Genomic DNA, 57671 nt, shown 5'->3' on the forward strand with positions numbered 1-57671 from the left:
GCACCGGCCGGCAGTTGAAACGCCATCAGCGCGATCTGCAAAGCATCTGTACCATTAGCGCAAGGTATGGCATGGCGCACCTGTAGGTAATTTTCCAGGCTACGGGCAAAATTGGCCACCTGAGGCCCGTTAATAAACTCCATACTTTCCATCACGGCACTGAAAGCGGCATCCAACTCGGGTTTGAGTTTAGCATACTGGGCTTTCAGATCCACCATCTTTATATCTTCCATGCAGGGGAGGCTATTTTGTACTCTCTTAACAACAAAGATAATTAAAGCTTTCAATCCGACCTTATGGCGTAGGTATAAAGTCCTTGTCCGCTCAAAAAATATTAAGCATAACTCATAGTGGTGCTAACCGTTATAAAATACTGTTCACCAAAAAGATAAAACTATGCACACAATTACGAAATATTCCCTGTTGAGCATTTGCTTCTTACTGCTCTTATCCTGCAATAACAACGAGGCTAACGAAGAATCCGAAATTGCCTATACTGAGTACAAAGATTATGTAACACAAACTGAAGCGGAGGCTAATGCAGAGCTAAGCGAAACTGAAATGAGAGCCATGCGGAAGTCAGTTCAGGACAGCACCTTATGGCAAACAGAATCTGCAGAGCTAATGCAAGAATACGACACCAGGGAAAAGAGAGTAAGAAACAATATTGACACTTATGATGAGGCCAGACGTGCAGAAATAGAAGATTTAGATGCCAGATACAATATGGCCATAGAGAACCGTGAGCGCAAGTACCAGGAAGTGAGTCGCAGGTATAAATTAAGGGAGGACCTAGTGGGCTTGCCTATTAGCGCAGATGACCTAACAGCTATCTCAGCAACTGAACTGGCACCAACTTACACCCGATTTGTGGACACACTTGAAGACCGAGTAAATGAATTTGAGACAAACGAATGGAACTTGATAGAAGGATGGTGGATTGCATTGAATAATCGCAAAAACGCCTTAGAAGGCGAATTAAGTGCCGATGCAAAGAGAACTATCGACAACGCAACAGCTCAATACAAGCAGATACGAGAAGCTGAACTGACAGTTGAAGGTGTTTAAAAAGTAGTAACCAGATAACTCTACACAGCCATTCGGTTATAAGCTCATGCCCTGGCTAGCTAGTGCTAACAGGCTGTTAGTATCCGTTAGTTAGGGTAAATTGCTCTACTTTCGAGTCCAGCACTTTTCCGTTTGCGCATTTTAGAACGCGCTTCGGATAGCGATTGATGATCTCGTAGTTGTGCGTAGCCATAAGTATGGCCGTACCGCTGTTGTTGATTTCTTCGAACAGTTTCATGATACCGTCGGCCACCATCGGGTCTAAGTTACCAGTTGGCTCATCAGCAAAAAGTATAACCGGTTCGTTAAGCAATGCCCGTGCAATTACAATTCGCTGCTGCTCTCCACCCGACAACTGATGCGGCATTTTGTTCGCAGCGGCATCCAACCCAACACGCATCAGCACTTCCGACATGCGCTGCTTTATCTTAGACTTATCTTTCCAGCCGGTTGCACGAAGTACAAAGCTCAGGTTTTCGGCAACTGTTCTATCAAACAAAAGCTGAAAATCCTGAAATATGATACCAATCTTACGTCTAAGGTAAGGCACCTGCTTTTTAGGAAGCTTTGTCAGATTAAACTCTGCAACTGTTGCCGAGCCAACGAGCAATGGCAGGTCGGAATAGAGGGTTTTAAGCAAAGAACTTTTTCCGCTTCCGGTACGGCCTACTAAGTATACAAACTCTCCTTTCTCAATGTCGAAATTAACATTGCTAAGAATTGTATTAACGTCTTGGTAAATAGAAACTTCGCGAAGCGATACAACCGGAGAAGTAGAAAAATTCATAAAAACTCAAATCTCTAATTTCTGAAGCTTACCAAAGTCAAGCGACTCGATAAGTGCAGCAAGCGCATCCTCCTTACCTTCTAGGCCATAACGGTCCAGATTTTTAAGGGGTCTGTCGGCTCTAAAATAGGCAATCAGCACAAAATTATCGTCCCGAAGCTGTATATAATCCGGAATTTTGGCCTTGCCCTTAACTTTGATGATGTACATTTATTTAGAATTATGAATTAAAAATTAGAAATTAAAAATGAAAGTGGTTAAACTCTCATTTCTAACTTCTAATTCATAATTTCTAATTAAACTTATTTATTTCCTTTCGCGTGGTCAGCCAGGAACTGCTCCAGACCGCTGTCAGTTAGCGGGTGCTTCAACAGGCCAGTGATCACCTTCAGCGGGCATGTTACTACGTCAGCGCCAAGCTCAGCACACTGCACCAAGTGCATAACGTGGCGAACAGATGCTGCCAAAACCTGTGTCTGGTAACCGTAGTTGCCATAGATGTGCACGATCTGCTCGATAAGCTGTAAACCGTCAGTAGATACGTCATCTAAGCGACCAATGAACGGAGACACGTACGTGGCACCTGCCTTAGCAGCCAACAAAGCCTGGCCAGCAGAGAACACTAGTGTACAGTTTGTCTTGATGCCTTTTTCGCTGAAGTAACGAATAGCTTTTACACCGTCGCGGATCATAGGCACTTTTACAACGATGTTCGGGTGCAGCTCGGCAAGCAGTTCACCTTCGCGTACAATACCATCAAAATCAGTTGCAATTACCTCTGCGCTGATGTCGCCGTCTACAATTTCGCATATTTGCTTGTAGTGCGCCATTACGTTATCGTGGCCAAAAATACCCTCTTTCGCCATCAGCGATGGGTTTGTGGTTACGCCGTCTAAAACGCCAAGGTCGTGCGCCTCCTGAATTTCCTGCAGGTTTGCAGTATCGATAAAGAATTTCATAATGCTGAAGTGTAGTAGATTATGCCTACAAATCTAACGCATTAATTGGGAAACCGGAAAGTAATAGCTGGAAATTTGAAAGAGAGGGTGCCCGTTGAGGTATGGGCAAAAAAAAGTGGCAAACCGACATCGCGCCGCTCAACCGCCTACCCTTGCTACCTTCCGGTCCTGGGGGAGTTCAGCAGGAGCTGGCCGTGCCGATTTGCCGTTGCAAAGGTACGAACATTTTTATTCAATGCAAATGGTGAGAAGTATAAAGTTAGGTTTTTGAGTGTGAAACACGGTTTGTAGTTGATGGTCAGGAGGAAAGATTTGTAAGATACCTGAATCAGGATTTGCAGAATTATAAAAGATAGGCAAGATTTTGAAAATGCTGGCTCCTACCTCCCATCTTTAGCCAGTTACGGTAGCTTATGTTTACTTCTCTTATTGCCATCATAGTAGCGGCTGTTTCTCTTTTCACGTTATCCTGCAAATGATAAACTCCGGACGTGATTTGGGAGTCTATGATGAAAGAGAGTGATTCGTGTGCTACAAAGCTTGTATATCTGCAACAACAGTATCAGAATTCCCCGCCTTGGATAAGGAGGGGATAAAGGGGTGGTTGCAACAGTTGCTGAGGAAAGAGAACAGGATAACTTGATCTGGAAACGATTGTCATCCCCTACCCCCTTCAAAGGGGACTTTCTGCTGTTGCTTTAGCATGAGTTTATATTTTGAAGCAGCGGCCATTGCTCGGACAGGTCGCGACCTGTCCCTACAAATCAGAATCCATGCTTTGTCTCTGGTTGCAAAGGCCACAGCGAAGAAGTGTCCATCCCAGTCCTTGGCTTGAGCGCCTTCTAGGTTTCCGGTGACGAGCTTTAGCGAGGCAGCCCGAGGCACGAGGGCAGGAAAGATAGACAGCGCGATGGCCAAGGACGAGGTCTCCCGGCCTAGAGGGCACCATAATAATACAGCAAATATGACTAAGGAAGAACGCCAGTTAGAAAGTAAAGCGGAAAGTAAAAGTAGAACCCTACCCCACTCCTTCATTTCCAACTTCAAACCCAATCAAAAAGCAGAATCTATTGGCAATTACTATAAATCTCCCTTACCTTTGCGCATGCCAGAAAAAATTCTCATCCTCGACTTTGGCTCCCAATACACCCAGCTTATTGCTAGAAGGGTGCGCGAGCTAAACGTATATTGCGAAATATACCCCTACAACAATGTACCAGCCCTCACAGAAGATGTAAAAGGTGTTATCTTCTCAGGTAGCCCTTGCTCGGTTCGTGATCAGGAGCATCCTACTGTTGATTTAAACAAATATCTTGGCAATACACCTGTGCTTGGTGTATGCTATGGTGCCCAGCTAATGGCACAGGAGCTAGGCGGGGAAGTAACCCCATCAACTATCCGGGAATATGGCCGTGCCCGAATCAGCGAACTACATAACCATGACAGGCTTCTGAAAGAACTAACACTAGGCTCTGTTGTTTGGATGTCGCATGGCGATACTATTAAAGAGATACCTGACAACATTGAGGTAATTGCCAGCACGGAAAGTGTACGCGTTGCTGCATATAAGCTGCGCGACCAGGAAACATACGGCATTCAGTTCCACCCGGAAGTAACACACTCTGAAGAAGGCAAGACCCTGCTGCGTAACTTCGTGGTACACATCTGCGGCTGCCAGCAAGACTGGACTTCTGAGCAATTTATTGATGCCACTGTAGCCGACTTGCAACAGCAATTAGGAGACGACAAAGTAGTACTAGGCTTATCAGGTGGTGTAGACTCCAGTGTGGCCGCCATGCTGATACACCAGGCCATTGGCAAGAACCTGTACTGCATTTTTGTAGACAACGGCCTGCTGCGCAAGAACGAGTTTGAGCAAGTGCTGGATTCTTACAAGCATATGGGCTTGAACGTGAAAGGAGTTGACGCTAAGGACAAGTTTTATACTGCGCTGGCAGGTATATCAGATCCGGAGCAGAAGCGAAAGGCCATCGGAAGAGTATTTATTGAGGTATTTGATGAGGAATCTCACAAAATAGAGGATGTGAAGTGGCTGGCACAAGGCACCATCTACCCCGATGTAATTGAGTCTATGAGCGTGAAAGGGCCATCAGCTACAATTAAATCGCACCATAACGTTGGCGGATTGCCAGACTTCATGAAGCTGAAGGTTGTAGAACCGCTGAAAACACTGTTTAAAGATGAAGTTCGTTTAGTAGGTAGAGCGCTTAAGATTGACGATGCTATACTTGGCCGTCATCCTTTCCCAGGCCCTGGACTTGCCATTCGTATACTTGGCGAGGTTACTCCAGAGAAGGTAAACATCTTGCAGCAGGTAGATCATATCTTCATCAACAACATGAAAAAAGATAAGCTGTACGATGAAGTATGGCAAGCAGGCGCTATACTTACACCACTACAGTCGGTGGGTGTGATGGGTGACGAGCGTACCTATGAGAACGTGGTAGCCCTACGTGCCGTGACAAGTATAGACGGTATGACAGCGGACTGGAGCCGACTGCCGTATGAATTCCTGGCAGATGTATCGAACGAGATAATCAACAAAGTGAAAGGCGTAAACCGCGTGGTATACGACATCAGCTCCAAACCACCGGCAACTATAGAGTGGGAATAGTTTTCTAAACCAAAGTATATGACACAAGACACAGGACTTTCGTACTTTTGCTGAAAGTTTTGTGTCTTGCGTTTTATAGGCATTTAAGAATAAAACATAATGGGAAACTTCAGAAAAATAATAGCGTGCTTCTTGTTTTCGGGAATAGTAAGTGTGCAGGCATTCGCCCAGACACAAGATCCGGCTACCACCTACAACAACGGAAAGGTACTGCTGCAGCAACAAAAGTATGACCTGGCAATGGCGGAATTGCAACCCATAACAGCGGGTACATCTGCCTACGCACCTGAAGCTTCCTATTTTTATGCACTAGCTGCTCTTAAGTCCAAAAAGCTGCAACAGTCTTATGACATGCTGCTCCAGCTGCAGAATCAGCACCCAAACTGGAACGGTATGAACGATGCCGATTACCTGTTGGCTAACGTGCTGTTTGAGCAGGGTGATTATCAGCGTGCGTTAAGCAAACTGCAGGAGTTACAGGGCACGCCGCTTGCCTCCGACGCAGAAGGCCTGAAACGCTATTACCTGAGCAAATTAAATGATAGGGCTGCCTTTGAACAACTGCTGCAGCGTTACTCCAACGATAAAGTTGTTGCGCAGGTGTATGCCGACAAACTGATTGGAGGCTGGTACCGCCCACAGGATAAGCAGACACTGGAAAACATAGTGTCACGCCATAACCTGGACCGCAGCCGCTACTTAAGCAAAGATGTACTGCGCAACCAAGGCTTCGATGTAGCCTTACTCCTCCCCTTTCAGCTGAACCAGGATTACCAGCAGACTGCACGCACAAACAAGTTTGTTACAGACTTATATGCCGGTATGAAACTAGCCCAGGACTCGCTGCAAAAACAGGGAATCAACATAAACCTGTACAACTACGACACCAGCGCCGATACCATGAGCGTAAAACGAGTGCTGGACCTGCAGGAGTTGCAGCAAATGGACCTTGTTATTGGCCCTATATATAAATCGACAGCTAAAATGGCGGCACGTTTTGCTGCACAGAACAATATAAATGTTATAAACCCGCTTTCACAGGACCTGGAGATGGTGCGTGGCAATACAAATGCTTTCCTGTTCGAATCGTCGGTGGCGACGCAGGCAAGGCAGGCAGCAACCTACGCATACCAAAATTTCTCCCCTAAAACAGCAGCCATACTTTTCGAGAGTGCTAAAGAAGACACCACCTTTGCATATTATTACAGACAGCAGTTCATAAAGCTGGGGGGCAAGGTAAGAACGTACCGCAAAGTAAACTCTACCCAGACAACAGCAACCGCTGCCCTGTTTAACGGACTCAATCTGCAGGATCTTGGCCATATTGCTGTGTTCTCTGATAAGATGACGGCTGCGGTAAATGCTACCAGTGTTGTGCAGAGCAAGGCTCCTAAGCTTCCAATTGTAACCTATGATAAATGGCTTGACATTGGACAAATCACACTTCGCCAGTTAGACAACCTGGAAGTATACTTTATCAGCCCTAAATACCTGAACAAGCAAACACCTGCCAACGACTGGTTCCGAAAAAAATATGTAAACAGGTATAACATGTCGCCTACTGTTTATGCCTATGCCGGTTTCGAGATGATGTATTACTTCGGACAGCTGCTTCAGAGTTACGGACCGCAGTTTAATCAGCAATTACAAAGCACAAGTATAAAACCTGGGGTATTCTATTCTGGTTTAGGTTACACAGACCCGGGTGCCCGAAATGAAGTGCGCCAGGACAATCAGTACGTGCCCATAACTAAACTGGAAAACCTGGAACTGACGGTAGTAAACCCAGTATTTTAACAAGAATATTAAAAGACCTGATACCTATATGATACAAGCACCAATCAGCAACGAACTCTTTTTACGTGCCCAGGACAGTATACCAGGAGGCGTAAACTCTCCTGTTCGTGCATTTAAAGCCGTAGGAGGAAATCCTCGTTTTATGGTTTCGGCAAAAGGAGCCTATATGTTTGATGAAGACGGTAACCGTTACATTGACTTTATTAACTCTTGGGGACCAATGATTCTTGGCCATGCCTCAGAGGTAGTGCAGGAGGCAGTTCAGAAGGCAATTCCCAGTTCGCTTTCTTTTGGCGCCCCAACACGCAAAGAAATTGAGATCGCAGAGCTGATCATCAGTATGGTGCCAAGTATAGAAAAGGTACGCATGGTAAACTCCGGTACAGAAGCGACCATGTCGGCTATACGTGTGGCCCGAGGCTACACAGGCCGCGACAAAATCATAAAGTTTGAAGGCTGCTACCATGGCCACGGCGATTCATTTCTGATATCGGCTGGTAGTGGTGCCATTACATTGGGGGTGCCGGACAGCCCAGGTGTAACAAAAGGTACTGCCAACGACACACTTACAGCGCCTTATAATAACTTAGACGCTGTGAAAACGCTGGTAGAAGCAAATAAAGGCCAGATAGCTGCTATCATTCTGGAACCAGTGGCTGGTAATATGGGCTTAGTGACTCCTGCAGAAGGTTTCCTGCAAGGCTTGCGTGATCTGTGTGACCAAGAAGGCATTGTGCTGATTTTTGACGAGGTAATGACTGGCTTCCGTTTGGCGCCAGGCGGTGCGCAGGAGCTTTACGGCGTTACACCAGACATGAGCACGCTTGGTAAAATTATTGGTGGAGGTATGCCAGTAGGTGCGTATGGCGGCAAGAAAGAGATCATGGACTATGTAGCTCCGGCGGGTCCTGTTTACCAGGCTGGCACGCTTTCGGGCAACCCAATTGCTATGGCAGCGGGTATGGCTATGCTTACCTATCTTAAAGAGCACCCGGAAGTATACACGCAGCTAAATAATACCACAGACAGGCTTGTAACAGGTATGCAGCAGAACATGCAGCAGCTAGGCGTAAATTACACGCTGAATCGTGTTGGCTCTATGTTCAGCATTTTCTTTACTGATAATCCTGTTACAGATTTCGAGAGTGCGAAAACCTCAGACACTGCTCTGTTTGGCCGTTACTTTAATGCTATGCTGCAAAAAGGTGTTTACTTAGCACCTTCTCAGTACGAGGCCCTGTTTGTGTCTACAGCCATTACAGAAGGTATTGCCGATGAGTACATTAAAGCCAACCTGGAATCATTAAAAGAGGCACTTTAAACCATCCTTTAAATTATCTATTAAATCAGTTCGATCAGCTTAAATCTGTGGCCTGATTTAATTACTTTTACCTAGTAGTATATACTTACCCTTATGATATTAACTGACAAGCAGATTTTAGAGGAGATGGAGAATGGCAACATCCTGGTGGAGCCTTTTAACCGCGCCTGCCTGGGCACTAACTCCTACGACGTGCATTTAGGCCGCTACCTTGCTACTTATAAAGATGAGGTGCTAGATGCGCGCAAGCACAACGAGATCGAAACATTTGAGATTCCAGAAGAAGGATATGTGTTGCAACCGGGCCATTTATACTTAGGCGTTACGTTGGAGTATACCGAAACTCATGCGCATGTACCATTCCTGGAAGGTAAATCAAGTGTGGGGCGTTTAGGTATTGATATACATGCCACAGCAGGCAAAGGCGATGTAGGTTTCTGCAATACCTGGACGCTGGAGATATCTGTTTCGCAGCCTGTGCGTATTTACTATGGAATGCCTATTGGTCAGCTAATTTATTTTGAGGTAAAAGGCGGCATAGAGAACTATTATAACAAGAAAAAGAACGCTAAATATAACAATCGCACCATCACTCCGGTAGAATCCATGATGTGGATGAATGAGTGGTAAACTGCATTGATTTTTCTCAAAAAAAGGCTGATTTATTCATGTAAATCAGCCTTTTTGGCATAGTATGTGCACTATATAAGACGTAAATAAATTACAGCAAAACAGGAATTTTTTAGAAAACCTTCACGTTGTAATAGAGAACAGGAAAACAAAAGTATAAACTATAGAAAGGAAAAAATTATGAAAAAGCTACTGGCAATGGTATGTATGGTTTTAGGATGCGCGGGCGCAGTAAACGCAAGCGGAGGCACAAAAACCACTACTAAGAAAACAAACAAACTTGATAAGAGAACAATGGTTGTGGCTGAAAAAAGAGCCAATCATCTTTCTGATAAAATGATTGTTGATCTTGGTCTTAACAACTACCAGTCTCGAAAGATCAGGGAAATAAATAATGATGTTGTAGCTCAGAAAATGGCTGTAGAGGCCGAGTTTGCTGGCAACCAAGCAATCATAGATCAGAAGTGCAAAGAGATCTGCAGTGTTAGAGATGTTAAGTTAGAAAGCATTTTAAGCACAAGACAGTATAACGAGTACTTCGGCGACCGTAAGGTATACAACCAGACAGAAAAAGAATTTATGGCTAGCTTATATCAGCCTGCTGGTAACCAAACAGCATCATCTGATGTAGCAGCTCCAGCCAATTCTGTTAGTCTTAACTAATACCATAGCCAGTTAAGCTTAATAAAAAGAAAAGAGCCCTACTTCTGGGGCTCTTTTCTTTTTAAGGAGTATACTTACTAAGAATTTTCTTTTTTCTGCTGTTCGTCTATGTGCTTCATCAGATCCTCGCAAAGGGCACGCATTTTCTGAGCCATCACATTATCGCTTGTAGCTGTGGCAATACTCTGAGCCATAGCACCGATCGTATCCACATAGAAATACTTCATCTCATCAACAGGCATGTCTTTCGTCCAAAGGTCGATTTTCATGGTGCCAGCTTCGTCGCGATCCCATAACGAAATGTTTATGGCTTTGGCAAAGTGTATCTTCTCTCCTGCGTCTGTGGCTCTCCAGCTGATGGCCTCCGGAATACGGTTATCGTCCAAGGCTATGCTAAAGAATATCTCTGATTTTTTCATTTTCTCGGTTTTTAAACTTTATCCTATATATATCACGTACTATGCTTGAAAATATATAGAAGTACAAAGTTACGCGATGCGCTACGGAATAAAAACACTATTACTCTTTTTTACCCTTAGCACCCTGATAGGGTGTTCCAGAGTTATTGCTCCCTCCTCCAAAGGTAAACTGCACACTATAGCATTTTACAACACACAGAACCTATTCGATACCATTGACGATCCCAACAAGGACGATGATGCGTTTACACCAAAAGGTGGCATGAAATGGGATCAGCAAAAGTATAATCGTAAAATACAGAAACTGGCAAGTGCCATTGCCCCCATTGGCGGCGGCAACGGGCCAACCATAATAGGATTAACAGAGGTGGAGAACGCGCTGGTGTTGCAGGACCTGATTCAAACTCCTGAATTAAAGAAAATGAAGTATGAGTACATTCATTTTGAGATGGACGACCCACAAGGACTGGACCTGGCTATACTTTATAAACCTAGTGCCTTTAAAGTTGAAACAAAGCGAAGTATAAAGATTGATTACCCCGGCAACTTCTCTTCTAAAGATATACTTCAGGTAAACGGAAAGCTTCAGGGGCAGCCTCTAACTATTTTTGTAAACCACTGGCCAGCCCGGGCAAATACCCGCCGCGGACGGCAAGACGATAGCCGACTGCGCACTGCAGCTACCACACTACGAAAAGAAATAAATGCTATTCAGGCCTCCAACCCAGATGCAAACATTGTCGCTATAGGAGATTTTGATGCAGAGCCCCGCACAACTGTGATGGAGCAAACGTTAAAAGCAACCGGCAGGCCCAACCCATACTACAAAGAAGAGCTCTTTAACACCTTTTACATGCATTATGTAAATGGCCTTGGCAGCTACCACAGCCGCGGAGATTTTAAGATGCTGGATCAGGTACTAATTTCCAAATCGCTGATCAGTGGCAACGGATTGGAGTTTGTTAGAGGTTCTGCAAAGATTCACGATCCGCAAGAGCTGAAGTTTTTGTATGGCAAGTATAAAGGTACACCACTCCCAACTTTCTCGGGTAACACATACTTTGGAGGCCCAAGCGATCACTTCCCGGTATTCATCCAGCTTAGGAAAAAGAAATAGCTTTAAAACAGAAAAGGTGAGCCTGCAGGCTCACCTTTTCTGTTTTATGATTTATACTTGTTAAACGTAGTTATTAAGCATAACTGGCATTACCAGCATCAGTACGCTCTCGTTTTCTTCGTTTACAATTGGCATCAATAAACCTGCACGGTTAGGAGTAGACAGCTCGAACGTGATCTCATCAGAGTCAATGTTGTTAAGCATTTCCATCAGGAACTTAGCATTGAAGCCAATCTCCATGTCCTCTCCTTCGTACTGGCACGTTAAACGCTCGTTCGCCTCGTTAGAGAAATCCAGGTCTTCCGCAGACACCTGCATCTCAGAGCCGTTAAGTTTCAAGCGGATCTGGTGTGTGGTTTTGTTCGAGTAAATAGAAATACGTTTTACAGAGCTTAACAGGTCCTGGCGGTCAATTACCAGTTTGTTAGGGTTCTGCACCGGAATCACATTTTCATAATCAGGGTAACGCTCATCGATCAAACGGCAGATCATGCGGATGTTATCGAAGCTGAAGAAGGCGTTAGACTGGTTAAACTCAACTCTAACAGCAGTAGCTTCAGATGGCAACGTCGATTTTAACAGCATGAAAGCTTTACGCGGGATGATCAGCGAAGCCTCCTGGTTTGTAGGGATATCGGTACGGCGATAGCGCAGCAAACGGTGACCGTCTGTGGCTACGAACGTAACGTTATCGTTGCGCAGCTGCACAAAGATACCCGTCATGGCTGGGCGAAGCTCATCGTTGCTAACTGCAAAGATGGTTTTATTGATCGCTCTTGCTAAAACGTTTGATGGTATTTCAATAGCGTTAGCACCCTGCACTACCGGCACACGCGGGAAATCCGTAGCGTTTTCACCAGACAGTTTGTAACGTCCGTTAGAAGAGCTGATCTCTATTGTGTATGTCTCCTCATCAATAGTGAAAGTAACAGGCTGATCCGGGAGGTTCTTAAGCGTTTCCAACAAGATCTTGGCAGGAGCGGCTATACGGCCATTCTCTTTCGCCTCTACCGGCAGCTGCGTAATCATGGATGTCTCCAGATCGCTCGCTGTGATGGTTAGCGTGCTGTTGTTGATCTCGAATAGGAAATTCTCCAGAATTGGCACCACAGGGTTATTGGTTACCACACCGTTTATACTTGATAACTGCTTCAGGAGAGCAGAAGAAGAGACGATAAATTTCATTATGCTATCTATAATGTTATTTGAACAAAGTTATAAATAAATCGCATTTATGCCACCACCTAATATAGCATATAGGCACTATTTTATGCGAAAAAGTATAAAAATTAAAAACGCTCGTATTTGCGCTTGCGCAGGTAGTAGCGGCCAACTCCAAACAGCACCAGCAGTACAATCGGAGCCACCAGGTTTAGCAGTTGCCAGTAGCTTTTCTCATCTTGCACACGCACCCTGTCCAGCGGCCTTAACTGGATTTCTTTGCTGCGTACGTTAATCAGGCCTTCTGAGTCTAATAAATAATGAACCGTATTCATCGCCAGCTCTTTATTTGCGAACTTTACGTTGTTAAAGCGGTCAAAACCAAGCTCATAAGGCTGCCCCGTGCGAGGATTTATTTCATTTTTAACCAGATCACCATCCGAGAAAACAGCAATCTTAGTTTCTACGCCTTCTTCCTTCACGGTTGTTTCCTGTGCTCCGGCTGGCGCACGGCGGTTACGGAACAATGATGAGAATTTTCCTTCCAGCAAATAACCAACTGGCTGCTCACCTGCCTGGTACTGCTCCGGGTTCACATCCATGCGTGCCTCCTCCAGGGTAACAGGTACCGGCGGTTGCAGCACTCTGGAGTACTTAGAAGTATAAACAAGCGGCGTTTTTACAATACCATCTGCTTTTACAGTATCCATCGTACCCACGAACTTAGTATAAACAGCATCGAGGTTGCGGGTAATCGGGTGCTTGCTATAGTTGTTTAGCAACGGGTAAAAACGCCAGTTGATCATCTCCGTCTGTGGCCTGTCTCCCATGTAGCCGGTTACCATAGGTATAAAGCCCGAGTTCAGGTCCATGACCATGGTAGGGTTCAGGCGCACGCCATACTTAAAGAACAGGTCCTCTAGGTTCAGGTTGTACGGCAGGGCAAACATTCCGCCAGTGCCGACGCTGTCCATATTGGCGTTAAGGGCATCCACAAAAAACACGGCTTTGCCCCCGTTCATGATAAACTGGTCTATTTTATACTTGTCGAGCTCCGAATATGCCGAAGTAGGTTTGGCCACAATGATAAGGTCCAGGCCTTTTAGTGTCGGGATCTGGTCCAGTTCGCCACGAGCTACGCGGTAGTACTCCTGCAAAGATCCTAGCAGATCGGTTACCTGCTGCATCTCCAGTTCTCCCTGCCCTGTTATGTAACCGATTATCTTACTGCCCGAGAAGGCCAGTTTACGAACAGCAGTCGCCAGTTCAAATTCTACTCCCTCAACAGACTGATTCAGACGCTCATCGGCAGAGGCGGCCAGGTTGCCTTTTAAGAAATTGACTGCCGTTTCCTTGCCTTCATACTTCACAATAGCACCCGGAAAAACCAAGCGCTCCACCTGCTTTCCATCCTCTGTGGCCCGCAGGTTGGTAGGGTTTATACCTTTCTGTGCAAGGTTCATCATAAACTCGTTGCGCTGCTTCTCGTCGCTTATATCGTTCGGATTGATAAAGTTGTAGCGCAGGTTGCCATCAGAGTAAATGATGAACTCATCCAACGTCTCCTTCACCGACTGTTGCAACCGTTTAAAGCCGGCCGGAAAATCTCCTTCCAGGTAAACATCTACCACTACCTCATCGGGCAGTTGCTGCAACATGTCTTTTGTAACCGGGGCTATAGTATAGCGCTTATCTTCTGTCAGGTCCAGGCGGAAAAAGAAATTGGCGGCGAGTATGTTCAGAAGTATGATACCCACAACCCAGGCTGCAAATTTGAGCAGGTCGCTGCTGCGTTTGTTCTTGTTTGTTGTTTCTACCATTTTCTGCTCTTTAAAACGAGTGTAGTGGCCAGTAACATGATAGCGATCACACTAACAAAGTATAAAACATCTCGGGAGTCTACTAAACCCTTGCTGATAGCGGTATAGTGATAAGAAATACCCAGTTGGCTGATCAGGTAGCTATACTTGCCCCACATTGGTATCGAAGCAATCAGATCAAACCCGGTGTAGATGATGTAGCACAGAAACACCGCAATTACAAAGGAGATAATTTGGTTACTAGAAACTGAGGAGGCAAAAACACCTATGGCACAGAAGACGCCTGCCAAAAAGATCAACCCTAAGTATGAGCCAACTACGGCAGCAGAATCTATGTTTCCTTCTGGGTTGCCTAATTCATATACTGAGTAATAGTACAGCAGCGTTGGCACCAGCGCAAAAAGAGCCAGCAGCAACGCAGCAAAGTATTTCCCAAGTATAAGTTGCAGATCGGAGATAGGTTTAGTCAATAGCAGCTCAATAGTGCCTTCTCTTTTTTCCTCAGCAAAAGTGCGCATAGTAATCGCCGGTATCAGGAAAAGGAAGAGCCAGGGAGCCATACTAAACAGCGTCTGCATATCGGCAAAGCCATACTCCAGCACACTGCTCTCCGGAAACACCCACATAAACATGCCGATCGCCACCAGAAACACCGCAATCACGATGTAGGCGATCAGTGAGTTTAAAAAGCCGTTAAATTCTTTTTTAAGTATGGATAACATCTACGATGTAATTAAAATTATGAATTAGAAATTAGAAGTTGATGTTGTTCACTATCGTAATAGCTTGTTTCATCCATTGTTCTCATTTCTAATTATTTAGTCAGCTGTTGGAAAATCTTTTCTAGTGAGTTTTCTTCCTGGCGCAATCCTACCAGCGGCCAGTTTTGCTCGGCTGCTATCCGGAAAACATTGGAACGCACATCTGCATCACGGCTTGAGAAAACGCGGTAAGTATGCCCCTGGGCCAGCTCTACACGCTGCACCCCCGGTATACTTTGAAGTATGGCTATATCTACTGGAGCTTCAAATTCAACTAAGGTCACTTTCTCGTTTTTCCCACCAGACTGCAGGCTTGACACATCGCTGTCAGCAACAAGTTTGCCCCGGTTGATGATCACTACCCTGTCGCAGATGGCGGCTACTTCCTGCATAATATGGGTCGAGAAGATAACGGTTTTATTCTGCCCTATCTGTTTGATCAAGGCACGAATGTCAACGATCTGGTTAGGGTCCAGACCTGTGGTAGGCTCATCGAGGATAAGCACTTGTGGGTCGTGTACCAGCGCCTGCGCCAGCCCCACCCGCTGACGGTAGCCTTTGGAGAGGGCCCCAATCTTTTTGCCTTGCTCCAATGTAAGTCCGCATAGCTCTACCATTTCCTGTACACGCGCTTTGGCATGTTTTCCCTTCAGTCCGTAGATCGAAGCCACAAATGCAAGGTACTCGTGCACATACATATCCAGGTAAAGGGGGTTGTGCTCTGGCAAGTAACCAACATTACGCCGTACTTCTATCGGGTGCTGCACCACATCAAAGCCATTTACCACAACTGTTCCTGCAGTTGGTGGCAAGTAACAGGTGGCTATTTTCATAGTGGTTGATTTTCCGGCACCATTTGGCCCCAGAAACCCAAGTATCTGGCCCTGCTGCACCGAAAACGAGATATCATCCACAGCACGCTGCGTTCCGAAAACCTTGGTAAGATTCTTTACTTCAACAGACAAAGTATATTAACGACTAGTAGTGAATGTACATTAAGTAATAATTGGCAATAGAATTCTAGACAGAAGACTTCTTATAAATCAGTAATTAAAAACGGCCTGCTGCCTTAAACAGTCACTCAGGCTATACTTAGCAGACATTTATATCAGCGTTAAAAGTATATTTTATACTTCCAGCTTAACACAAAAATCCTGTTAATCCTTTAATTCCGCAAGTCCTGCTTCTGCCCCTTTAATTCTAACCTCAAAGGTATAAATATCCTGCCAATCTATTAATCTTTGCCCAATGTCTTCCTGCCTTTGGGCATCAGCGGCCTTACTTCTATGTCTACGTGGTGGTAATTTGGGTGCGACTCAAGTGTATGAAGTATAGTGGAGGCAATATCCTCAGGTCGCATCATATTGTCGTTAACCGTAACGCTGTCAATGTTATCAAAGAAGTTGGTTTGCACCGAGCCCGGATAAATACAGGTAACTTTAACGCCATAGTCGCGCACTTCCTTGTAAAGTGAATGTGAAATGCCCCGAACAGCATGCTTCGTGCCGCAGTAGCCAGACATTTGTTCTATGCCTGTTGTGCCTGCAATGGAAGATATGTTGATGATGTGCCCCTCTCCCAACTCTTTCATGCCTGGCACTACAAGTCTTGAACAGTAGAAGATACCGTTCACATTTGTTTCGAACATGGTATGCCAGTCCTCAACGCTCATATCCTCCAGCAGTCCCGCTATACCCAAACCAGCATTGTTTACCAGTATTTGAATATGTGTGCCCAGGTGTGCAAAGGTTTGGTCAAATGCCTGCTGCACCGATTCGTTGTAGCGTACATCACACTCGTAAAAGTAGAAGTTCTCGTGCTCCAGGTCAGGCTTTGTTCTGCCCCATCCCGCTACTTTTGCTCCTTTGTCGAGCAAGGCCTTTACTGTGGCAAGGCCTATCCCTTTGCTTACTCCGGTTACTACTGCTACTTTACCTTCTAAATTCATAGTTTTATGTTTTTTACAGTGAGTTAGTAAATTATTTTCTGTCATTTCGAGCAGGGCGAGAAATCTTTACAGGATTCTAAAAAGATCTCTCCTATCGTCGAGATGACAAACTGTGCTGTATACACTCATTCAAACATTCAAATCTACTAAATATCCCCCAGTTGCGGCCTTATCAGCATCTCCTCTACTACACTGTTCTCCGACAGGATATAAGCATTATGTATGGCCAGCGCTACGTCTTCTGATTTCATGAATCGCTCTGGCGGCAGGTCTACCCCTTCCCAGCTGGCGGTTAAAGTAGCTCCCGGAAGTATGGCTGTTACCCGTACATTATGCTCTTTAGTTTCTTCGCGCAGTACTTTGGTCATTCCATAAAGCGCATACTTCGAAATGCAGTAAGAGCCGCCGTTTATGTAAGGAGTTATACTTGCCGTGGAACACATATTAAAGATGTGGCCGGAGCGGCGCTTGATCATGTCGCCAAGAAATGCCTTTGTAATATAGTAAGCACTGTATAGGTTGGTGTTGATCATGAACGGCAGAGCATCATCGTCTTCTTCATGGATTTTGCCAGGTATAAACAAACCGCTGTTGTTCACCAGCACATCTATCTTCACCTTTAGCCCCTTTACATACTTTATAAAAGCCTGCAACGAATCTTTCTGGCTCAGATCTGCCTCTTTGTAAAAAACCTTTGAGAAAGTATGGCCCTGCTCAATCTCATATTTCAACTTTTGCAGTTCAGTTTCGTTTCTGGAACAGGTAATAATATGGAAACCGTTTTTTGCAAACTGCTCAATCACAGCCCGTCCGATTCCTTTTGTACCGCCTGTAACCAAAATGTATCGTTGCATAGATATGTACCGTTTTATATGTTTTGCAATTTTAAACGTAATATACTTATTAATACAGTATTTTTGCCAATTAACACGCTTTTAACCCGCATCTAACCAACGTATGCTGCAACATTTCGGAAAGTACTTGCTCTTTATGTCGAGCCTCTTCTCCAGGACAGAATCTCCAAAGATATTATTTAACAGAACGATAGACGAGGCTATGCTTATTGGCATTAACTCTATATTTATTGTTGCCATTGTATCTACTTTTATCGGGGCTGTTACTTGCGTGCAGGTAGCGTATAACCTGAACAACGCCTTTATTCCACGCTCAACCATCGGTTTTATGGTGCGCGAAATGACTATACTGGAACTTGCCCCTACTATTACATCTATTGTACTAGCTGGCAAAGTTGGCTCCAGCATTGCAGGCGGCCTGGGTACTATGCAGATTACAGAGCAGGTAGATGCGCTGGAGGTAATGGGTATCAATTCCGCTTCTTACCTGGTGCTGCCAAAGTTGATTGCTGCCTTACTGGTGTTTCCGTTACTGGTTATACTTGCCATGTTTTTATCAATTGGTGGCGGCTATGTAGCGGGTACTGTCACCGATGCTTTAACCGCGCAGGAGTATATTACAGGTATTAGAGGCGACTTTGTGCCTTACAACATTACATTTGCACTGATCAAGTCGTTTGTGTTTGCTTTCCTTATATCTTCTATTTCTTCTTTCAGAGGATATTATACTTCGGGTGGTGCTTTAGAGGTAGGTGCGGCGAGTACAACAGCTGTAACCAACAGTGTTATTGCGGTGCTAATCGCGGACTTTGTCTGCGCGCAGCTCCTGCTGTAAGGGGACAGCTGCCTCTAAAAAGTTTATTTTAGAAACTATGATTGAGATACATAACATACATAAATCTTTTAACGACAAGAAAGTACTGGATGGTATTAGCGGTGTTTTTGAAACCGGTAAAACTAACCTGCTGCTTGGTGCCAGCGGTACCGGTAAAAGCGTACTTTTGAAATGCATTGTAGGCCTTATCAAACCAGACCTCGGAAGCGTAACTTTTGACGGCACCTACTTTACAAATAACAAGCTGGACATCCGTCAGGAAATACGCCGTAAAATCGGAATGCTTTTCCAGAGCTCTGCCCTGTTCGACTCCATGACGGTGGAAGAAAATGTTATGTTCCCGCTAAAGATGCTTGCTAAAATGCCGAAGGATGAGCGTATGGACCGGGTAAACTTTTGCCTGAAACGTGTGGGTCTGGAGAACGCGAATAAGAAAATGCCTTCTGAACTAAGTGGTGGTATGAAAAAACGTGTAGGTATAGCCCGCGCCATTGCCCCTGACTGTACCTATCTGTTCTGCGACGAACCCAACTCTGGACTTGACCCTTTGACAGCCCTAAAGATTGACGGACTGATAAAAGAGATTACCGAAGAGTATAACATTACCACCATTGTAGTAACCCACGACATGAACTCGGTGATTGAGATCGGCGACAAGATCATGTTCCTGTATGAAGGGAAAAAGCTTTGGGAGGGCACCCGTGATAACATTCTGGACTCTGATGTGCCCGAGCTAAACGAATTTATTTTTGCCAACCGCCTGATGCGCGATGCCAAGAAGGTGGAAGAAGAGGAAAGCGGATCCAACTAAGGTTAGTCAACTTAAAGCAGATATAAAACAGAAGCGCCTGCTGTATATGATTACAGCAGGCGCTTCTGTTTTATACTTTGATAGTTGTTAAATTCCGTATAACATACCTGAAACAGTAGCCGTCATCATACAGGCTAAAGATGCACCTAGCAATGCCAGGAAGCCAAGCTTTGACAGGTTGCCCTGCTGGCTTGGAGCCATACTTCCGATACCGCCAATCTGAATGGCAATAGAGCTAAAGTTAGAGAAACCACATAGCGCATAGGTAGCCATGATCAATGATTTAGGAGATAACAGGTTGCTGTTCTTCATCTCAGCCAGATCCAAGTAAGCTACAAATTCATTGATAGCTGTCTTCTGGCCCAATAAACTTCCCACTAAAAGCGTATCCTGCCATGGCACGCCCATGATAAAGGCAAATACCCGGAAGATCTGTCCTAATAAATATTGCAACGAGAAACCGGAGAAACGTCCGTCTGTACTGGATACAACCCACTCATTCAGTCCTGTTAAACTACCAATTACATCTGTTAGCAGGTAGTTTACAAGCGCGATTACAGCGATAAAGGCAAGCAACATACCACCCACGTTAGCAGCAAGCCTTAAACCATCTGCTGCTCCACGTGAAAGGGCATCTACTAAGTTTACTCCCAGTTGCTCCTGGTTCATTTCCAGTTCGGTGTGTATTTTCTCCGGCTCCGTTTCAGGCACCAGGATCTTAGCCAGTACAATACCGGCAGGCGCGTTCATGATAGAGGCTGTTAACAGGTGCGCCGCAAAAATGGCTTTCTGCTCCGGATCATCACCACCCAGAAATGCTACATAGGCAGCTAATACACCGCCAGCAAGTGTCGCCATACCACCCGTCATCAAACACATTAGCTCTGAACGCGTCATGCGGCTGATGAACGGACGCACAAGAAGAGGAGCTTCCGTCTGCCCTAAAAAGATGTTGCCTGCAGCAGACAAGCTCTCAGCACCTGATAAGCGCATGCCCTTCGACATGACCCAGGCAATGCCATAGACGATCTTCTGCAGAACACCCAGGTAGTATAAACCAGCCGATACCGTTGAGAAGAAAATAATAGTTGGTAAAACCGAGAAAGCGAAAATAAAACCTAAGCCGGCATTTTGAGAAGGATTGGCCAGGTTACCGAAAAGAAACTGCGCACCCGCCTGCGAAAAGTCGAGGAAGGTTACAAAGCCACGGCTAACGGCTGCAAATCCATCAGCAACCAACGGCACCTGCGTTACCAGTACACCAAACAAAAGCTGAAGAAAAACTCCGAAGCCTACCAGCTTCCAATCGATGCGTTTTTTGTTTTTTGAGAACAAGAAGGCGATGGCCAAAAGGACTAGTAACCCGATGACCCCTCTAAAAATATCGTACATGCTTTGGGACAAAATTTGCCAAAAGTAACCCGAATATCTGCATTATAAAAAGTCCTGCACCACTTAGGCACAGGACTTTTTATAATGCAGATATTGTTAAAATCAGTTGCGCTTGTTTAACTCGTCGCGGATTTTTGCTGCCCGTTCGTAATCCTCTTTTTCAAGAGCATCGTTCAGCATTTTATTTAGCTCATCCACAGAAGTTTGGCTCAAAGACTCTTTAGAAGTTGAGGTTGTACTAGGCGTCGAACTGCTCTTCACCGCCATTTCTTCGCTTTCCTCCTCTTCATCCTCTAAGTCACTAAGTATGATTCCGGCCTCCGACAGCACACTCTCTACAGTATAGATCGGCACTCCAAAACGTAAGCCGATAGCGATGGCATCTGATGGGCGGGCATCCAGTTCAAATTCTGTGGTACCGTTAGTGCACATAATCTTTGAGTAGAATACGCCTTCCTTCAGGTCCGAGATCAGGATCTCGGTTACCTTCACATCCAGCTGCTCTGCAAACGATTTAAACAAGTCGTGCGTGAGCGGGCGGTTTGGATTGATCTTCTCTATCTGTATTGCAATAGATTGCGCCTCGAACATACCGATGATGATCGGTAGCCTTCTGTTTCCGTCTCTCTCTCCCAATACCAGAGCAAACGAACCTGTTTGCGATTGGCTTGAAGAGAGTCCGAGTATCTCTAACTGAATTTTCTTCACAGTGTCTTCTAAGTCTATTTGTCTAAAGCTCTGGCAGCTTCAATTAATTTAGGAACTACGTCGAAAGCGTCTCCAACGATGCCATAATCGGCAGCTTTAAAGAACGGCGCTTCCGGATCCTTATTAATAACGACAATCACTTTAGAAGAGTTAACCCCCGCTAAGTGCTGAATTGCACCGGAAATACCGATTGCAATGTACAAATTAGGGCTAACAGTAATACCTGTCTGGCCAACGTGCTCGTGGTGAGGTCTCCAGTCAAGGTCAGACACAGGCTTAGAGCAGGCAGTGGCAGCACCAAGTGCTTTTGCCAGATCCTCTACCAGGTGCCAGTTCTCAGGGCCTTTTAAGCCACGGCCACCAGAAACAACGATCTCTGCCTCTGGCAACAACACACCACCGTCTGTATCCTGCATTACTGTCTCCTTAGGAGCAGCAGCAAAATCAGCATCAGCAAGGTCGGCAGACAGCTTTTCTACTGTAGCATTTGCACCGCCATTGCTAGAAACTTCAAATGAATTTTTCTTAACAGCGATGATTTTTACATCAGAAGTAAGGGCCACATCGGCAAATGCCTTGCCTGAGAACACACCGCGTGTTACTACAAAAGAACCACCTTCTGTTTTAGGCAGCGTAGTTACGTTGGTAGCAAGCGAGCCATTTAAGCGCACAGCAAGCTTAGAACCTACCGCAGCACCAATGTTCGAGTTAGAGAACACCAGCACTTTGGCACTTTCCTGCTGCGCAGCCTTGGCGATAACTTTTACATAAGCATCTGCTACAAACTGCTTCAGACGGTCATCGGCATCATACAACACCTTGCTTATACCTTGCTCACCTAATTTGGCAAGCGCATCTTCGTGTACCTCGCCGATAGCTACGGCAGTGGCAGTAGTGCCTAGCTGCTGCGCCACCTGGCTTCCGTAAGAGGCAGCCTCTAGTGAGGACTTTTTGATCTCTCCGTTAAGACCTTCTACAAATACTAATACAGACATGGTTATAGTACTTTAGCTTCGTTTCTCAATAATGTAATCAGTTCTCCTGCGTTTTCAGGATCAATCATTTTCACGCCGCCTTTTTTCTCAGGCTTGCTGTAGCCAACATACTCAGCTTTAACCTCAGCGCCAACTGGCTCTTTCACGGCTAAAGGCTTTGTACGGGCTGTCATGATACCACGCATGTTCGGGATTCTTGGCTCCGACATTGGCTGCTGCGCGCTTGCCACGAATGGAAGCTTCACCTCCACCACTTCTTTGCCACCCTCAATTTCACGCTCCAGGCGTGCCGTACTGTCATCTACCATATCCAGTTTAAAGGCAGGTGTAACAGATGGAATGCCCAGCATTTCGCCAACCATGTTGTGCACCTGGAAACCGTTGTAGTCGATAGACTCTTTGCCCATCAGGATCATATCGTAGTTGTTTTCTTTGGCAATGGCAGCAATCTGCTGTGCTACAAAGAAAGCATCTTTAGGATGTGCGTTAACACGGATGGCGTCGTCTGCTCCAATGGCAAGCGCCTTACGGATGTTCGGCTCAGCATCGGCCTCTCCTACGTTCAAAACAGTAACCGAACCACCTTTTGCCTCTTTCAGCTCAATAGCTCTGGTTAATGCATATTCGTCCCATGGGTTGATGACAAACTGAACGCCATTCTTGTCGAACTCTTTGTTATCGCCCGTGAAGTTGATCTTTGAAGTAGTATCGGGAACGTTACTGATGCAAACTAATATTTTCATATGCGAAATGTTAGCTTATTAAAAGTTAAATTTGTGCGAAGTTAGTTAAAATATAGCCAAATCGAAATGTCTCAAAACAGATTAGAACAACTTTTCAAGTTCCTGGAAGAGGACCCAAATGATGCCTTCACTTTGTACGCCATAGCCACAGAATACCGCAATCTGGATAAAAAGAAAGCAATGGAGTACTATGAAAAATTGCTAGCCGAACATGAGAACTACGTAGGTACGTATTACCACGCAGCCAAACTATACGAAGAGTTTGGACAGAACGATGTAGCAGAACGCATTTATAAAAAAGGAATGCAGATCAGCCGGCAAGAGGGCAACCTACACGCTTTCTCAGAACTGCAGCAGGCTTACAACAAAATGATGGGCCTGGACTACGAGGATGACTAGCACTCCCCGTCTGCTTTCATCAAAAATAGTATGCATGCAGCATATTTACAAGTACTATTTATAAAACTGCTGTAATACTATTTTGTTACAACTAATTTGTCTGCATCAGGATTTGCAGGATATAATACCTGCTGTTGCTATGAACAGCATTATGAGCGGACCTCACTAATCTATACTGTCATCTCGAACAGCGTGAGAGATGACGACATATAAATTTGATTCGAATGATATCCAAAATCTTATAAAACAAAAATAGCAGCCTGTTTATGGCTGCTATCTTTGTTTTATCTCAAAGTATAAATTACCCGCAAACATGCTCCAGAAACCTGACTTTGGTACTGCCGGGCACTAACTTTAAGCCTTTCGGGATGCCGTGGTGCGAGTCTTTGTAATGGTTGGCGAACCATACTTTGTAGCTCTCTTCATCTGTCCAGTAGGTCATCAACCAGATCTCATTCTCGTTCTCCTGCGGATACATTACTTCCAACTTCAGGAAACCAGCCTCCTTATCTACCATATGCGGCCTGTTTTTAAAGGCTTCTCTTACTTCTGCGGCCATATCGTTGGCAATCGTAAACGTACTCAGGGCTATGAACATATTTTAAATCTGTTTTGAAAAATACCTGGTGGCTATACTTTGCTAACGTAGAGCTGCAGGTAATTTTATAAAGGTAAGTCTATTAAGTAAAGTATAAAAGTTAAGCCATCAAATCTGTGGTAAGAACAAAAAGCCACAGCTGGAGGTTTACAGCTGTGGCTTTATATTTATACTTGTGATTCTCAATTTAAGGTAAGCACCAGATCGTCCGTATTTACCAGTGATCCCTCGGACAGGTGAACAGCACCTACCTGGGTATCCTCTGAGGCTGTGATCGTTGTTTCCATCTTCATGGCCTCTATAATGAACAGTGGCGTGTTCTTTTTTACCTGCTGCTCTTTCTCTACCAGTATTTTGGAAAGCATACCCTGCAGCGGTGCACCTACATGCTTTGGATTGGCCTTGTCTACTTTCTGGTGCTGCACCCGCTCTACTTTCACAGAGTTATCACGCACCTCAATATTACGTGTTTGCCCGTTCAGCTTAAAGAAAATTGTGCGCATACCGTCCTCGTTCACTGGCCCCATCGACTGAAACTTGATCACGATTGATTTACCGCGCGCAATGTCAATAATAGCTTCTTCGCCCGGCTGCATGCCATAGAAGAACAGACGTGTCGGAATTTTGGAGACATCGCCATACATTTCGTAGTGCTTATTGTAGTCTTCGTATACCTTCGGGTAGAGCTGATACGACAGGAACTCCAGGAAACTGCACTCTTTGCCAAACTTCTCCTTGAAGTCCTCAAACTCTTTGTCAAAATCAATTGGCTCCAGGTGCTCATTTGGCCTGTCGGTAAACGGCTTCTCGTTTTTCAGCACAATGTCTTGTATTTTCTTCGGAAACCCTCCCACCGGTTGTCCTAAGTTGCCTTTAAAGAACGACTGCACCGAGTCAGGGAACGAAATCTGGTCGCCTCGTTCCAGCACATCAACCGGCGTCAGGTTATTGGAAACTAAGTATAAAGCCATGTCGCCTACCACTTTGGAGCTTGGCGTTACCTTCACAATATCACCGAACATAGCGTTTACTTCTGCATAGGTCTCTTTAATAGTTTCCCACTTATCACCCAATCCAAGCGCATTTGCCTGCGGACGTAGGTTAGAGTATTGCCCTCCCGGAATTTCATGGTGGTATACTTCGGCTGTACCAGCTTTAAGCCCAGACTCGAACGGATAGTAATACTCCCGAACTGTTTCCCAGTAGTTGGAATGGCGGTTCAGGCTGGTCTGGTCAAATTCACGGTGGCGCTCATGGAAACGCATCATCTCCACAACAGAGTTAAAGTTAGGCTGCGAGGTTAATCCCGACATAGAACCCAAGGCCACATCTATTACGTCAACGCCCGCCTCAATAGCTTTAAGGTAAGTTGATGACTGAATAGAGGCAGTATCGTGTGTGTGCAGGTGAATCGGAATTTTAACAGTGTCGCGTAAAGCTTCTACCAGCACAGTAGCAGCATAAGGTTTCAGCAGGCCAGCCATATCTTTAATAGCCAGTATGTGCGCGCCGGAGTCTTCTATCTGCTTCGCTAACTGCAGGTAGTACTCTAGCGTATACTTTGTTTTAGACGGATCCAGAATGTCGCCAGTATAGCACATGGCCACCTCTGCCAGGCCTTTAGTGCGTTTGCGTACATAGTTGATGCAAGGCTCCATACTCTTCATCCAGTTCAGGGAATCGAAGATACGGAATATATCCACACCTGTCTCCCAAGACTTCTCTACAAATGCCTCGATCAGGTTATCAGGATAAGCCTTATACCCTACTCCGTTAGAGCCCCTTATCAGCATCTGCAGAAGTATGTTTGGTACGGCTTTTCTGATCTGAGCCAGACGGTCCCAAGGATCTTCGTGCAGGAAGCGCAGGCACACGTCAAATGTAGCGCCGCCCCATACTTCCATACTAAAGGTCTGCGGATGGTCTTTGGCAAAACCTTCAGCAATTTTCAGCATATCGAAGGTACGCATGCGGGTTGCCAACAGAGACTGATGTGCGTCCCGGAAGGTTGTATCGGTGTAGTGAATCAACGGGTCGTTGCGCAGCCATTTAGAAAATTCGTCAGGCCCCAGTTCCGTTAGCAGGTCTTTCGTTCCTTTCTCGTAAGGTTGTCGCAGACGCTGCCCAAAAAAGTCTGGTTTACGCAGCACTTTGTCTTTATCTGGCTTCTTTACATCCGGGTTACCGTTCACAATCACATTGCCCAAGAAGGTGAGCATCTTCGTAGCCCTGTCCCTCATTTGCCTGAATACAAACAACTCCGAATGGGTTTTGATAAAATCTACGGTATACTCGCCGGAGATAAACTCTGGGTGGTTGATGATGTTCTGCAGGAACTGGATGTTCTGCTTTACGCCACGAATTCGAAATTCATCCAGCGTACGCGACATTTTCATGGCGGCGTGGCGCAAAGTAGGTGCATGGGCCGATACTTTTACCAGAAGCGAATCGAAGAACGGGCTAATCTTGGCACCCTGGTACACACTGCCCTGATCCAGACGGATACCGAAACCACCTGCGCTACGGTAGGCTATCACGGTACCGTAATCTGGTTTAAAGTCGTTTTCGGGGTCTTCGGTAGTAATGCGGCACTGAATGGCTACACCATTGGCTCTTACCCTGTGCTGCGGCCCCAGCAGCACCTCTTCGTGGTCCAGCGGGTATCCATCGGCAATAAATATCTGTGTCTTAATCAGGTCAATGCCCGTGATCATCTCTGTTACCGTGTGCTCTACCTGGATGCGCGGGTTAACTTCGATAAAGAAGATATTATTAGTATGCGGCTCCACCAAAAACTCCACCGTGCCTACGTTGTTGTAGTTTACGGCTTTACAAATGCGGATGGCGTAATCATAAAGCTTTTGCTTTATCTCTTCGTTCAGGGTAATGGCAGGTGCCACCTCCACTACTTTCTGAAATCGACGCTGCACCGAACAGTCGCGCTCGAACAGGTGAGTTATGTTACCATAGCTGTCAGCTACAATCTGCACCTCAATGTGCTTGGGGTTCTCCACATACTTCTCCAGGAAAAGTGTGTCGTCGCCGAATGCTTTCTTTGCTTCATTCTTTGCCTCAAAAAAGCCTTTCTCCAGTTGCTCATCATCCCGGATCACACGCATGCCACGGCCTCCACCTCCGGCAGCGGCCTTCAACATTAAAGGGTATCCGATACGGTGTGCCTCTTCAAGGGCTGTTTCATAAGTGTTCAGGTCCAGATCATTGCTTTGAATAATTGGCACTTCACAGCTTTGTGCTACCTTTTTTGCGGCAATTTTATCACCCAACGATGCCATTACCTTAGGTTTGGGGCCTATAAAGATAATTCCGTTGTCGGCACATTTTTGGGAAAAGTGCTGGTTTTCAGACAAGAAGCCATAGCCAGGGTGTATGGCATCTACTCCGTTTTCTATGGCAATTTTGATGATGCCATCTATATCAAGGTAAGGTTGCAGTGGCTGGTTGTCTTTACCAATCTGGTAAGCTTCGTCGGCTTTGTAGCGGTGCAGCGAGTAACGGTCTTCATACGTGTAGATGGCTACTGTCTGGATGTTTAGCTCTGTACATGCACGCAACACACGTATTGCGATCTCGCCACGGTTCGCAACAAGTACTTTTTTAATTTTCATATAAGGTGAGATGTCGTAAAAGTGTTAACCATTGATGCAAAAGAATCTGCCACCGCTGCTTAAGAACAAGCGTGCAGATAATGATACTCTTGTAAAAACATTGATCGTTGGAGATTCAAATATTAAATATGCCAGATTTTATACCTTAGCTGCTGATAATACCGGATTTTATGGCAGAAGGTTATAGTGTTATTACGGTTACCGCAGCAGCATAGATAAAAGAAAAGTATAAGGTAAAAACTACAGCTACTTTGAGTAAGCCGCCATGCGAATAAGCAATGATTAATTCCATTTCTACCTTAGGTAATAGCTGCTTTATAAAAAATGAAAGTGGAATGGAAGATTCACAACAGAAGAACTTATACTATTTTATTTTACATACAGCCGCACCTCAGTTGCACATCATGAAACAAATTCATTGTGCACCGGTTGATTCAGAAATAGCAGGCTATGTCATTAAAAGAAAAAAATATACTTGTGGTAGGCGCCTCTTCGGGCATCGGCTTAACTGTTAGCCAAGCCTTAACAAGCGCCGGAGCAAAGGTAATTACCGCTTCCAGGCACATATCTGAAGAGCTAAAGCAGCTCAACACACAGCACATTACCTTAGATGTTTTACAGCTGGACAATGAACTACAGGAGCAGTTACCGAACGAACTGCATGGACTGATTTACTGCCCCGGCAGTATCAGGCTAAAGCCCTTTGAACGCCTGCCCCTGGAGGATTTCCGCAAGGACCTTGAGTTGAATGTGCTCGGAGCAGTGCAAGTGCTTAAGGCTACTGTTCCTCTACTTAAAAAAGCAGAAGGGGCTAGTGTTGTGCTTTTTAGCACAGTAGCAGCCAAGTTAGGTATGCCGTTTCATACCTCTATTGCAACGGCCAAAGCCGCTGTAGAAGGCCTTACCATATCATTAGCTGCAGAGTATGCTTCATCCAACATCCGCTTTAATGCCTTGTCGCTTTCGCTAACTGATACGCCACTTGCCAGTCAGCTGCTGAACACTCCTGAAAAAACGGAAGCTGCCGCTAAACGCCACCCTTTGCACCGCGTAGGCAAGCCAGAGGATGCCGCTGAAGCAGCACTTTATCTACTTAGCGATGCCTCCTCCTGGATGACAGGACAAGTACTCCACCTGGATGGCGGCATGAGCTCAATAAAACTCCTGTAGTATAATCTATACTTTTCCAACTGTACTTGAAATCACTCACTATTTTCTGGTTTCGCCGCGACCTGCGCCTGCACGATAACGCTGGCTTTTACCACGCTCTGCAGCAGGATTATCCTGTACTGCCGCTTTTTATATTCGATACCGATATACTGAGTAAGCTCCCTGATCGTGACGATGCCCGCGTCAGCTTCATCCATAAAACCATAGTTAAGCTACAGGAAGATTTGCAGGATTTCGGAAGCACGTTACTGGTAAAGTATGGACGCCCTCTAGAAATTTTTAAAGAGTTGCTGCAAGAGTACCAGGTGCAGGCTGTATATACTAACCGTGACTATGAACCGTATGCCAGCCAGCGCGACAAGGCAATTTATGAAATGCTGCAGGGGCAGGGTATACCCTACAAGTCGTTTAAAGACCAGGTAATTTTTGAACGGGACGAGATCATGACCAGATCCGGCAGTCCGTATAAAATATACACGCCTTATAAAAATACCTGGAAGAGTACCTTTAAAAAGGAGATGGTGCAGCCATATACTACCCAAAAGCACTTTGGCAACCTTTACAAAGATGTTTCCAGCCATATTCCTTCTTTGCAGGAGATGGGTTTTGTTTCCTCTAATATACCTACACCCGAGCCTAAATTAGCTTCGGAGCTACTGCAGCAGTACGCGCAAAAGCGCGACCTTCCTGCACAGGACGCTACCTCACGTATAGGGCCGCACTTGCGCTTTGGAACTGTTAGTGTGCGGGAAGCAGTAGCGCTGGCTCTACAGCACAGCAACATTTGGCTGCAGGAACTCATTTGGCGCGAATTCTTCATGCAATTGCTCTACCACTACCCCGAAACTGCAGAAGAAAGCTTTTACCCTAAGTTTAGATCCATTAACTGGCGCAACAACGAAGAAGAGTTTTACCGCTGGTGCGAGGGCAAAACTGGTTTCCCGTTGGTTGATGCCGGTATGCGCGAGCTTAATACCACCGGCTTTATGCATAACCGGGTGCGGATGGTTGTGGCTAGTTTTCTGGTAAAGGACCTGTTGATAGACTGGCGCTGGGGCGAGCTATACTTTGCCCAAAAGCTACTGGATTATGAACAGGCCAGTAACATCGGCAACTGGCAATGGGCTGCTGGCACCGGCGCTGATGCCCAGCCATACTTCCGGGTTTTTAACCCTGACAGTCAGATCAAGAAGTTTGACAAGGCCTATGCCTATATAAAAAAATGGGTACCGGAATATGGCACAGCGGCTTACCACAAGCCAATGGTAGACCACAGTTTAGCCCGCGACAGGGCCATTGCAGCCTACAAGAAAGCCATTTCCGAGGCCACAGCTGTTTAGATTGCCGTATGCCACCTGGCCCATAAGTATAAACATGTACCAGGCTAAAGAGTATAAATGCGCTGTTTTTTCTCAATTATAGCCGCAGCTGTGTATCTTTGGCTGATGCCCCGTACATTTAGGATACTGCCATTTATACTTCTGATTTTACTGCCTTTCATTACAAAGGCTGGAAGTATACCTATGCCACCTGATACCACTGTAACCGAAGTTAACCGGAGCAGGTTGTACTTGTTAAGTGGCGGTTTTGCGGCAGGCTATTCTGCCATGCTGATTTCCTTGAATAAGGCTTGGTATGCAGAGCAGGAGCGAACAGATTTCCATTTTTTTAACGACAACAGCCAGTGGAAGCAGGTAGACAAAGTAGGTCATTTCTGGGGGGCATTCCATCAGAGCCGCGCAGGTATAGATTTGCTGCGATGGGCAGGAGTGCCGGATAAAAAAGCCATACTTTATGGCGGCCTTACCGGTATTATACTTCAGACCCCAATCGAGATTTTTGACGGCTACCAAGCTGATTACGGTGCATCTGTAGGCGACATAATAGCCAATACAGTAGGATCTGCTGCCGTTGTAGCCCAAGAACTGGCCTGGCAGGAAGTGCGAATCATGCCTAAATATTCGTTTCACACTACACGCTTCGCCGATGTGCGACCTAATGTACTGGGCAGCACACTAAGCGAACAGGCGCTGAAAGATTACAACGGACAAACCTACTGGCTGTCTGTAAATGTAGGTGACTTCCTGAAAGAGGAAAATAAATATCCTAAATGGCTAAGTATAGCGGTTGGTTACGGTGCTGAAGAAATAGTGTACAACAGCAGCAGCGGTAACCGAGCAGCTGGTTTTGATGCGCACCGACAGTTTTACCTAAGCCCCGACCTCAATCTGATGCACTTTAAGGGCAACAGCAAAGTATGGAACACAGCCCTCTATGTACTTAGCATCATCAAAATACCAGCCCCTGCCCTTGAGTATAACCGGAAAGATGGTTTTAAAGTACATCCGCTATACTTCTAAAGCCGCCTCCCCTCATTAAAGATTCGTATCTTTGCTTTACAGGATCGTGCAGCTACACGTAAGGCATCCCGATCAATGAATATCGATAAACGAACAACGAAAATATGAACGTAGGAGACAGAGTGCGTCTGATGTCGGGCCGTGAGGAAGGCATTATTACCCGCATTTTAGATAATAATATAGTAGAAGTTGCCATCGACAATGATTTTACCATACCGGTGGCTCGCCGAGAGGTAGTGGTAATTGCGGCAGAAGAAGCAAAGTATCTTAAAACAGAGGACGCTGAGTTTAAGCCCATCTCTAAAAAAGAGCCTGTAGCGCCTGTGTTTGCCACACAAGGTATTTACCTGGCGCTGGTGCATCAGTCGGAGGAGTTATTGGCTGTTACAGTCATAAATAATTCAGATTACGATCTGCTTTTTACAGCCGGCGAAGAGCGTGACAATAAATACCGCGGTCTGCAGAACGATAAACTGGCTCCCAAGGCAACACGCGTAATCTCGCACTACCACCTCAAGGATTTCGAGAAATGGCCAAGTTTGCTGATTCAGTTCATGCAGCACCGCAATGGCAGCCCTACCCTCTTCGAGCCTGTTACCAAGCGTGTGCAGTTCAGGGCAAATTCATTTTACAAGAGCAAGAAAACAGCGCCTGTTATTAACAAAGAGGCTTACCTGTTCCACCTCGACCAGAAACCTGTTTCTGTAGATACGGATAAGATTAAGGAGCAATTGGCAGAGGCAACGGAGCAGCACCCCAATTTTAAGCTGACTGCCCCCGAGCACGAAGTGGACCTGCACATCGAAAAGCTGACAGAAGATTACAGCGGCATGAGCAACAGCGCCATGCTAAAGCTACAGTTGGAGCGCTTTCAGGATTCCTTGGACCGTGCACTGGCGACCAACATGCACGAGATAGTTTTTATACATGGTGCCGGCAACGGTGTATTGCGCAAAGAAATCCAGAAAATACTTAGCCGCACACCTGGCATCAAATATTTTGAGGATGCCCGAAAAGAGAAATTCGGTTTCGGTGCCACCTTAGTAAGACTTAAATAAGTTCTGAGTCACGAGCTCCGAATTACGAGCAGAGTATAAATGAGTGAGATTTATAACTCAAACTCTGAACCCGGAACTAAAATCCGAACCCCTGGTTCAGATTTACTGTTATCTTTGCAAGTATAAATTTTAACAGCAAGCCATCTTATCGCCGCGAATTTATTCGGGGAGGAAAGTCCGGGCAACGCAGAGCATCCTACTTCCTAACGGGAAGGGGCTGTTTTGGAGACGAAACAGCTACAGCAAGTGCCACAGAAAATTACCGCCTGCAGCATGCAGGTAAGGGTGAAAAGGTGCGGTAAGAGCGCACCAGCGGCTGGGTGACCATTCCGGCTGGGTAAACCTTAGGAGTTGAAAGACCAAATAGGCTGGCAGCGCCTCGCTTCGGCGGGGCTAAGGGCTGCTCGTCCGATGTCAGTGGGTAGGTCGATGGAGCCTGTGCGCGAGTGCAGGCCTAGATAAATGATAAGACGCACGCCTCCGGGCGTAGCGACAGAACCCGGCTTACAGGCTTGCTGTTAAAATTTATACTTCTCTTCTCTTCTTTGTTAACCTCCCCTATCAGTTACATGATGCTATAAACAAAATTGCATTTTCATTCGCAACCTCTTACTTAACATAATAATAGCACTTCAGATATAAAACACTTTCATTCGGAACTGCCTGTCGTCTTGCTTATCTTTGCAGCACAAAAACTATACTTTAAGTATGCTTGACCTTACCCTTTACGACCCGTTCGAGAAAATGCAGTTTACCGATACCAACTGCTTTCTGTGCGGTACCAGCATTACTACCGAACACCGTGCACCTGTGTTTGGTGAGTGGCTTCAGCGTAAGTATAACCTTGAAAACAAAGAGCTTTTACTCTTAGACAAAAGCGTTACCACCTTTAGCCAACTGAGCATCCCCTGCTGCGATCGTTGCCACACCCATTACCTGCTGCCATTAGAGGCAGAAGTGGAACAAGCTGCAGCAGCTGGTATCGCTGGTATTCAGGCGCTGGACCGCCAGAAACTATTCCAGTGGATAGGCAAGATGTATTACGGTACGCTAGTTACAGAGCTGATAAAAGAGACAGATCCGCTTATCATGCCGCAATACGCTGTTAGCGAAGATCCTAAAATGCTGGGTAAGTTCCGTTCGTTCTTCCAGGTTTTGCAGTCGTTGCGAGTGCCTATGGTGTTTTCAGATTTTCTGCCTTGCTCCTTTTTTATACTTGAGGTAAACCCTGAGCAAGATGAATTGCCTTTCGAGTATCAGGACGAATTGACTACCATGGTCTTTAGCATAAAGCTTGGCTCGGTGGCTATCATCTGTACATTGCTAGATAATGGGATTATAGAGCGTGCATTGGGTAAGTTAGAACAAGTTGCAAATGGGCACCAGCTTCACCCTATACAACTGGCTGAGTTTAAAGCGAGAGTGTTTTATGCGGCCTATATCTTTAATGTGGTACCAGAGTATTTTATAAGGCCACAAAAAGCAGAAGATGATCATCTTGTGTTAGACACGCTAATAGATGATGTAACAAATGAGATTTTCAACCCCTGGGACATGACAGCCTATGCCCATATGCTGGAGGAGATGCTAAAACCATGGGGGATACGGGAGTCTGAGATTCTAAAAGATCCGAAACAACCGCTTAGCTTTATATTGACGGAAGACAATACCTTTAAACTGGTTGAGAAAGTATAAGTATAAAAGTAAAGGCTGGAGAATTCTCCAGCCTTTACTTTTATACTTGAAGTATGTTTATTCAATAATAAAGCTTACATCAACCTGACTGGTTATAACCACCTCACCTCCGGCAATAGAAGGTCCGCCTCCCATATCTGCCGCTGCAGATTCCTGCATGGCCATTTTATACAGTGGTCTTGGGCCGCCTCCCGAAGTTGTTTCGTTTATAGCATATACACGGCCTACTTTAGCGCCTAGTTCATTGGTAAGTAATGTTGCCTTCTGTTTTGCATTTGCTACTGCTTTTTTACGAGCCTCAGCTTTATACTTTTCCATGTCACTAACTTGAAAATGGATACCATCCACACGGTTTGCTCCAACTTCATACAAGCCAGACAGTAATTCGTCATACTTATCCAGTTTCTTTATTTTTACAGTCATGGTTTTGATAGCCATGTACATATCAGGAGTGGTAATACCATACTCGCCTCTGCTATACACTGGCTGAACAGTTACAAAAGACGTCTGTATATCCTTTGCATCCACACCATTTTTCTTAAGGTAGTTTATGATAGCAGCAGCCTTTTTGTCTGTTTCTTTACGTGCAGCATCAAGGGTCTTTTCTCTTGTTTCCACTCCTAAACTAACCAGTACTTCAGTGGGTTGTACTTTAACCTCACCTACTCCGGTAACACTAACGAGTGGGGGTAATAATTGCTGTTGCGCCTGTACCTTAAATGTTATAAGCATCAGGGTCAAAAGCGCGATAAGATTTGCTCTTTTCATAATTCTCTAGTTTTAAGTGACAACGTATAGTAGCATATAAAATTTATGCTACAACTATATAGAATAAAGCTAATCAAATCTTATACCACAATATATCTAAGGCTCTAAAACAATAATGCCCCTGGCATAACTACACCAAAGGCATTACCTTATTCAAGGGCAAAAGCCCTGTTTAAGATACTGTATATTCATCGTCGGAGATATAATTAGCCAACAGCACGGCCCCGACTGTAATAGCACCTGCAGTAAGTACAAGTTGCGTTGTTGTCATACGCTTGGCTGCTTTCAGAATGATATTACCCAGATCATGCATCAGGTCAGGCAGTTTATCCGGCCTACCCTGTATCACATGCAAAGCAGACTCGACAGTTTTTGACATATCGTGCGGCTGCAGTAAAGTGAGTATCCCTTCGTCTCCACTCTTGGTCTTTTTAGAGGTGTTATCCTTATTCTCTTGATTTTGTTTGTCCTTATTCTCAGCGTTTGTATTATCCATAGTTTTAATCTATTAGTTAGGAATTTATTGCTTTACAAAAGTATACGAATGTTCGCAGTTAAAGGCTTATTTAGCTCACCGGCGTACCTCCATACTGTACAACCAGTTCTGTCATGCGTTTCTCCAAACTGTCCGAGTTTAACATCATGCTTGCTGGAAACCCTACCTTCAATTCATCAATTTCCAACGTCTCAGACTCGTGGCTATAATTGTACTTCCCAGATACTCCTTTTTCGTTAAAACTTCCGCTGTTGGAGTTTAACGAAAGGCCCATCTGTTTAAGCCTGCTCTTCATTTCTTCGAAAGCTTCTGGTTTTACACCGGCATATTGAATTCTTTTACTCATCCTTTATTTGCTTATTAGCCTTTAAACATGTTTTTAATCTAACGTAAGAACGTTTTATAAGTTGAAATATACAATACAAGTGCATTCGGTAATTTTTTCAAATTGATTTTCAGCAACTTTTGTTATTCAACACAAAAATCTACACAACAGCCCTTGCAGATAAAAAAACACCCGCTATATTTGCACCACAATCAGACAGAACGGCCCGTTCGTCTAGGGGTTAGGACGCCAGATTTTCATTCTGGTAACAGGGGTTCGATTCCCCTACGGGCTACTGAAAGGGAAAAGTGATCCTTCGCGTCTCTTTTCCCTTTTTCTTTTTGCGCCAAAAACCGCTCCATCTCCTTGTAAAAGGCGAAAAAGCCGTTCACCCTCGGAGTTCGATAACCCTCCGCTTCACGGTTAAAATACACCCTTCCGGAAATATCATCGCTTGCAGTTGTTTTCTTGACTGCAAATTTGCTTTAATTAATGGTTGTGAGATAGTCAGGCATTTCTAAGCCTATCTTAATGAACTCATTTGGGTTCGATAACGCTGGCGCGCACTTTTCAAGATTTTGCTCAATTTCCAGCAATTCTGTCTTCAGGTCTGAACTGAACTATGTGAAAAGTTCTTTCTCTATCTTGCCGAAAGCATAAAGCCGCTCGAACCTGTCTAATTTCTTTTTGGGTTCGGTATGCTGGTTCTCCAATCTCTTTTCTTCGCTGCGACTATTTTTGTTAGTTTTTACTAGGTCTCTTCCATGATCTCGGCAAGCTTCGGCAGACACTTAGCATCAACCACTAGTTCCTCCAAATGCACCTCCTGCAGGGCAGAGTTCACTTATAAGTGAAGTTGCCAGCCACTAGGGTATCGTGGCTGGCAAACTTGTGTTAATGGCGCTCGCGGGTTTCGTAGGTAAACTCGGTGCGTTCGGTGTAACCACGGTCAAAGGTTTTCGTAGAGACGGACGGATAACCTGCCTTAGCGTACTCATACACCATGCTGTAGGAGTTTGTGGTGTTGCGCACTTCTTCCCCGGTGGCCCTTACCACTGTTTCCACACAGGTCAGGATGTTGTTCACAGAGAGGCTCGCACCCGGAAGGTCGGATGTGATGTAGCGCGGTACCGATAGGTTCTGCAAGGTGTTCAGTGGCAGCTTACCCTCGTCGTAGGTATAGTTGTTCTCGCCCAGTTTCTTACCGTCCGGCCTGCTTTTCACTAACCTGACAATGTTCTCGCCATCGTAGGTGTAGGTAAATGTTGCCAAATGCGTTTGCTGGCTGTTTGCAATATTATAGATTTTGGTTTCGGTCATAAGCCCCTGCGCATCGTAGCTGTTTACATAGTGATGCTCGGTTAGCACAACACCGTTCTCGCTGTAGGTCCGCACCTGCTTCACTAAGTTCTTGTTGTCGTAGCTTAAGTCCCAGCGCTTGCCCCAGTTGTGCTGCATCGAGATCAGCCTGCCCAGCTCGTCGTAATACAGGTTAATGAGAATATCGCCAATCCCGTGCGGCATTGTTCCGGAGATCATCGCCAGCTGGCCGTTGTCGTTGTAGGTGTAGTACAGGTCGGTTACGGTCTGTTTCGTCGGCTCGGTCCATACGGCGCGTTGGCGGATCAGGCGGTGCGTCCACTGCTTGTTGGTGGTGGCTTCACGGGCGGCGCGTTTGGCGCTTGCTTCAGCGCTTGCAGTGATTAGGCTCACTTCTTCTTTTTGCTCACATGCGTTCAGCAGCAGCAGGGCCAGCAGGCCGAAAATCAATTGTTTCATGCTTGGTTTTTATAGTAATATTCAACTTTCGGAATATATTACGACAAAACTATAAAATTGAACGATATTTACAATTAAAAGGAATTTATATAGAAAAAATAGGTTCGCTTCCTCTATTATTTACCACATTAAAAAAGCCGCTCCACTTGACATGGAGCAGCTTTTTCGGTTCGATAATTTATCCCCACAGGTTTTTTATGTGGACTAAATAACCTATCTGACATCCCTCTACTTATCAAGCACTTTCAGCTTCCCTCCCCCTGCTTTACATCATCATTACGTATACTTTTGCTTTTTCTAATAGCCTTCTGCTTGTCTGCTTTCCCAAACCGGTAGTCAAGTGTTACACGCACTGCACGGTTGTAATTGCTGATAAGCACCACTTTCTCGTAGGCAATCGGACTAATTGGTGTTGATGTAACTTCTGCATCACCACGCATGCGCATGTTTGCTCTGAACGGATTATCAAAGGTTAAGCTAAGACCGCCGCGCTTATCAAACATCTCTTTTTTGAAGGCAAGGCTATGAAAGGAGAATGGTGCATAGCTACCCAACAGTTGCACGTTTCGGGAGTTGCGCACCCAGTTAGCCTGTGCGCTGAAGCCCTTGGCGAAAATATAGGAAGAGTACAAGTTCAGGTTATTTATCCAGCCGCTGTTGCTGTTGTAGGTGCTTTGCAAGGACATGTGGTAAAGGTTCAGGCTGCCGCCAAGCGTCCAGCTTTTCATAGGTTTAGTGGAGCCTGTGAGACTGATGCCATAGCTTTCTTTTCGGGCTATGTTCCGGAAGGTGAGTGTCACCACGTCCTGCGCATCGATGTTAGCCAACGCTTCAATGGCATTGTCTGTGAAGCGACTGTACAATGTAGCACTTAGCGAAGTAGTTTTTAAGTACGTACTGTACCCAATCTCCAGCAGGTTAGTCAGCTCCGGCTTCAGGTCCGGATTTCCCTGCAGTACGGTGTTCGAGGTCTGCTCCATACGGTAGGGGTTCAGGTAGTAAAGCGATGGGCGCTGAATACGCTGCGTGAAGTTTGCCTTATAGGTATGCTTCTCTTTGTGCGTATAGGCAAGCGCCAAACTGGGCGTGATGTTATCATAGTCGCTCGTGAATCCAGCACCTTGTGAGGCAATGTCGGCTTGGATATCTGTATACTCATAACGACCTCCCAACTTTACCTGCAGCTGTTGAAAGGCGGTAAAGCCATATGTCAGGTAAGCGGCGTAAACGTCCTGCCCATATCGCATCTCATCAACAATGTCTGCTCCCGCTCCTGAAAGAAGATCAGTGCTTCTGTAAAAGGCATCACTCCTTACTTTCCGAAGTATAGACTTTGCACCTACCTCCAACAGTGATTTGTTATCAAACGGCTGCACGTAATCTACCTGGAACGTCAGTTCCTTATTGCTTCCTTCGTTCGTGTTGCGCTTCAGCAAGTATGGCTCTTCTCCATCGTTCGCATAACGTTGCCTGATGGTATTGTCAGCATTGGCCACAGAATACAGTGCAAGTATGGATAACTCCTGTTGCGGCTTACTGAAGGTGCGCGTAAAGTCTAGGTTATAATCTGTGGAGAGCCGTAGGCTTTTGGACCTGATGGCATTGTTAAAGTCCTGCAGTACCTTGTTGTCTCTAACCATACTTACCTCCTGGTCGTTCTTCTGCAATGTGTTGGCACCACTTACACGCACACTACCAAGAATTGTGCTTTTAGGTGTCAGGCTGTAATCAAACTCTAATTGGCTGTTTATAAAGGCGCCGTTAAAGTCCATACTGCCACCCTGAATGCTCGTGGAATTTGCGGTGGGCACAAAGGTAGTGTTGGTTAGGGAGCTGTTGCTTGTAAAGTGATTCACACCAAGCCTACCGTTCAGACCCAGGTTACCCCGCCGTACACTAAGACTGCCGTTGCCATTGTTAGCACGCGTACCCCCTGTGATGGCAGCACTTCCATTTATACCCTGACCTCCCTCCTTTTTGGTAATAATATTGATGATCCCGGCTGTACCCTCTGCATCATAGCGGGAAGATGGACTAGTGATCACTTCCACAGCCTTAATCATGTCGGCAGGGATTTGTTTTAGTGCCTCGGACAGGTTTCCTGCCAGAATAGCTGAAGGTTTATTGTTGATGAGTACCTGCACATTGGCACTGCCGCGCAACTGCACATTGCCATCCGGATCCACAGACAACGACGGAACTTTCTGTAGTAAATCCGCAGCCGTGCCTCCCGCATTTGAAATGTCTTTGTCTGCATTATATACAGTACGATCCACCTTCTCTTCCACCAATGGTCTCTCTCCTACTATTTTCACTTCACGCAGTGCCTTTGCGTCTGGGGTAAGTGTAATGTTACCGACATCAATAACTTCATCTTTGCCCGTGATCGTAAGTACCGGAGAAAAGGTGGGTGTGTACCCCAGAAAATTCACTTTCAGTTTATACTTTCCCGCCGTGACTTTGCTGATGGTGAAACGCCCTTTTTCATCGGACATGGCCCCGTTTACTGGCTTTCTGGTGTCATCTTCAAGCAAAGCAATGGTAGCAAAGGCAACAGGTGCTTTTGTTTCGGCGTCAGTCACTATGCCGCTTATTTTACTGCTGCCTTGCTGTGCAACTTTACTACTTTCTTGCTGCTGTGCCTGTACAGGCTGTAGCGTCACCCTAAGTATTAAGCTCAGGCTCATCATTAAAAAAGTTAGGTTCTTCTTCATAGAATTCGGCTTTAAATATGACCGAAGCTATCAAGACCGGGTACAGGAAAGTAATCTTTTCAATGGTTGGTGGCTTATTTTAAACCGTTGACAGGAATGGGGCTGGTTAGTCTGATTTTATATGCTGTAATTGCAATAGCAACAGCGGCTTACATTCATGAAAAAGCAATTCCTATTCCTGCAGATCATTGGCTGGCTTGTCACGTTCGCGCTATTCTTTTTATATGGGAATCAAGTGCTCGGCGCGTTCGGAACTGGTTATATACTGGCGATCACGGTTATGTCGTGTGTATCTTTTGCCCTGATCATCTACGGATATGTGTACTTTGTTTATCCCCGGTTTTATAAAGCTGGCGCCCTTACGCCTTTAGTGCTTGCGACAGCTACTTTATACGCGCTTGCTGTAGTGGGTCGGAGTTTAGTCGAGTACCTGCTGTTAGCCCCGGCTTATACTTTAAACACAGTCACATCTTTCATACACAACCACTCATTGATCAATATCATCAGCTGCTTTATTGCGCTGGTAGTGGGTATTCTTTTAAATTCTGTAGTAGAAAGTATGGCCTTGCAGCAGCGCGAAGCAGAAATGAAACAGAGACAGGCAGAAACAGAACTCAAACTCCTGAAGGCACAGGTACAACCGCATTTCCTTTTCAACTCTTTTAACAACCTGTACTACGACACCTATAAAGCACTGCCGGACGTGGCGCAGCGCATTGCCATGCTATCGGAGATTATGCGCTACTTCCTGGAAGAGAGTCCCAAAGCCAGGGTTCCTATTCAAACAGAAATAGCGTTCATCAAAAACTACATCGAGCTGGAGAGAGTACGTCTCGCTAAGCCGCTCCACATTGGCTTGCAGGTAGACGAGAACGCACATGCACTCGTGCCCCCCATGCTTTTCATGCCTCTGGTAGAAAATCTTTTTAAACATGGCCTGGATAAAAATGCTGAAAACAGCGCCTCCATCACCCTAGCCGTGCAAGAAAACGAAATTGATTTTGTTGTGCAGAACAGAATTGTCTCAGAAGAACCTTCAGCAAGGGTTGGCACAGGCCTGAAGAACCTAACAGAACGGCTCCAGCTTATCTTTAAAGACAAGTATAAACTGGCCACAACACAGCAAGGAGAATATTTCAATGCGCACCTAAAAATCCCGCTGCTATGAATATCAAGTGCCTGATTGTAGAAGATGAACCTAAGGCTGCAAGCCTGCTTGAAGAGTACATACACAACATCAGTTTTCTGGAGCTTTGCCACAAGGCTAACAATGCCATGGAAGCACTTGATTATCTTAACACAGCGCAGGTGGACCTGGCATTTATGGACATCAACATGCCCGGTCTCTCTGGCCTCGATTTGTCTGACCTCTTGAAAGGAAAGCTCAAGGTTATCTTCACCACTGCCTACTCTGAGTATGCGGTGCAGAGCTACGAGAAAAACGCGATAGATTACCTCCTGAAGCCTATCACGTTCCAGCGTTTTATGCAGGCATCTCTAAAAGCAAAGGAAGCCATTAAACTTGCTAACAAAGCAGAAGGGAAAGAAGAAAGCAAAGACACTATTTTTCTCAAAAGTGGGAAGAAAATCGTGCAGCTGAACTGGTCGGAGATTTACTATTTGGAGGGCTACCAAGAGTATGTTGCTGTTGTAACCGACCACGAAAAAATACTCGTTTACAAGCGCATGAAAGAGATGGAAAAACTGCTCCCGCCACAGTTTATGCGTGTGCACAACTCCTTTATCGTAAATATCACCAAGGTTAAGAAAGTAGAGGATAACCACATCTACATCCTGGAAAGGGAAATTCCCGTGAGCAGAAAGTATAAGGAGGGGTTTTATGACGGACTACAAAACAATATGCTCTGACGCTAAGCAGAACTACTTTATTCTGATGACAGCAATTAAGTAATCAATCTATTTACAGCCATGTGCAGATATTTCCATATTTGAAATATAGTTATTATGGGTAAATAAGTAGCTCTAGTTATTTACCTATAAAGTTTACAATCAGCCTTAAGAAGAACAATAAAACAAAAGGGGAGATTGAATTGCAAGCACATATAGACAGCTCGCAACTGTAGACACGATTTATTTCACTTAGACCTGTAGCCACTCCTCTAGTATCGTCAGATCTTTATAGATAAGGTTCTACAATTCCATCCTTTGGTCTATTATAATAATAAAGCAGCTCCACATCAGATTGAGCGGCTTTCTCAGGCTCACCTGCATAGCTGCGCTTCTAGCTTTTCAGCAGGGCAAGCTTGACTCCCAATAATATAAATACCATCCCTGTAAACCTGTCAAGCCATACCCTTACTTTGATATTCTGCTTAATCCTGTTTGAAAGTTTAGCGGAAAAAAGGGCTAAAACAATGCACCAAATCGTTCCGGTAGTAACAAAGGTCAGGCCGAGCACAAAGAAAGGCAAGGCGCTATTGGCATAGCCAGGGTCGATGAACTGCGGCAGGAAGGCCAGAAAGAACAAGGCTACCTTCGGGTTCAGCACATTCGTCAGTATCCCGGACAGGTAAATTTTCCTGTTGCTAATGAATGTTGCGTTCTCTTTGATGGCAAATTCACTCTTATGCTTGGCGGCAACTGACCTAACACCCAAGTAAATCAAGTAAATTGCCCCTGCATACTTTACTACATTGAACGCCGTGGCAGACTGCGCCAGGATAATAGACAGGCCAAAGGCCGCAAAAACGGTGTGAATTAAAGCGCCGGTGGAAATTCCCAAAGCAGAGAGAAGACCTGCCTTCCTGCCCTTAGAGATGCTCCTCCCAAGGATATAAACCGTGTCCGACCCGGGGGTGAGGTTGAGCAAAACCCCCGCCAGGAGAAAGGCCCCGAAATTGATGATCCCAAACATACTTCAATGGTATAACTGGTGAATTGCCTTGCCGCGTTCGGGCAAGGTGCTGTGCTTTCTTTTGACTCGTCTGCGTCTTTGTTCATACACACACTAAGCACCATGCTGTTGCGCACTATCTCCCGGCCTACACAAGATTCTGCCAAAACCAAAATCTTTTGTTGAGGACAATGGATGCAAGCCTCCTTCCTAGGGCGGGCTGGTTCCATTTCTCTCCCTTGTTGCTTAGGACGATCACAGTCACGTTATCGTCAACGAAGCGCTCAATGTCGTTCCTAAACCCATAGCCTTGACCTGCATGTGACAATGTCTTATGCCCGAACGTGATCATGTTTTCCGCAACATACCACCCCATCCCGTATTGGATGATGCCAATAGGAGCAGCACTGACTATTCCAGCCTGCATTTTCTCTAACTGGGCTTTACCCAAGATTGTTTGGGAGTAGAGTGCTTGATCGTATAAGTACATGTCCCCTACAGTCGAATACAGGCCGCCTCCCCCTACACTGAAACTAGAACTTGGGAACTCCACACTCTCCCCAGAAATGTAACCGGTTGCAGGAGCCCTTAGGGATGCTGTATCAAAGGTGGAGTGGCGCATTCCAAGCGGCAGAAGGATGTTCTCGTGCACATACACCTCATAAGGCTTATTGGACACATGTTCTATGATGTGGGCCAGCAGGGAGAAGTTAGCCGTGCTGTACTCAAACTCGGTTCCAGGCAAAGACTTCAAAGGCTGGGCTTTGATGATCTTTACCCATTCTTCTGTGGTGTAACTTTCCGACGGGTCTAAGTTCTCTCTGTAATTTCCTGAAATACCGGAACTGTTGCTCAGCAAATGTTCGATAGTTATTTGATTCCCATTAGGAAAGCCGGAAAGGTACTTGCCGATAGGGTCCTTTAAGGAAAGTAACCCTTTCTCCTCTAGCTGCAATACCGAGACAGCAGTGAAGGACTTGGTGAGGGAGGCAACGGAGAACTGTGTTTCCAAAGTATTCGGTTTCTTTGCCTGGCGGTCTGCGTAACCATATGATTTACTAAATAACACCTCTCCCTGCTTCGCCACTAGAACAACCCCACTAAAACCATTCTCCAGTGCGTACTCATCCATGAACGACTCCAAATTCGTTTCCTTGGAGCTTCCAAGAAAAAAAACCGCCAATGCAGTCAACGCCAAGAATAAACTAAAGACCTTCTTTTTCACTTCTTCTAAGGTGTGGTTTATGAAAGATCAAAGGTAAAATGATCAAATTAGAAATATATAGTTTATTGAATATTTAATTTTAACGTTCTACCCTCAACCCAATATCTATGTCTTGAACTCAAACATGTTGCAAAACACAGGCTTGCCTAGTGACCTGGGAGCGGTATTTTAGTATATGTGAAAGCTGGTATAAAATCACTACCCCGATGTCCCAGAAGGTGGTGGCTTCTATTATGTATTAGCAATGTAAATCAGATAAGGTATTAAATTTGCAGGTAACCGCCTAATACAGCTAAATCCCTGTGGAAAAGATTTGATAATTCCATCCTTTGATTTACAAGAATAAAAGAGCAGCTCCACTTGACATGAAGTTGCTTGTTCAATTCGATAATTTATACTCCTCGGCCTCATTCCTTCATTTTCATCAACTGTGTCATTCAGATAGGTCCATAAAACAGAGCATATGTTCTGTAAGAAAGATAAGAGTGACAAGCATTTACCTGCTGCCAATCGTTCACCTTTAAGCTTTTGAGTAACTCACTTTGGCAAACTGTGCAGCTTAAGGGTCTCAAAGCTTACTCCCATCTCTGAGGGTCAATTTGTTAGCAAAGTATCCGAAACTACAGTATGCTTCCTACTTTATATCTGTAGCAACATTTGTATTTAATACACGTCCAACTGATGAAGGGTCTTTCGTATTTTACCACTTCAACAGATATGCATAGAATACTTTTACTACTATTCGCTGTTGCTATCAGCTTTCCGTGTTTGGCTCAGTTTCCCGCTGAAAAACCTGCTGACGAGCCGTACCTGGACATAGGCGGTGCCCTTCGCTTCAACTACAACCTCTCCACCTGGAAGGAAGACCAATTGGAGCGGGGAGGCGACTTCGGGTTTGATATATTCCGCATAAACGTAGAGGCAGCCTATAAAGGCATTAAGCTAAACGCAGAGTACCGGCACTATGCCGAGGGTTTTGGCGGGGGCATGTTAAAGCAAGGCTGGTTTCAGTATGATTTCTCAGAAGCATCGCAGATACAGGTAGGTTTAAACCAGGTGCCCTTTGGTATTCAGCAGTACAACTCCAACAACTGGTTCTTTAACATGACCTACTACATTGGCTTTGAAGACGACCACGACATGGGTATAAAGTATATCCGCGACACCGGTCGGTGGAAGTGGCAGGCGGCTTACTACAAAAGTGCCGAAGACCTGGTGTTTAGCTCCGCAGAGCCTAGTCCCGACCGTTACTCTTATGACATTACCGGACGTAATAAAGAGAACAACCAGTTCGACTTTAAACTGGTGCGGCGGCTGGATGACAGCCTGGCCCATGAACTGGGCTTTTCGCTGCAAGGCGGCCTGCTATATAACTTAGATACAGAAGAGAACGGCACCCGCTACGCAGGAGCGGTACACTATGAGTATAAATCCGCGACCAGCCCCTGGAACATCAAGCTACAGGCCATGCTCTACCGCATCAATCCTGAATATGCTGCCGGAAATGATCTGAACTTTGTGGAGATGGGTGCCTATGGGGCCAACTACAACGTAGCCAACAAAGGAGAAATTTATACTGCAGGTGTAGCCTACAATATTCCCTTAGAAACCCGCCTGTTGCAAAGTGTTTCCGTGTACAACAACTATGGCTACTATAACAAGCGGGTGAGCGGCTTTGAGAACTCCCACATGAACGTATTGGGTGCTCTATGGACTGCTGGCCCCATGTACATCTACACAGATGCTGCCTTTGGTTACAATCAGCCCTGGCTTGGGCCTGAATGGACAAGCGCTTTCACCACTGGTACCGAAGGGGACACCGACTGGCACATGCGCTTTAACATCAACTTCGGATACTATTTCTGATTTAAACTATTCAATTAATGAGCAAAGTAACAAGAAGTGATACGAAGAAGTCCCTAGGGCTTGAAGTGAACGGACCCGTGTTCTGGTCTTCTATCGTTATACTTGTCATCATCATAGCGCTTGTCCTTATTTTCAGGGAAGGCGCAGAAGTGTTTTTCAGCGAAGCTCAGGCTTCTGTTACCAGCAGTATGGGCTGGCTGTTCATACTTAGTGTAAACATTTTCGTAATCTTCTGCCTATACATGGCCTTCGGAAAGTTCGGCCACATTAGGCTGGGTGGCAAAGAGGCTAAGCCGGAGTTTAGTACTTCTTCCTGGTTTGCCATGCTGTTTAGCGCAGGTATGGGTATCGGTTTACTGTTCTGGAGTATAGCCGAGCCGATCAACCACTTCCAGACGCCCCCGTTGGGAGAACCGGGAACACCTGCCGCCGCCAGGCAGGCCATGAACTTCACATTTCTGCATTGGGGCTTTCATGCCTGGGCTATATATGCACTGGTGGGCTTGTCGCTGGCATACTTTACCTATAGCCGTAAACTGCCCTTAACGGTACGCTCCGTCTTCTATCCTTTTCTGGGCGAGCGTATTCATGGGCTGATCGGGGATATTATTGATATTCTGGCGGTACTGGCGACACTTTTTGGTTTGGCAACATCACTGGGCCTGGGCGTAAAACAGGTTGCTGCTGGTCTGCACCATGTGTTTCCGGCCATTGACAGCGACGTGTATACTCAAATCATGCTCATTGCCGGCATTACGGCCATTGCCACCATATCGGTAGTGACGGGTGTAGACAAAGGCGTGCGTATCCTGAGCGAGTGGAATATCCGCATTGCGCTTGTAATTCTACTGGCGGTGCTGTTCTTAGGTCCGACAGTATTTATACTTGGCTCCTATGTGCAGAACACCGGCTCATACCTTGGTAACTTCCTGCAGCTTTCCTTCTGGAATGAGGCTTACTCTACCCGAAACTGGCAGGGCGGCTGGACAGTGTTCTACTGGGCCTGGTGGATTTCCTGGGCACCATTCGTAGGCATTTTTATTGCGCGCGTATCCAAAGGTCGTACCATCCGGGAGTTTATACTTGGCGTACTCATCGTGCCTTCTCTCCTGTCCTTCCTGTGGATGACCGTATTTGGCAGTACTGCCCTGCGCGAGGTATTAGCCGGGGAGACAGCCATAGCCGAGGCGGTAGCTGCAGATGTATCAACGGCACTTTTTGTCTTCTTTGAGCAACTGCCCTTCTCAACTGTTCTTTCGGTAATAGGCATTATTCTGGTGGCTGGCTTCTTTGTCACTTCCTCCGACTCCGGCTCGCTGGTGGTAGATAGTCTTACCTCAGGTGGCAGAGCAGATTCTCCGGCTGGGATAAGGGTTTTCTGGGCAGTGGCAGAAGGGGCTATTGCGGCGGTGCTACTGCTCGGTGGCGGTCTGCAGGCGCTACAGACAGCTGTGATTATCACTGGGCTTCCGTTTGCACTGATACTGCTGTCGATGTGCTACAGCCTGTACCGGGGCTTAAGCGAGGAGTTGGCAGAAGAGAACAAGTTAGGTAAAGCCCAGCAACGAAAAGATTATCAGCAATTAGTAGCAGAAGTAATAGCCAAACGTGCCGTTAAACATGAAGAGAAGACACCTGTAGAAAAAAGAGACAATCCACCAACCAATCCTAAGCCATGATTGCAATTGATTCTATGATGGTCTGCCTGGACCTAAGCGATATAGACGAAGTACTTGTTCGTTTTACCCGTTCCATCTGCGAGCGCTTGCCCGTTAAGAAAGTATACTTTGTGCACAACATCAAAACTACGGAGCTCAGCGACGAATTCCGGGAGTACTTTGGTGACCTTAACATCAGCAATGAAATAGAAGGCAACATAGCAGACATTGTAACGGAGCACTTCGCCAACTGCACAGAACATGAAATACTCGTAAGTGAGGAGCCAAATACAGAGGTTATACTTGCCGACCTGGTAAAACGCTACAGCGTAAAACTGACGCTGCTGGGCAAGCGCATGAGCGACAAAAGCACAGGTGCCCTGGGTACAAAACTGTTACGAATTCTGCCGTGTAGTGTACTGGTTTTCCCGGAAACGGCCCGCTTCGACATCGCCAACGTTCTCACACCAATAGACTTTTCTGATACCTCAGTGCACGCCTTAAGACTGAGCAAAAGCCTGGCAGACCAACTGGGACTAAACCTGGAGATCATACACGTGTATAAACTGCCAACACAGTACTTTCCGCTCATTTCTGAAGAGAAGGCAACCCGGAAGGCGGAGGAAGTGGTAAAAGGGAAATTTGCTGACTTGCAGAAGCGGCACCAGGAAATTGCAGATGTACCTTACACGTTGGTTCGTGCTGCCGGGAAAACGGTGGCAGAGCGCATTTACATGCAGTTAGAAAAAGGAAAGCACGACCTGCTGGTGGTAGGGCTAAAAGGGCACAATCCCATCCCGTCACTAAGCCTGGGCAGCGTGCCAACAGAACTTTACAACATGGACATTGACATCCCGCTCTGGCTTGTGTATTCTGAAGATGTAATCAAGTAAAACTTTATACTTCACCGGTTGCTCTGACTAAGTTCGTTATACCCGTCACGACCATGTCTATGCCGATGGCACCTACGAAAAAGCCGTTGATGCGAAGCAGCAGCTCCATGTTCTTATCAAATGCTGTCTGAACTCTTTTGGAGCGCATCCCCCTGCGTATTTGCTTTAGCCCCATAATGATGACAAAGTTAATAAGCATAATGAGCGCGAGCGTCACCACACCCTGCCAAAGCACCAATTGTTCTGACATCAGAATAGTAAGCGAAATGGTACCCGCGCCCACCATAAAAGGCAGTGCTATTTCCGAGGCTAAATCGTGCAGATCGCCTTTTATCTGGATAAAGGCCTTCTTGCCTTGCACAATAAAAATGTAAGCCAGCGAGAACAGCACAATGCCACCGAATATCCTGAACGATTCAAAGTTTATACGGAAAACCTTCTGGAAAACCAGATCCCCGAAAACCAGGAACACCAGAAAAATGAAGAAAGAGATGAGTGATGCCTTTAGAAATACAGTCCTGAAGTCCGCATCCGATAAATCGTGCATCACCGGTTTCAGGTAGAGAAAGAGGGCGAAGGGATTTAGCATCACCAGAAAACTAAATATTGCTGCTATCATAAATAAACCGTTTTATAAAGGTACTTTCGGATAATTACCCACTTCTGTTTCTTTTCCGCTCTTGCTGTTTACTAACCTGCTAGGCCTATTTTGCTGGGCTACTTCGTGCGCCTTTGTTACCGCCTGCTCTTCATCATCAAACGCCTGCACTAAGTTTCTGTCATGATCGAGCACACACCATTGGCTCTTTTCCCCGCTCCACTGCACCCGGTATGTCTTAACCTGCTCCTTGTTCCGAAGCAAATCAAGTATAACTTTCCCGTCGCTTTGGTTCCCGTCGGGGTATGGCATGGGCAGCAGCGCAAAGAATACATAGTACAGCGAAAAGTACGTGAACTGATACGTGATGATGCCAGGCTCCAGCGTCTTGTTCTCAATAAGGTAGATGATAATTAAAGCCGCAAGGGAGTTAAAAATTGCGCCCCCGGAGAAGATAAGGATATTGGAAAACCGCTCGTTCCGCTTCAGGTTGTCGAATGTACAGAGGCCGTACCAGAAGTAGTATTTGCGTAGTTCCAGCATGCCCACACGAAAAAGCACGCCACCGGAACCTACAGTTACTTTTATGTTCTTACCTCCCATTAACCAGGCAAAAAACACATGCCCCGCCTCGTGTACAAAGGAGATGATGGGGAGTACAAGGAAGAAGGCCAGGAAAAACTTAGGTATGTCATTTATTCCGAACATATTTTAGGTGTACGGTTAACGGGAAATAGGATTCAATAAGAAGTGAATCTTACTGAAGAAAGCTAATGCTATACATTTCAAGTACAATTAAGAGGGAATTTAAAGCTGCCGTTAGCAATATGCTGATCTTGAGCTTAGCCTTATATTGTAAAGGGACAGGCTAGTCATGCATGTCCCAAACCCTGCAGAGATGGTTAATACATTCAACCCTTCAGGCTACCACATTAAAAAAGCCGCTCCACATCAAATGGAACGGCTTTTTTGGTTCAATTATTTATCTAATTCGAATAGGCTTAATGTATTCTTTGATCAAAAGTTAGTAATAAGCTTTGAGACTATTATAAGATAATCTATTTAGCCCTAACCTAAAGTAAAAGCAATTTATCTACTTACTTTCACTTAATGTAATATGTGAGGTATGGGATAAATATCCCAAGTACTTCCCGCTAGTTATGTTCTCCAGCAAACCAAGCAAACGGACACTTCCATTTTGGCTTTTAACCTTCTGATATACTTCTTCGAAAGATAGATAACCTAACTTAGACTCAAGCATGACAGGACTATGTTCAGCGCCTAAAAACAAACCTAAAGCATAAGGTTTTTTTGAAATCACTTTCCCAGCTGCATCAAAGTGCTGTTTCCATACAACTTCTATAACCGAATATGCCTGAGGTATGTAGGTAACATCCGTAAATATGACGCTATCGCTAAAAAGGTCATACTCCTTTACTTTCATGTTGTCATTCCATTCGGCTATAGACATTTTAATAAGCAGGCTATCAGAAGCATATACATTAGTGACAATACCTTTACTTACAGCATCTAATAACAGAGTGGAAAGCTCCTGGTCCGGCTGCGAGAATGCTGCATTAGCAGGATGACTAAGGTATAGACTCTGGGTTTGCGTAAGAACATAACTTGCCTCCGATGGCTTGAATTTATACTTGTACTTTATTTCCGGTAGTTTAGTCTTAAGCTCGACTTCGTTCTTTCTTTGGTAACGCTCTTCTAACAGCGCTTTAGACATAGGAAGAATTTCGCCTGAAGTATACAGGCTGTCAGGAAGCATGAATGTGTGGGTTAACTCATGATTAGACAAATAGGCTTCTAACTTGGCTATCTCACCTACCTGATTTAATTTAACTGCGACATAGTCGCCTTCCAATTCCGGAGTTACACGGTTAAGCACATTGAAAGCAGCCCAGGAAGCGGTGTGAAGAATATTATTGTTCCAAAGCAGAGGTCCTGCATTTTTAACCCACAGCGCATCATTTTTAGCTAAATAAGTTGCCACCTGATCGAAGGAGACAGAAAAGCTAACCGTTTTGTCAGCAACGTGTATGTTATTGAAATTAAGATAATTAATCTTCCTTACTCTTCCTTTAGCTTTTATAATGTCTATTTCTACTTCTTCCAGCATAGTTGGATGCAAGAAGTCTTCTGAATCGGGAGATGCTGTAATCTGACGCAGTAAATTTTGTTTTGCATCTGCACTAAACGCAACAGCTTTATTTGAAGTGTAATTAACAACGTACGGCGTAATCTCACCAGACTTTATACCTTCCAAAATATAACCAGTAAGCGAGTGCACTTCACTTATAAATGGTCTGTTTTCATTTTGATACAAATTAACAGTTTGCAAATAACGTCCTTGCTGGGCTAAGGTGTTTGTTACACTACCCCAAAGAAGAGTTAGCAACAAACATGATAAGATCCGGGCTTTAAGTAAAGCCAACCGTGGAAATAAAAGGAAAGAGAGTTTCACGACAAAATATATAAGCTGAGTTGATGATTTGACAAATTTAGGAATTAATAAAAGATTGTTTATACTTAGAATTAACTACAGAACTGTCTTTAGAACATTTAGCAATCGAGTGTGAGTACAATTCTTTAGAAGCAAACTAGCTTAAAAAGCTCTTGAAACAGCTGCTCCACCATAGCTAGACAACCCCAAGCTAGATTGGATTGCGCTATTGGGCATTAACCCTTCGCTTCTACTCATGAAGGCATGTGTGAGCTGTAGCCAGTGTAACAGTACAGTTTAGCAGCAGCAATACAGCGAAAGCTTACCTTTTATCTAAAAATCTGAAAAGTTATCTCTCGATTGATGTATGCGGTGTTAAGGGATGAAGTTGAGGAAGATAAGAATCTCCTGAAACACACTTGCTCTTCAGGTACTGCTTCTATATACCAGTTCTCAGTAAGTACTTTTCCTGAAATATCTAATTTAACACTACTAAAAATTACGGTTGTTTCTTTTGGGCTAAGTGTGTATTTCATAACTCTAAGTCTGTTTTAAAAACCTCCAATCTGCAAAACAGCAGAATCACCGTTTTTTAAACAATACCGATTTAGCAAGGTATCCAGTCGAGAAAGTTATCATCTCCTGCTATATTTAAACTCCAAACTCGACATGCCCCCGATGAGACAAGTACTTTTGGCCCTTGCGTTTGTGTTTAGCGCCTACACCTCGTTTGCCCAGTAGGCGCCGGCAGCAGAGGATACCTGCCATGAGCCGGTGCTGGAGCTCTATGACGCCAAACGCCGAAAAGTGCGCGAGGGAACCATGCCCCGCGGTAAAGTAGTCCTTATTGTTCGCAAGAACCCAGCCTGTGACAAACCGATCGTCTTTTCAGTGAAAGGTGGCAGATACTATTACGCTAAGGGAGCCAAACCCCTTGAAACTGTGAGTTTCACAGGTCCGGTGGTGGATTTCACGGAGCAGGCAAAAAAGTACCAGCCGGGCAACCGGATCCTTTTTGAAATCCTAGACCTCACCTATAACTATAACAAGGGCGAGAAACAGGTCAGTTTTCTGGCGGAGTGGTTAAGAGCTGGTCAATTGATAGATGATTGTCAGGCAGACACGGCCAAGCTGCCCAAGTCATCAAATACGCTGAGACAGAGTTTTGTGCTTAGGCAGTTCCTTCAGCTTGAGCTAAGGCGTCTTCTAAGGCAGTTAAATCCCTTTGGGAATAGTTCGATAATTCCATCCTTTAGTTTACCACAATTAATAAGCTGCTCCAATTGATGTGGAGCGGCTTTTTTGTTTCAATAGCTTTGCCCTTCGGTTCTTAAGCTAATTTCTTCACCATAAACTTATGCGGAGCGGCAACATAAGGAAAATGCTTCTTGTACCTGTTGAGCCTACTTTCAAAAAAGAACCAGGAGACTGTACTTACAGCCAACAAAGCAAAGGTGTTTATACTTAAAAGCAAGAAGGGGTCCAGCTCGGTAATCCCGAAGCGTTGGAGCAGACTCTTCATAAAGTACGGCACAAAATTGTGGAATATGTATAGTCCGTAGCTAATCTGCCCTAAGTAAACCATAGGTCTTGAGGAAAGTACCTTACCAGCTGCACCTTTAAAGCCATGTGCTGCTCCTAAAGTTAGGCTTAAAAACAGACCAATTACCGCAAATTCTTTGATTATGATCCAGCCAATCCCCTTCACAGATTCACCTGACGAGAAGTGTAAGATTACAAAGCTTACCAGACCTGCTATTCCCAAAGTTTTTACAGCTAAGTTTAGTCTGTCAGGCCAATGTTTGTTATCATGTGAAGCGATGGCTGTCCCAAACAAGGCAAGCAGCGATCCTGCCCCTAAATAATGAAAGGAGCTTATTGGGAGAACGCCTAGCCTGCTTCCTCCCACATCAAGCAGGAAACACGTTAACTTAAATGTTGGGGCAAGAAGTATGAATCCTGCAATGGTAACAGACAGGTAACGCCTCGGTGTATAAAGTATAACTAACGGCCAAAGCAGGTAAAACTGCTCTTCCACGGCCAGCGACCACAGGTGAGAAGCCTCACCTATCCAACGCCCTTCTTTGAAAATAGCGAAATTTGTAAGATAGCTAAGGTGCCATCCTAGGTAATGTTGCACATTTGCGGAGCCAAGTAGCGCGGCCAGGATAATGACCACATAGTAAAGCGGGAAAATACGTAAAAACCGGCGGGCGTAAAAGCTCCTGATAATTTGCGTTTTGCCAATACCTAAGGACTCGGCTTTCGTACGCGCCTGAAGCAAGATGCCTGTGATCAAATAGCCGCTTAACACAAAAAATAGCTGTACCCCCAGCCCTCCGAGTCCAGTTTGTTTTACCTCCGGCGTCCAATGAAAAAGAACGACAACAGCTACAGCAATTGCCCGAAGGCCGTCTAACTGTACCATGTAACCCGGTACTGTATGTGTAGAATTCATATAAACTTTATACCCCTGCCAGCTTTTTCAATAAAAGCGAAAAAGCAGCCGGCAAAGGTACAAAAAGGAGGAAGTATAGGTTCATCTTTTAACGGTTCATACACAAAGATTGTATGATCGCAGTAAAAATGATTGCAGCACCGTAGTAGTAACCGCAAGAGCTAAGTGTCCGTCAAACTATAACAACAATGATTGATCTATTACTACTTTTAACCGGATTTGTGGCATTAATTTATGGCGCCACGAAGTTAGTTGATGCGGCCTCTAGCCTCGCTGCGAGGCTGGGTGTGCCGAATATTGTGATTGGCTTAACCATTGTGGCTTTTGGCACTTCAGCCCCTGAACTGGTAGTGAACGTTTTCGCTGCGTTAGAAAACAGTACAGACATGATTCTGGGCAACGTACTGGGAAGCAATATTTTTAACGTGCTGGGTATACTTGGAGTCGCCTCCCTTATTTATCCTCTTACAGTAAAGTCCAACACAACGTGGCTTGAGATCCCGTTGAGCTTTCTGGCTGCAGTATCCGTGCTTGTTCTGGCTAATGACGTATTTTTGGACGGGGTTGCAACTGACGCCATATCACGAACAGACGGCATTGTCCTACTTCTCTTCTTCTGCATCTTTCTGGTTTACAACATTTCCCTGGCCATAAGAGGATCGGGGGAGGATGAGACGCCAACCATCAATTACACTTACATGCAGTCAGCACTGTACTTGCTGGTGAGATTGGCAGGACTGATCATTGGAGGCAGGTTGATTGTAACAAGTGCTGTGAGCATTGCAGAGACATTCGGGCTATCTGAGCGTGTCATCGGCCTCACAATTGTCTCGATCGGTACCTCATTGCCTGAACTTGCCACTTCCGTAGTAGCAGTCAGAAAGCGCAACGTTGACATTGCAATAGGAAACGTAGTGGGGTCGAACATATTCAACATCTTTTTTATACTTGGAATATCCACAGTTGTAACGCAGGTAACGGTAAAGCCGGAATCGGGCATTGACATAATGGTCAACATAGCAGCCAGCCTGCTCTTGTTTGTTTTTGTCTTTATAGGCAAGGGAAGACAGTTAGTCCGCTGGGAAGGAGGAGTTTTACTTGCCTTATATGTCGGTTATCTTCTTATGCTTTTAATTTAACTAAAGCCAAATAAATGTTGTGCTGATCAGACCTTATTAATAACAGTTCAGGACTAATAGCATACATAAACTATATACAAACAAAATATATTACCCTCCCTATTGCTTTAGTCGAAACAACCTCATTCCTTTGCTGCGATGAAAAGTGCAGGTATACAAATATTTAAAAAGCTGAACATATTGCTGGCAATCCTGCTTTGCAGTTTTCTTGCTTTTGCTATGCCTGTCACCTTAAAAGCAGCTCCAGTACTGGATGTTTCGCAGCAGGAAAATGTAGACTTTGCTGCAGAAAACCAACTGGTGTTATTTGCTGGTGAGGTATCTTCTGGAGAGCCAGAAGCTGTTCTACAGTTGGATAAATCACTACTAACTCCAATCTTTCAGGTATTGCTGCAACAGCTATACCCAAGCGCACAATTCACTGCACCAGCACCGCACTCCTACCCTGCCTCTAAAGGCGATTGCGGCCTGCACACCATCCTGACAAAAGGTCCTTAGTAATATTTCATTTCCTGCCCTTCTCTAACCAGAGAAGCTTAACGACCTGTGCCTCTCTGCATGGGTACGTCTGCTATATTTTATTTTCTTTTTTCCTACCCACTAAGGGAAACTTATATGGAGCTATTACAGCACCTAATCGATTTTATTTTGCACATCGACCAGCACCTGATCGTGCTGTTGCAAGAATACCAGACATGGATTTACCTGATCCTATTCCTGATTGTTTTCTGTGAGACAGGCTTGGTGGTCACACCTTTCCTGCCCGGCGATTCCCTCCTGTTTGCGCTGGGAGCATTGGCTGCCATTCCATCTTCCGGATTAAATGTCATTATGCTACTGTGTATACTTTGCGTGGCGGCTATACTAGGCGACTCCTTCAACTACCTTACAGGGATTAAATTAGGCAGCAAAGTATACCATAAAAACTACTGGTTTTTGCGCCAGAGCCACCTGCACCAGGCAGAATTATTTTATGGGCGCTACGGCGGCCGTACCATTATCTACGCCCGCTTTATCCCCATCGTACGCACCTTTGCACCCTTTGTGGCAGGTATGGCCAAAATGAACTACAGGCGCTTTTTATACTTCAATGTGGCGGGGGCGCTATTGTGGGTGTTTTTCTTTATTCTAATCGGCTATCTGTTTGGAAATCTACCTACTGTAAAGAAAAACTTCTCACTCCTGGTTTTGGGAATTATCTGTGTGTCGATGCTGCCGCCTGTGTTTACAATAGTCAAACAACGTCTGAGACTCCGCAGTCAGCTATAGGCTATTAGTACTAAATAAAGCTACAGCAACAGCTTAATTCAAAGCCTTTTCATCAAGCTAATTATCATTAAATGAGTCTTTCTTCTAAAGGCAACGCAATTTCCACGGCGGGAGTGTTAATCTCGCTAGGCATCATTTACGGCGACATCGGCACCTCACCGCTGTATGTTATGAAAGCCATCATCGGAGATGCGCCTATTTCAGAGGCGCTGGTCTATGGTGGTATCTCCTGCGTTTTCTGGACACTTACGCTTCAAACCACGCTTAAATACGTACTGCTTACCCTACAAGCAGATAACAACGGCGAGGGTGGCATTTTTTCTCTGTACACCTTGATCAGGCGTAAAGCAAATTGGTTGATTGTACCAGCTATGGTTGGAGGAGCAGCGTTATTGGCGGACGGCATTATTACGCCGCCGATCTCTGTCTCCTCCGCTATAGAGGGTCTGCGTATCCTTTACCCTGATATTCCTACTGTTCCGATTGTGCTGGCTATACTTACCGGTCTCTTTCTGATGCAGAGCTTTGGAACTGAGATTGTGGGCAAGGCTTTTGGCCCGATCATGCTGCTATGGTTTACGATGCTGGGCTCGCTGGGCGCTGTGTCGCTGTTGCACCACCCGGAGATCTTGCAGGCTCTAAATCCTTATTATGCCTATAACCTGCTGGCAAACTATCCGAATGGTTTTTGGCTGTTGGGTGCAGTGTTCCTTTGTACCACAGGGGCCGAGGCACTTTACTCTGACTTGGGCCACTGTGGGCGACCTAACATTCGACTGAGCTGGACTTTTGTAAAATTATCATTGCTGTTAAACTACCTGGGTCAGGGTGCCTGGCTCATGACACA

The 57671-nt window shown here is 45.3% G+C and carries 54 protein-coding genes, 1 tRNA gene and 2 other RNA genes (2 of these 57 running past the window's edge); 28 read left to right on the plus strand and 29 right to left on the minus strand.

All coding sequences use genetic code 11. The annotated features are described in order from the left end of the window. Positions 1-233 carry the 5' portion of a DegT/DnrJ/EryC1/StrS family aminotransferase gene (locus H8S84_RS04805; RefSeq protein ID WP_187066111.1) on the minus strand. Its footprint begins 904 nt before the window's first position, so 233 of the gene's 1137 nt are visible here — the first part of the coding sequence; it begins with the start codon at positions 231-233; its stop codon lies off the left edge, out of view. A 163-nt stretch (positions 234-396) separates the two neighbouring features. On the opposite strand from H8S84_RS04805, the gene H8S84_RS04810 reads away from it, so the two are divergent. Continuing rightward, on the plus strand, positions 397-1068 hold the full coding sequence (locus H8S84_RS04810; RefSeq protein WP_187066112.1) for a hypothetical protein: 672 nt from the start codon (positions 397-399) through the stop codon (positions 1066-1068). Positions 1069-1144: 76 nt separating this feature from the next. On the opposite strand, the gene H8S84_RS04815 is transcribed toward H8S84_RS04810, so the two are convergent. The 4 genes from H8S84_RS04815 to ffs form a co-directional block, all read right to left on the minus strand. Continuing rightward, complete coding sequence (locus H8S84_RS04815) at positions 1145-1855, minus strand: cell division ATP-binding protein FtsE (protein WP_187066113.1); 711 nt, start codon at positions 1853-1855, stop codon at positions 1145-1147. Positions 1856-1861: 6 nt separating this feature from the next. Further along, positions 1862-2065, minus strand: coding sequence for a fructose-6-phosphate aldolase (locus tag H8S84_RS04820; RefSeq protein ID WP_187066114.1), 204 nt, complete (start codon positions 2063-2065; stop codon positions 1862-1864). Between the two features lie 92 nt (positions 2066-2157). Continuing rightward, a complete protein-coding gene (gene fsa, locus H8S84_RS04825; protein WP_187066115.1) occupies positions 2158-2814 on the minus strand; it encodes a fructose-6-phosphate aldolase in 657 nt (218 codons plus the stop codon). A gap of 112 nt (positions 2815-2926) precedes the next feature. Further along, positions 2927-3023: signal recognition particle sRNA small type (gene ffs / locus H8S84_RS04830), an RNA gene on the minus strand. Positions 3024-3919: 896 nt separating this feature from the next. Between ffs and guaA the strand changes: the two genes are divergently transcribed. The 5 genes from guaA to H8S84_RS04855 all read left to right on the plus strand — a co-directional run bounded on the left by guaA (position 3920) and on the right by H8S84_RS04855 (position 9860). Continuing rightward, the gene (guaA, locus tag H8S84_RS04835) at positions 3920-5449 is read left to right on the plus strand and encodes a glutamine-hydrolyzing GMP synthase (protein WP_187066116.1); all 1530 of its coding nucleotides are present in this window, start codon (positions 3920-3922) and stop codon (positions 5447-5449) included. A gap of 99 nt (positions 5450-5548) precedes the next feature. Beyond that, positions 5549-7246: an ABC transporter substrate-binding protein gene (locus H8S84_RS04840; protein ID WP_187066117.1), complete on the plus strand. Its 1698-nt coding sequence runs from the start codon at positions 5549-5551 to the stop codon at positions 7244-7246. Between the two features lie 28 nt (positions 7247-7274). Then, positions 7275-8567 carry a glutamate-1-semialdehyde 2,1-aminomutase gene (gene hemL, locus H8S84_RS04845; RefSeq protein WP_187066118.1) on the plus strand — a complete coding sequence of 431 codons (1293 nt, stop codon included), beginning with the start codon at positions 7275-7277 and terminating at the stop codon, positions 8565-8567. 93 nt (positions 8568-8660) lie between these two features. Further along, positions 8661-9197 carry a dCTP deaminase gene (gene dcd / locus H8S84_RS04850; protein WP_187066119.1) on the plus strand — a complete coding sequence of 179 codons (537 nt, stop codon included), beginning with the start codon at positions 8661-8663 and terminating at the stop codon, positions 9195-9197. Between the two features lie 180 nt (positions 9198-9377). Beyond that, the gene (locus tag H8S84_RS04855) at positions 9378-9860 is read left to right on the plus strand and encodes a hypothetical protein (protein WP_187066120.1); all 483 of its coding nucleotides are present in this window, start codon (positions 9378-9380) and stop codon (positions 9858-9860) included. A gap of 77 nt (positions 9861-9937) precedes the next feature. Here H8S84_RS04855 and gldC read toward each other — a convergent pair whose 3' ends face one another. Continuing rightward, positions 9938-10279, minus strand: coding sequence for a gliding motility protein GldC (gene gldC / locus H8S84_RS04860; RefSeq protein WP_187066121.1), 342 nt, complete (start codon positions 10277-10279; stop codon positions 9938-9940). A 76-nt stretch (positions 10280-10355) separates the two neighbouring features. Here gldC and H8S84_RS04865 point away from each other — a divergent pair, with 76 nt between their 5' ends. Further along, entirely contained in the window at positions 10356-11396 is a 1041-nt protein-coding gene (locus H8S84_RS04865; protein WP_187066122.1) for an endonuclease/exonuclease/phosphatase family protein, read from the plus strand. Between the two features lie 60 nt (positions 11397-11456). On the opposite strand, the gene dnaN is transcribed toward H8S84_RS04865, so the two are convergent. The 6 genes from dnaN to H8S84_RS04895 form a co-directional block, all read right to left on the minus strand. Further along, positions 11457-12581 carry a DNA polymerase III subunit beta gene (gene dnaN / locus H8S84_RS04870; RefSeq protein WP_187066123.1) on the minus strand — a complete coding sequence of 375 codons (1125 nt, stop codon included), beginning with the start codon at positions 12579-12581 and terminating at the stop codon, positions 11457-11459. Positions 12582-12685: 104 nt separating this feature from the next. After that, on the minus strand, positions 12686-14377 hold the full coding sequence (gldG, locus tag H8S84_RS04875; RefSeq protein ID WP_187066124.1) for a gliding motility-associated ABC transporter substrate-binding protein GldG: 1692 nt from the start codon (positions 14375-14377) through the stop codon (positions 12686-12688). Continuing rightward, positions 14371-15099, minus strand: coding sequence for a gliding motility-associated ABC transporter permease subunit GldF (gldF, locus tag H8S84_RS04880; RefSeq protein WP_187066125.1), 729 nt, complete (start codon positions 15097-15099; stop codon positions 14371-14373). The genes gldG and gldF overlap by 7 nt, the downstream gene beginning before the upstream one ends. A gap of 92 nt (positions 15100-15191) precedes the next feature. Then, positions 15192-16103, minus strand: coding sequence for a gliding motility-associated ABC transporter ATP-binding subunit GldA (gldA, locus tag H8S84_RS04885; protein ID WP_187066126.1), 912 nt, complete (start codon positions 16101-16103; stop codon positions 15192-15194). Between the two features lie 269 nt (positions 16104-16372). Next, the gene (locus H8S84_RS04890; protein WP_187066127.1) at positions 16373-17086 is read right to left on the minus strand and encodes an SDR family oxidoreductase; all 714 of its coding nucleotides are present in this window, start codon (positions 17084-17086) and stop codon (positions 16373-16375) included. Between the two features lie 146 nt (positions 17087-17232). After that, positions 17233-17940, minus strand: a complete 708-nt coding sequence (locus H8S84_RS04895) for an SDR family NAD(P)-dependent oxidoreductase (RefSeq protein WP_187066128.1) — start codon at positions 17938-17940, stop codon at positions 17233-17235. Positions 17941-18043: 103 nt separating this feature from the next. Between H8S84_RS04895 and H8S84_RS04900 the strand changes: the two genes are divergently transcribed. Both H8S84_RS04900 and H8S84_RS04905 read left to right on the plus strand, forming a co-directional pair. Further along, on the plus strand, positions 18044-18775 hold the full coding sequence (locus tag H8S84_RS04900) for an MlaE family ABC transporter permease (protein WP_187066129.1): 732 nt from the start codon (positions 18044-18046) through the stop codon (positions 18773-18775). A 37-nt stretch (positions 18776-18812) separates the two neighbouring features. Then, complete coding sequence (locus H8S84_RS04905; protein WP_187066130.1) at positions 18813-19586, plus strand: ABC transporter ATP-binding protein; 774 nt, start codon at positions 18813-18815, stop codon at positions 19584-19586. An 87-nt stretch (positions 19587-19673) separates the two neighbouring features. Here the strand turns inward: H8S84_RS04905 and H8S84_RS04910 are convergent, their stop codons facing one another. The 4 genes from H8S84_RS04910 to H8S84_RS04925 form a co-directional block, all read right to left on the minus strand. Next, positions 19674-20978, minus strand: coding sequence for a NupC/NupG family nucleoside CNT transporter (locus tag H8S84_RS04910; RefSeq protein ID WP_187066131.1), 1305 nt, complete (start codon positions 20976-20978; stop codon positions 19674-19676). A gap of 102 nt (positions 20979-21080) precedes the next feature. After that, a complete protein-coding gene (locus tag H8S84_RS04915) occupies positions 21081-21686 on the minus strand; it encodes a bifunctional nuclease family protein (protein WP_187066132.1) in 606 nt (201 codons plus the stop codon). A 14-nt stretch (positions 21687-21700) separates the two neighbouring features. Then, positions 21701-22681, minus strand: coding sequence for an electron transfer flavoprotein subunit alpha/FixB family protein (locus tag H8S84_RS04920; RefSeq protein ID WP_187066133.1), 981 nt, complete (start codon positions 22679-22681; stop codon positions 21701-21703). A 2-nt stretch (positions 22682-22683) separates the two neighbouring features. Further along, positions 22684-23424 (minus strand): electron transfer flavoprotein subunit beta/FixA family protein, encoded by a 741-nt coding sequence (locus H8S84_RS04925; RefSeq protein ID WP_187066134.1) that lies wholly within the window; start codon positions 23422-23424, stop codon positions 22684-22686. A gap of 66 nt (positions 23425-23490) precedes the next feature. Here H8S84_RS04925 and H8S84_RS04930 point away from each other — a divergent pair, with 66 nt between their 5' ends. Further along, the gene (locus tag H8S84_RS04930) at positions 23491-23823 is read left to right on the plus strand and encodes a tetratricopeptide repeat protein (protein WP_187066135.1); all 333 of its coding nucleotides are present in this window, start codon (positions 23491-23493) and stop codon (positions 23821-23823) included. 301 nt (positions 23824-24124) lie between these two features. Here the strand turns inward: H8S84_RS04930 and H8S84_RS04935 are convergent, their stop codons facing one another. Both H8S84_RS04935 and H8S84_RS04940 read right to left on the minus strand, forming a co-directional pair. Then, positions 24125-24421: an antibiotic biosynthesis monooxygenase family protein gene (locus H8S84_RS04935; protein ID WP_187066136.1), complete on the minus strand. Its 297-nt coding sequence runs from the start codon at positions 24419-24421 to the stop codon at positions 24125-24127. Between the two features lie 182 nt (positions 24422-24603). Beyond that, positions 24604-28047, minus strand: coding sequence for a pyruvate carboxylase (locus H8S84_RS04940; RefSeq protein WP_187066137.1), 3444 nt, complete (start codon positions 28045-28047; stop codon positions 24604-24606). A gap of 34 nt (positions 28048-28081) precedes the next feature. On the opposite strand from H8S84_RS04940, the gene H8S84_RS19970 reads away from it, so the two are divergent. The 7 genes from H8S84_RS19970 to H8S84_RS04970 all read left to right on the plus strand — a co-directional run bounded on the left by H8S84_RS19970 (position 28082) and on the right by H8S84_RS04970 (position 34330). Further along, on the plus strand, positions 28082-28234 hold the full coding sequence (locus H8S84_RS19970; protein WP_222621572.1) for a hypothetical protein: 153 nt from the start codon (positions 28082-28084) through the stop codon (positions 28232-28234). A 263-nt stretch (positions 28235-28497) separates the two neighbouring features. Continuing rightward, a complete protein-coding gene (locus tag H8S84_RS04945) occupies positions 28498-29217 on the plus strand; it encodes an SDR family NAD(P)-dependent oxidoreductase (RefSeq protein ID WP_187066138.1) in 720 nt (239 codons plus the stop codon). Between the two features lie 26 nt (positions 29218-29243). Further along, on the plus strand, positions 29244-30557 hold the full coding sequence (locus tag H8S84_RS04950; protein WP_187066139.1) for a cryptochrome/photolyase family protein: 1314 nt from the start codon (positions 29244-29246) through the stop codon (positions 30555-30557). Between the two features lie 183 nt (positions 30558-30740). After that, a complete protein-coding gene (locus tag H8S84_RS04955) occupies positions 30741-31577 on the plus strand; it encodes a DUF2279 domain-containing protein (RefSeq protein ID WP_230407042.1) in 837 nt (278 codons plus the stop codon). Between the two features lie 104 nt (positions 31578-31681). Then, on the plus strand, positions 31682-32635 hold the full coding sequence (locus H8S84_RS04960) for a Smr/MutS family protein (RefSeq protein ID WP_187066141.1): 954 nt from the start codon (positions 31682-31684) through the stop codon (positions 32633-32635). A 132-nt stretch (positions 32636-32767) separates the two neighbouring features. Continuing rightward, an RNA gene (rnpB, locus tag H8S84_RS04965) (RNase P RNA component class A) lies at positions 32768-33158 on the plus strand. Positions 33159-33343: 185 nt separating this feature from the next. Then, the gene (locus H8S84_RS04970) at positions 33344-34330 is read left to right on the plus strand and encodes a hypothetical protein (protein ID WP_187066142.1); all 987 of its coding nucleotides are present in this window, start codon (positions 33344-33346) and stop codon (positions 34328-34330) included. Positions 34331-34387: 57 nt separating this feature from the next. Here H8S84_RS04970 and H8S84_RS04975 read toward each other — a convergent pair whose 3' ends face one another. The 3 genes from H8S84_RS04975 to H8S84_RS04985 form a co-directional block, all read right to left on the minus strand. Further along, positions 34388-35098, minus strand: a complete 711-nt coding sequence (locus H8S84_RS04975; RefSeq protein ID WP_187066143.1) for an SIMPL domain-containing protein — start codon at positions 35096-35098, stop codon at positions 34388-34390. Between the two features lie 172 nt (positions 35099-35270). Further along, on the minus strand, positions 35271-35594 hold the full coding sequence (locus H8S84_RS04980) for a hypothetical protein (RefSeq protein ID WP_187066144.1): 324 nt from the start codon (positions 35592-35594) through the stop codon (positions 35271-35273). A gap of 70 nt (positions 35595-35664) precedes the next feature. After that, the gene (locus H8S84_RS04985; RefSeq protein WP_187066145.1) at positions 35665-35940 is read right to left on the minus strand and encodes a hypothetical protein; all 276 of its coding nucleotides are present in this window, start codon (positions 35938-35940) and stop codon (positions 35665-35667) included. A 202-nt stretch (positions 35941-36142) separates the two neighbouring features. Between H8S84_RS04985 and H8S84_RS04990 the strand changes: the two genes are divergently transcribed. After that, a tRNA-Glu gene (locus tag H8S84_RS04990) sits at positions 36143-36214 on the plus strand. 599 nt (positions 36215-36813) lie between these two features. Here H8S84_RS04990 and H8S84_RS04995 read toward each other — a convergent pair. Next, positions 36814-37698 (minus strand): hypothetical protein, encoded by an 885-nt coding sequence (locus H8S84_RS04995; protein WP_187066146.1) that lies wholly within the window; start codon positions 37696-37698, stop codon positions 36814-36816. A 245-nt stretch (positions 37699-37943) separates the two neighbouring features. Continuing rightward, the gene (locus H8S84_RS05000) at positions 37944-40412 is read right to left on the minus strand and encodes a TonB-dependent receptor domain-containing protein (RefSeq protein WP_187066147.1); all 2469 of its coding nucleotides are present in this window, start codon (positions 40410-40412) and stop codon (positions 37944-37946) included. A 157-nt stretch (positions 40413-40569) separates the two neighbouring features. Between H8S84_RS05000 and H8S84_RS05005 the strand changes: the two genes are divergently transcribed. Then, positions 40570-41580 carry a sensor histidine kinase gene (locus tag H8S84_RS05005; protein WP_187066148.1) on the plus strand — a complete coding sequence of 337 codons (1011 nt, stop codon included), beginning with the start codon at positions 40570-40572 and terminating at the stop codon, positions 41578-41580. Next, a complete protein-coding gene (locus tag H8S84_RS05010) occupies positions 41577-42281 on the plus strand; it encodes a LytR/AlgR family response regulator transcription factor (RefSeq protein WP_187066149.1) in 705 nt (234 codons plus the stop codon). Before H8S84_RS05005 ends, H8S84_RS05010 begins: the two co-directional genes overlap by 4 nt. Before the next feature lie 373 nt (positions 42282-42654). Here H8S84_RS05010 and H8S84_RS05015 read toward each other — a convergent pair whose 3' ends face one another. Together H8S84_RS05015 and H8S84_RS05020 are read right to left on the minus strand one after the other, a co-directional pair. After that, positions 42655-43287, minus strand: a complete 633-nt coding sequence (locus H8S84_RS05015; protein ID WP_187066150.1) for a LysE family translocator — start codon at positions 43285-43287, stop codon at positions 42655-42657. Positions 43288-43414: 127 nt separating this feature from the next. Then, positions 43415-44491 carry a serine hydrolase domain-containing protein gene (locus tag H8S84_RS05020; protein WP_187066151.1) on the minus strand — a complete coding sequence of 359 codons (1077 nt, stop codon included), beginning with the start codon at positions 44489-44491 and terminating at the stop codon, positions 43415-43417. Between the two features lie 717 nt (positions 44492-45208). Between H8S84_RS05020 and H8S84_RS05025 the strand changes: the two genes are divergently transcribed. Genes H8S84_RS05025 through H8S84_RS05035 form a run of 3 tightly spaced genes read left to right on the plus strand, consistent with a single transcriptional unit; the run spans position 45209 to position 48908 of the window. Next, entirely contained in the window at positions 45209-46357 is a 1149-nt protein-coding gene (locus H8S84_RS05025) for a hypothetical protein (RefSeq protein WP_187066152.1), read from the plus strand. A gap of 17 nt (positions 46358-46374) precedes the next feature. Then, on the plus strand, positions 46375-48036 hold the full coding sequence (locus H8S84_RS05030; protein ID WP_187066153.1) for a BCCT family transporter: 1662 nt from the start codon (positions 46375-46377) through the stop codon (positions 48034-48036). Next, the gene (locus H8S84_RS05035; RefSeq protein WP_187066154.1) at positions 48033-48908 is read left to right on the plus strand and encodes a universal stress protein; all 876 of its coding nucleotides are present in this window, start codon (positions 48033-48035) and stop codon (positions 48906-48908) included. Before H8S84_RS05030 ends, H8S84_RS05035 begins: the two co-directional genes overlap by 4 nt. A gap of 4 nt (positions 48909-48912) precedes the next feature. Here H8S84_RS05035 and H8S84_RS05040 read toward each other — a convergent pair whose 3' ends face one another. The 3 genes from H8S84_RS05040 to H8S84_RS20295 all read right to left on the minus strand — a co-directional run bounded on the left by H8S84_RS05040 (position 48913) and on the right by H8S84_RS20295 (position 51979). Then, on the minus strand, positions 48913-49527 hold the full coding sequence (locus H8S84_RS05040) for a MarC family protein (protein WP_187066155.1): 615 nt from the start codon (positions 49525-49527) through the stop codon (positions 48913-48915). Positions 49528-49539: 12 nt separating this feature from the next. After that, positions 49540-50214 carry a M50 family metallopeptidase gene (locus tag H8S84_RS05045; protein WP_187066156.1) on the minus strand — a complete coding sequence of 225 codons (675 nt, stop codon included), beginning with the start codon at positions 50212-50214 and terminating at the stop codon, positions 49540-49542. Positions 50215-50599: 385 nt separating this feature from the next. After that, positions 50600-51979 carry a hypothetical protein gene (locus tag H8S84_RS20295; RefSeq protein WP_187066157.1) on the minus strand — a complete coding sequence of 460 codons (1380 nt, stop codon included), beginning with the start codon at positions 51977-51979 and terminating at the stop codon, positions 50600-50602. 801 nt (positions 51980-52780) lie between these two features. Between H8S84_RS20295 and H8S84_RS05055 the strand changes: the two genes are divergently transcribed. Further along, positions 52781-53245 carry a hypothetical protein gene (locus tag H8S84_RS05055; protein WP_187066158.1) on the plus strand — a complete coding sequence of 155 codons (465 nt, stop codon included), beginning with the start codon at positions 52781-52783 and terminating at the stop codon, positions 53243-53245. Positions 53246-53288: 43 nt separating this feature from the next. Here the strand turns inward: H8S84_RS05055 and H8S84_RS05060 are convergent, their stop codons facing one another. Further along, a complete protein-coding gene (locus tag H8S84_RS05060; RefSeq protein WP_187066159.1) occupies positions 53289-54416 on the minus strand; it encodes an acyltransferase family protein in 1128 nt (375 codons plus the stop codon). A gap of 188 nt (positions 54417-54604) precedes the next feature. Here H8S84_RS05060 and H8S84_RS05065 point away from each other — a divergent pair, with 188 nt between their 5' ends. The 4 genes from H8S84_RS05065 to H8S84_RS05080 all read left to right on the plus strand — a co-directional run. Next, entirely contained in the window at positions 54605-55555 is a 951-nt protein-coding gene (locus tag H8S84_RS05065) for a calcium/sodium antiporter (RefSeq protein ID WP_187066160.1), read from the plus strand. Positions 55556-55774: 219 nt separating this feature from the next. After that, entirely contained in the window at positions 55775-56053 is a 279-nt protein-coding gene (locus tag H8S84_RS05070; RefSeq protein ID WP_187066161.1) for a hypothetical protein, read from the plus strand. A gap of 117 nt (positions 56054-56170) precedes the next feature. Then, a complete protein-coding gene (locus H8S84_RS05075; RefSeq protein WP_187066162.1) occupies positions 56171-56824 on the plus strand; it encodes a DedA family protein in 654 nt (217 codons plus the stop codon). A 71-nt stretch (positions 56825-56895) separates the two neighbouring features. After that, positions 56896-57671, plus strand: partial view of a KUP/HAK/KT family potassium transporter gene (locus H8S84_RS05080; protein ID WP_187066163.1) — the start only. 1162 nt of this gene lie beyond the right edge of the window; the window shows 776 of its 1938 coding nt (coding positions 1-776); its start codon is at positions 56896-56898; its stop codon lies off the right edge, out of view.

Origin of the sequence: Pontibacter cellulosilyticus, from assembly GCF_014306105.1 — a bacterium.
GTDB lineage: Bacteria > Bacteroidota > Bacteroidia > Cytophagales > Hymenobacteraceae > Pontibacter > Pontibacter cellulosilyticus.

Coding starts and splice junctions, on each gene's coding strand:
- H8S84_RS04905 (WP_187066130.1), top strand. CDS start 18,813: ATGATTGAGATACATAACATACATAAATCTTTTAACGACAAGAAAGTA.
- dnaN (WP_187066123.1), bottom strand. CDS start 12,581: ATGAAATTTATCGTCTCTTCTTCTGCTCTCCTGAAGCAGTTATCAAGT.
- H8S84_RS04940 (WP_187066137.1), bottom strand. CDS start 28,047: ATGAAAATTAAAAAAGTACTTGTTGCGAACCGTGGCGAGATCGCAATA.
- H8S84_RS04970 (WP_187066142.1), top strand. CDS start 33,344: ATGCTTGACCTTACCCTTTACGACCCGTTCGAGAAAATGCAGTTTACC.
- H8S84_RS04955 (WP_230407042.1), top strand. CDS start 30,741: ATGCCACCTGATACCACTGTAACCGAAGTTAACCGGAGCAGGTTGTAC.
- H8S84_RS04815 (WP_187066113.1), bottom strand. CDS start 1,855: ATGAATTTTTCTACTTCTCCGGTTGTATCGCTTCGCGAAGTTTCTATT.
- H8S84_RS04980 (WP_187066144.1), bottom strand. CDS start 35,594: ATGGATAATACAAACGCTGAGAATAAGGACAAACAAAATCAAGAGAAT.
- H8S84_RS05000 (WP_187066147.1), bottom strand. CDS start 40,412: ATGAAGAAGAACCTAACTTTTTTAATGATGAGCCTGAGCTTAATACTT.
- H8S84_RS05030 (WP_187066153.1), top strand. CDS start 46,375: ATGAGCAAAGTAACAAGAAGTGATACGAAGAAGTCCCTAGGGCTTGAA.
- H8S84_RS05015 (WP_187066150.1), bottom strand. CDS start 43,287: ATGTTTGGGATCATCAATTTCGGGGCCTTTCTCCTGGCGGGGGTTTTG.
- guaA (WP_187066116.1), top strand. CDS start 3,920: ATGCCAGAAAAAATTCTCATCCTCGACTTTGGCTCCCAATACACCCAG.
- H8S84_RS05035 (WP_187066154.1), top strand. CDS start 48,033: ATGATTGCAATTGATTCTATGATGGTCTGCCTGGACCTAAGCGATATA.
- H8S84_RS05070 (WP_187066161.1), top strand. CDS start 55,775: ATGCCTGTCACCTTAAAAGCAGCTCCAGTACTGGATGTTTCGCAGCAG.
- H8S84_RS04840 (WP_187066117.1), top strand. CDS start 5,549: ATGGGAAACTTCAGAAAAATAATAGCGTGCTTCTTGTTTTCGGGAATA.
- H8S84_RS05005 (WP_187066148.1), top strand. CDS start 40,570: ATGAAAAAGCAATTCCTATTCCTGCAGATCATTGGCTGGCTTGTCACG.
- H8S84_RS04820 (WP_187066114.1), bottom strand. CDS start 2,065: ATGTACATCATCAAAGTTAAGGGCAAGGCCAAAATTCCGGATTATATA.
- H8S84_RS04945 (WP_187066138.1), top strand. CDS start 28,498: ATGTCATTAAAAGAAAAAAATATACTTGTGGTAGGCGCCTCTTCGGGC.
- H8S84_RS04900 (WP_187066129.1), top strand. CDS start 18,044: ATGCTGCAACATTTCGGAAAGTACTTGCTCTTTATGTCGAGCCTCTTC.
- H8S84_RS04865 (WP_187066122.1), top strand. CDS start 10,356: ATGCGCTACGGAATAAAAACACTATTACTCTTTTTTACCCTTAGCACC.
- H8S84_RS19970 (WP_222621572.1), top strand. CDS start 28,082: ATGCAAAAGAATCTGCCACCGCTGCTTAAGAACAAGCGTGCAGATAAT.
- H8S84_RS05065 (WP_187066160.1), top strand. CDS start 54,605: ATGATTGATCTATTACTACTTTTAACCGGATTTGTGGCATTAATTTAT.
- fsa (WP_187066115.1), bottom strand. CDS start 2,814: ATGAAATTCTTTATCGATACTGCAAACCTGCAGGAAATTCAGGAGGCG.
- dcd (WP_187066119.1), top strand. CDS start 8,661: ATGATATTAACTGACAAGCAGATTTTAGAGGAGATGGAGAATGGCAAC.
- H8S84_RS05025 (WP_187066152.1), top strand. CDS start 45,209: ATGCATAGAATACTTTTACTACTATTCGCTGTTGCTATCAGCTTTCCG.
- gldC (WP_187066121.1), bottom strand. CDS start 10,279: ATGAAAAAATCAGAGATATTCTTTAGCATAGCCTTGGACGATAACCGT.
- H8S84_RS05055 (WP_187066158.1), top strand. CDS start 52,781: ATGCCCCGCGGTAAAGTAGTCCTTATTGTTCGCAAGAACCCAGCCTGT.
- H8S84_RS04890 (WP_187066127.1), bottom strand. CDS start 17,086: ATGAATTTAGAAGGTAAAGTAGCAGTAGTAACCGGAGTAAGCAAAGGG.
- H8S84_RS04975 (WP_187066143.1), bottom strand. CDS start 35,098: ATGAAAAGAGCAAATCTTATCGCGCTTTTGACCCTGATGCTTATAACA.
- hemL (WP_187066118.1), top strand. CDS start 7,275: ATGATACAAGCACCAATCAGCAACGAACTCTTTTTACGTGCCCAGGAC.
- H8S84_RS04995 (WP_187066146.1), bottom strand. CDS start 37,698: ATGAAACAATTGATTTTCGGCCTGCTGGCCCTGCTGCTGCTGAACGCA.
- H8S84_RS04985 (WP_187066145.1), bottom strand. CDS start 35,940: ATGAGTAAAAGAATTCAATATGCCGGTGTAAAACCAGAAGCTTTCGAA.
- H8S84_RS05060 (WP_187066159.1), bottom strand. CDS start 54,416: ATGAATTCTACACATACAGTACCGGGTTACATGGTACAGTTAGACGGC.
- H8S84_RS04855 (WP_187066120.1), top strand. CDS start 9,378: ATGAAAAAGCTACTGGCAATGGTATGTATGGTTTTAGGATGCGCGGGC.
- H8S84_RS04920 (WP_187066133.1), bottom strand. CDS start 22,681: ATGTCTGTATTAGTATTTGTAGAAGGTCTTAACGGAGAGATCAAAAAG.
- H8S84_RS04810 (WP_187066112.1), top strand. CDS start 397: ATGCACACAATTACGAAATATTCCCTGTTGAGCATTTGCTTCTTACTG.
- gldF (WP_187066125.1), bottom strand. CDS start 15,099: ATGTTATCCATACTTAAAAAAGAATTTAACGGCTTTTTAAACTCACTG.
- H8S84_RS05010 (WP_187066149.1), top strand. CDS start 41,577: ATGAATATCAAGTGCCTGATTGTAGAAGATGAACCTAAGGCTGCAAGC.
- H8S84_RS04935 (WP_187066136.1), bottom strand. CDS start 24,421: ATGTTCATAGCCCTGAGTACGTTTACGATTGCCAACGATATGGCCGCA.
- H8S84_RS04930 (WP_187066135.1), top strand. CDS start 23,491: ATGTCTCAAAACAGATTAGAACAACTTTTCAAGTTCCTGGAAGAGGAC.
- H8S84_RS04895 (WP_187066128.1), bottom strand. CDS start 17,940: ATGCAACGATACATTTTGGTTACAGGCGGTACAAAAGGAATCGGACGG.
- H8S84_RS05045 (WP_187066156.1), bottom strand. CDS start 50,214: ATGTTCGGAATAAATGACATACCTAAGTTTTTCCTGGCCTTCTTCCTT.
- H8S84_RS05075 (WP_187066162.1), top strand. CDS start 56,171: ATGGAGCTATTACAGCACCTAATCGATTTTATTTTGCACATCGACCAG.
- H8S84_RS04910 (WP_187066131.1), bottom strand. CDS start 20,978: ATGTACGATATTTTTAGAGGGGTCATCGGGTTACTAGTCCTTTTGGCC.
- H8S84_RS04960 (WP_187066141.1), top strand. CDS start 31,682: ATGAACGTAGGAGACAGAGTGCGTCTGATGTCGGGCCGTGAGGAAGGC.
- H8S84_RS04925 (WP_187066134.1), bottom strand. CDS start 23,424: ATGAAAATATTAGTTTGCATCAGTAACGTTCCCGATACTACTTCAAAG.
- gldG (WP_187066124.1), bottom strand. CDS start 14,377: ATGGTAGAAACAACAAACAAGAACAAACGCAGCAGCGACCTGCTCAAA.
- H8S84_RS05040 (WP_187066155.1), bottom strand. CDS start 49,527: ATGATAGCAGCAATATTTAGTTTTCTGGTGATGCTAAATCCCTTCGCC.